The organism is Paracoccus sp. SY (genome assembly GCF_002901215.1).
In the GTDB taxonomy this organism is placed as follows: Bacteria; Pseudomonadota; Alphaproteobacteria; order Rhodobacterales; family Rhodobacteraceae; genus Paracoccus; species Paracoccus acridae.
This window is the reverse complement of the sequence record NZ_NWMQ01000012.1, coordinates 55,410-103,852: the sequence shown is the minus strand read 5'-3', so window position 1 is coordinate 103,852 and position 48,443 is coordinate 55,410. Positions and strand designations below refer to the sequence as shown.

Below are 48,443 nucleotides of genomic sequence, written 5' to 3'. Positions count from 1 at the left end.
GGCCGCAGGAGCCGCCGCAGGACGGGTCGCGGCGGGACGCGTGGCCGTCGTGGCCTGACGCGGCGCCGCGGGCGCGGGCGCGCGGGTCGCGGCGACGGCCTGTGCGACCTCGGCCGATGCGGGACCTGCGCAGCCGGTTTCGGTTCGGCCCGACACCGTCAGGCGTGCGGTAAAGGGGAACCTGTCGCCCGACATGCTGTCCTGGCAGGCCGTGGCGCGGATGTTCAGCACGAAGGGACGGCCTGAATGCACGCCCACATATTCCACGCCCTGCGCGAAGTTCAGGCGGTTCACGCGGATCGGGCGGCCGCGCTGATTGTCGGGCGTCTTGTAGATCGCGGTGCCGCCCGCCGCATCGACGGCCCAGAAGGGCTCGTTCCCGCGCGCGCTGAAGGCGGCGGTGTTATAGGTCGTGGCCTCGGCGGTGGACACCGGGCGCGCCTCGGCCCCGGTCTCGATGGGTTGTTCCAGCGGCGAGACGCCCGGCGGTCCCTGGTGGCCCTGGACCTGCGGCTCGGATCGGCCGAGGCCCGGAAGGTTCGCGCCGTCGCAGGCAGCAAGAGGCAGGGTCATCAGGGCGATGAGTGCAAGACGCGGGGTCATCGGTCGGCCTTCCTTGGGATCACTGTCGCGCCAGCGTTAGCAATCACCGCACGCAGGCACAAGCGCGCCCGTAGCTGACGGCAACAGGCCGCCGCCCCAGGGTGTCAACAATTCGGCACGTTGACCGCCAGCCCCCCAAGCGATGTTTCCTTGTACTTGTCCGACATGTCGCGCCCCGTCTGGCGCATCGTCTCGATCGCGGCGTCCAGCGGCACGAAATGGGTGCCGTCGCCGCGCAGCGACAGGCTGGCCGCCGACACCGCCTTGATCGCGCCCAGGCCGTTGCGTTCGATGCAGGGAACCTGCACCAGGCCGCGCACGGGATCGCAGGTCATGCCCAGGTGATGTTCCAGCGCGATTTCGGCCGCGTTTTCGACCTGTTCCGGCGTCCCGCCCAGAACCGCCGCCAGCCCCGCCGCCGCCATCGCGGATGCGCTGCCGACCTCGGCCTGACACCCGGCCTCGGCGCCCGAGATGCTTGCATTGTGCTTGACCAGCCCGCCGACGGCCGCGGCGGTCAGCAGGAATTCGGGGATGTCGCGTTCGGACGCGCCGGGAACGTGGTCCAGCCAGTACCGGATCACGGCGGGCACCGTTCCCGCCGCGCCGTTGGTCGGCGCCGTGACGACCTGGCCGCCTGCCGCGTTTTCCTCGTTCACGGCCATGGCATAGGTGGACATCCAGTCGTTGATGACATGGGGCGCGGTCAGGTTCATGCCGCGTTCGGCCAGCAGCTTTTCGTGGATGGCCTTGGCGCGGCGCTTGACCGACAGCCCGCCGGGCAGGATGCCGTCGGTGGTCAGCCCCCGGTCCATGCAGTCGCGCATCACCTGCCAGATCCGCATCAGCCCGTCGCGGATCTCGGCATCGCTGCGGAAGACGCGTTCGTTGTCGTGCTTCATCCGGGCGATGGACTTGCCCGAGGCTGCGGCCATCTCCAGCATCTCGGCGGCGCTGGAAAAGGGATAGGGCACCTTCGGCGCATCGTCGCTGCGTTTTTCGTCCCCCTTGCGGGCCAGTTCATCGTCGGTCAGCACGAAGCCGCCGCCGATGGAATAATAGATGCGGTGAAAGATCACGTCGCCCTGCGCGTCAGTGGCCGACAGCGTCATGCCGTTGGCATGGCCCGGCAGCGCGTGGTCGAAATCGAACCGCAGGTCGCGGTCGGGATCGAAGACCAGATCGCCCAAGCCCTCGGGCGACAGCACCCTGGTTTCGCGGTTCTTCGCCAGCGCGGCCTCGGCAGCCTCGGCGTCCAGCGTGGCGGGAACGAAGCCCGCAAGGCCCAGGATCGTGGCGCGGTCGGTCGCATGTCCCTTGCCCGTAAAGGCAAGGCTGCCGTGCAGGCTGGCCTTCAGCCCATGCGCCCGGAAGGGCTGCTGGCGCAATTCGTCCAGGAACCGCGCACCGGCGACCATTGGCCCCATGGTATGCGACGACGACGGGCCCACGCCCACCTTGAACAGGTCAAAGACTGACAGGAACATGTGTCCCCCTTGCATTTCGGGCTTCATCTAAACATCTGACCGGGCCAAAGGCCACTTGGATTGCGGCAGTTGGATGGGATCTTGGCGACATCCCCACCTGCGCCTGCATTGCCTATAAAATGGGCATCCTGCCGCAGATCAAGGCAACAAGACAGATGACCGTTTATCGGGCATATCCGGCCAGAATTGCAATCTTGCGGCCGGTTCGGCGCAGGGCGAAGGAACAGGACATGGCATTCGGCGACCCGATCATTCTTGGCAATACAAGGCTTGGCCCGCCGGTGTTTCTAGCGCCCATGGCGGGAATCACCGATCTGCCGTTTCGCCGCGCCGTTGCGCGATACGGCGCGGGCCTGATGGTCAGCGAGATGGTCGCCTCGACCGAGATGGTGACGCCGCGCCCGTCCACCCGCGCAGCCGTCCGCGCCAAGGCCCTGACCGAGGGCGCGCTGCCCGTCAGCGTCCAGATCGCCGGGCGCGAGGCGGGGGCCATGGCCGAAACCGCCCGCATCGTCGAAGGCATGGGCGCGCGCATCATCGACATCAACATGGGCTGCCCCGCCAAGAAGGTCACGGGCGGGCTGTCGGGCGCCGCGCTGATGCGCGACCTGGACCATGCGCTGACGCTGATCGACGCAGTGGTGGGCGCGGTATCCGTGCCGGTCACGCTGAAGATGCGGCTTGGCTGGGATGACGATTGCCTGAACGCCCCCGACCTGGCCCGGCGCGCCAGCGATGCGGGCGTCAGGATGCTGACCGTGCATGGCCGGACGCGGGCGCAGTTCTACAAGGGCGGGGCCGACTGGTCGCGGATCCGGGCGGTGGCGAACCTGCAGGGCCGCCCGCCGCTGGTCGCCAATGGCGACGTGGTGGACGCGGCATCGGCGCGGGCGGCGCTTGCGGCATCGGGCGCGGATGCGGTGATGGTGGGGCGCGGGGCGCAGGGCGCGCCCTGGCGGCTGGCCGGGATCGCGCATGACCTGGTGGGAAGCCCCGCGCCTGTCGTGCCGCAGGGTGCCGCCCTGGCGGACGCGGTGGCGGAACATTACGAGGATATCCTGGACTTCTATGGCATCGACCTGGGCCTGCGCGTCGCCCGCAAGCACCTGGGCTGGTATGCCGATGCGAACGGCGCGCCGCTGCGCGACCGGATGCTGCGCGCGGACAGCCCCGCCGAAACGCTGGCCCTGATCCGCCAGGCCTTTGCCGACGCGCAGGAGGCCGCATGACGCGGCGCAGCCCCGCCGGCTTTGACGAGGCGCAGCCCGGTCCAGGGTGGGAGGCGCTGCCGCTGCCCGCCCTTGTGCTGGACGGCCAGGGCCGCGTGGCTGCGATGAACAATGCGGCGGAAATCTGGCTCAACATGTCGCGCAACTCGACCCTGGGGCGGGCGCTGGAAGGGGACGAGATGGGCACGCGGCTGCGCATCCAGCCGTCGCTTGGGCCGTTGGTCTGCCGGGTGATCGCGGGGGACGAGGCGCTGTATCATCCCGGCATCCGGTTCGAGATCGGCGACCGCGCGGGCGGCCACCAGGATCGCCATGCCGCCGTCCATGTCGGCCCCGCGGGCGATGTCGGGGGTGCCGTGACGCTTTTGCTGGTGCCGCAGGACGAGGCGGGGCTGCATAACCAGACCCGCGCCGTCCGCACCGCCGCCCGCAGCGCCATCGGCATGGCCGAGATGCTGGCACACGAGATCAAGAACCCCCTGGCGGGCATCCGGGGCGCCGCGCAACTGATCGGCATGAACGCATCCCCCGAGGATCGCGAAATGGCCGAGATGATCGTCAGCGAATCCAGGCGCATCGTGTCCCTGCTGGACCAGGTGGAACGCTTCGGCGACACCTCGGCCCCGAACCTGCGGTCGATCAACGTCCATGACGTGCTGGAAAAGGTGCGTCGGTCCGCGGCCGTGGGATTTGCCAGGAAGATCGCCATCGTGGCGGAATACGACCCCTCTCTGCCGGATGCCCTGGCCGACGGGGACCAGCTGACCCAGGTCTGCCTGAACCTTGTCAAGAACGCCGCCGAGGCGCTGAAGGACACCGACCATCCGATGATCCGGCTGCGCAGCTTCTATGACCACGGCCTGCGCCTGCCGCCCGACGACGCCGACCCCACCGGCCGCCCCTTGCCCCTGCAGATCGAGATCGAGGACAACGGCCCCGGCCTGCCGCCCGTCATCGCCGACCAGATCTTCGAGCCCTTCGTGTCGGGACGCGAGAACGGCACCGGCCTGGGCCTGGCGCTTGTCAGCAAGATCATCACCGACCACGGCGCGCTGATCCGCGTGGATTCGCGCCCCGGCCGCACCGTTTTTCGCATATCATTGCCCAAGGCATAAGGACCGACGCCATGGACGGAACCGTTCTGATCGCTGACGACGACCGCACCATCCGCACGGTGCTGACCCAGGCGCTGACCCGCGCGGGCTGCCGCGTCCATGCCACGGGCAGCCTGGCGCAGCTGTCCAAGTGGGTCGAGGAAGGCCGGGGCGATCTGGTCATCACCGACGTGATGATGCCCGACGGCAACGGCATCGACCGCATCCCCGCCATCCGCAATGCGCGGCCCGACCTGCCGGTCATCGTCATCTCGGCCCAGAACACCATCGTCACCGCGATCCGCGCGACCGAGGCCGAGGCCTTCGAATACCTGCCCAAGCCCTTCGACCTGCCCGACCTGATGGCCAAGGCGGGCCAGGCCCTGTCGCGCCGTCCGCGCAGGTCCGACCCGGCCCCTGAAGCGGGCGCCGCGCCGCGCCCCGCGGCCGATCCCGCCATGCCGCTGATCGGCCACGCCCCCGCGATGCAGTCGCTGTTCCGCATGGTCGCGCGGATCCTGAACGCCGACCTGCCGGTGCTGATCGCGGGCGAACCAGGCGTGGGCAAGACCACCATCGCGCGGTCCTTCCACGAACTGTCCGACCGTCGCGACAGCGGGTTCGCGATCCTGACCTCGGCCGACGCGAGCGAGGAGGCGATCATCCGGGCGGCGGACAAGGCGCGCGGCGGCACGATCGTCGTGGAAAACCCGGCAGGGTTCGATCCGGCGGCCCAGGCGCGGCTGATCGGGTTGATCGAGTCCATGGAAAGCGGCCCGGACCGCGCCATGGCCCCGCGGATCGTGGCCACGACCGGCCCGGATCCCCAGTCCGACGTTGCGTCGGGACGGCTGCGGTCGGATCTGTATTACCGACTTGCGGGCGTGACCGTGACCGTGCCGCCCCTGCGCGCGCGGGTCGATGACATCCTGCCCCTGGCGGCGCACCTGCTGGCGCGCGCGGCGACGCAGGGCTTGCCCGACCGTACGCTGGGCGACGATGCAGCCAGCCTGCTGCGCGTCCATGCCTTCCCGGGCAATGTGCGGGAACTGGAAAACATGATGCGCCGACTGGCCCTGACCGCCAGCGGCACCACCATCACCGCTGCCGAGATGCGCGAGGCGCTTAGCCAGCAGGCCGGCGGCCGCACGGCCTCCATCGCCGCCATGCCGATGCCCGCCACGCCGGTTGCGAACGATGCCGGTCTGCCCGGCGGCTTTCATCTGGGCGGGGGCAACGGCCCCCTGTCGGATTCGGTCGAGGCGCATCTGCAACGCTATTTCGACCTGCATGGCGACAGCCTGCCGCCGCCCGGTCTTTACGACCGCATCCTGCGCGAAATCGAACGCCCGCTGCTTCAGGTGGCCCTGGACGCCACCGGGGGCAATCAGCTGAGATGCGCCGACCTGTTGGGAATAAACCGCAATACCCTGCGCAAGAAGCTGACCGAGCTGAATATCGAGGTGACACGCCGCCGCAAACTGATGTAAAACCGCCACAGGGGGCGGCGCCAGCGTATCGGCGCCGCAACAGAAGGCCGCGTCAGACGGCAGGCGGGGGCAATGGCAGGTGCCGCATCAGGGTTGAGCTGGGACAGGCTCGCAAGGATCAAGCTGCCGCGTCACTGGCGCGGGGGAATGGCCGTGGCGATTCTGGCCCTGGGCATTCTTCTGGCGGGCGCGACCATGACGGTGCTTGGCCCGCTGGCCCAAGGCGCCGAAAGCCGGATGCTGCGGCTGATCCTGCTTCTGGACCTTGCCTATCTGATCGTGCTGATCGGGATCATCGTGCTGCGCATGTCGCGCCTGATCACCGCGCGCCGCAAGACCGCGGCCGGATCGCGGCTGCACGCGCGGCTGGTGCTGATCTTTGCCGGGCTGGCCCTTGTGCCCACGGTCTTGGTCGCGCTGTTTGCGGGATTTCTGGTCAATATCGGGCTGGAAGGCTGGTTCTCGGGCCGGGTGCAGCAGGTCGTCACGACATCCCAGGCTGCAGCCGAAGCCTATCAAGAGGAACACCGCCGCGACCTGACCGAGGATGCCCGCGCCCTGGCCAGCGTGCTGACCCAGGCGGGGCGGGCCAATCCGCTGATCGACGACGGCGAATTGCGGCTGCTGCTGGGGCAGGGGCAGGCGCTGATCCAGCGGGGCTTGCGCGAAGCCTATGTCATCAACGGCAACGGGGAAATCCGCGCGCGGGGCGAACGGTCCTATCTGTTCTGGTATGAAGCCCCGACCAGCAGCGATCTGGACCGCGCCCAGACCGAAGGCGTCGTGCTGATCGAGGATTGGCAGAACAACGAATTCCGCGCCCTTGTCGCCCTGCCGCCGCTGGCCGACCGTTACCTGTATGTCACCCGCGACGTGGACGGCGCATTGCTGGGCCTTGTGGACGACACCCGCGCGACGGTCGGCAGCTATCGCCAGCTGGAACAGACGCGCAGCCAGGTGCTGTTTGAGTTTTCCTTGGTCTATCTGGCCTTCGCGCTGCTGCTGGTCGCGGCGGCCGTCCTGCTGGGTCTGTGGTTCGCATCCCGCCTTTCGAGACCCATCGGGCTTCTGGCGCAGGCCAGCGAGCAGGTGGGCCACGGCAACCTGGATGTCCAGGTGCCCGAACCCGACACGGGGGACGAGATCCAGACGCTGGGGCAGTCCTTCAACCGCATGACCCGGCAACTCAAGACCCAGCGGGAAGAACTGATCGACAGCTATCGCGTCAGCGACGAACAGCGCAGGCTGTTCGACAACGTGCTGTCATCCGTCACCTCGGGCGTGATCGGGCTGGATGCGGCAGGGGAAATCGACTTCGTGAACCGGTCCGCCAGCAAGCTGCTGGGGCTGGATCCGAAACGCGACATCGACGCGCTGCTGTCCGAAGCGGTGCCGGAATTCGCGCCGCTGTTCGACCGGCTGTCGGCCTCGGTCGCGGAAACCGTGCAGGACGAGGTGCGGCTGATGCGCGACGGCAAGGTCGAAAGCCTGCTGGTCCGCATGGCCGTCCGTCGCGGCACCGACGGCGACCTGGAAGGCTATGTCGTGGCCTTCGACGACGTGACCGAGCTTGTGACCGCGCAGCGCATGGCCGCCTGGGGCGACGTGGCGCGAAGGGTCGCGCACGAGATCAAGAACCCGCTGACGCCGATCCAGCTATCCGCCGAACGCCTGCGCCGCAAGTTCGGCAAGCTGGCATCGCCCGAGGACAAGGCCTCGCTGGACCAGTACACCGACGTCATCATCCGCCAGACGGGCGATCTGCGCCGGATCGTGGACGAATTCAGCCGCTTCGCCCGGATGCCCGAACCCAACCGCGCGGAAATCGACCTCGCCGCCCTGCTGCGAGAGGTCACGCTGTTGCAGCAGGACGCGCTGAAAGGGGCATTGCAGGCGCATATCCCGGACCAGCCGGTGATCGTGGATTGCGATGCCGGGATGCTGCGGCAGGCCTTCACGAACCTTGTGAAGAACGCCGGAGAAGCGGTTGACGAGGTGCGGGAAAACGCGCCCGATGGTTGGACGGGGCAGGTCACGGTCTTGATGCAGGCCGACCACGATGCGGTCACCATCCGCATCGCCGACAACGGTCCCGGCCTGCCCGCCGACCGGTCGCGCCTGTTCGAGCCTTATGTGACCATGAAGGCCAGCGGCACCGGCCTGGGTCTGCCGATCGTCAAGAAGATCGTCGAGGAACATGGCGGCAGCCTGTCCCTGTCGGACCGGCCCGACGGCCCGGGCGCCTTGGCCGAAATACGCCTGCCGCGGGAACGCCATCCCGTGCGCGGCGCACAACGCAAGACAAAAACAAAAGAAGATGAGGCAGCACCGATATGAGCGATATCCTGATCGTTGACGACGAACGCGATATCCGCGAACTGGTCGCGGACATCCTGAAGGACGAGGGGTTCGAGACGCGCCTTGCCGCGAACTCGGACGAGGCGCTGGCGGCGCTGAACGAACGCCCGCCCGCGCTGATGGTCTTGGACATCTGGCTGAAGGACAGCCGCATGGACGGGATCGACATCCTGAAACAGGTCAAGCGCAACAACCCGGACGTGCCCGTCATCATCATATCCGGCCACGGCAACATCGAGATCGCGGTGGCGGCGATCAAGCAGGGCGCATACGACTTCATCGAAAAGCCCTTCAACATCGACCAGTTGATGGTGGTGGTGAACCGCGCGATGGAAGCCAGCCGGCTGCGGCGGGAAAACAGCACCCTGCGCCGGGGCGGCGACCGCGCGGCCGAGATGCTGGGCCATTCCGTCGCCTTCAAGCGCCTGCGCGACAACCTGGACAAGGTGGCGAAATCCAACGGCCGCGTGATGCTGTCGGGCGAACCCGGCACCGGCAAGGAAATGGCCGCCCGTTACATCCACGCCCACAGCCCGCGCAGCAATGCGCCCTTCATCACCGTGCCCTGCGCCACCATCGAGCCGGAACGGATGGAGGAGGTGCTGTTCGGCCGCGAGACGCCCGAACGCGGCATCGAGCCCGGCCTTCTGGAACAGGCCCATGGCGGCGTCATCTATTTCGACGAAGTGGGCGACATGCCCCTGGGCACGCAGCCGAAAATCCTGCGCGTCCTGACCGAGCAGCAGTTCGTGCGGGCAGGGGGCGCGGACCGGGTGCGGGTCGATCTGCGAGTAATCTCGTCCACCAACCGCGACCTGCCTGCCGAGATCGCGGCGGGCCGGTTCCGGCAGGAGCTTTATGACCGTCTGAACGTCGTGCCGGTGGCCGTACCGTCGCTGGTGGAACGGCGCGACGACATCGCGGTGCTGGCGCGCCATTTCATCGACGGCTTCCAGCGCCACCAGGGCCTGACCCCGCGCGAATTGCCCGAGGAAACCGTGGCCGCCCTGCAATCCATGCGCTGGCTCGGCAATATCCGCCAGTTGCGCAACGTGATCGAACGCGTGCTGATCCTGGCCGAAAGCAGCGGTCCGATCCAGCCCGCCGAACTGGAACCCCAGGGCGCCACGCCAGACAACAGCGACGCCCTGGCGCTTGGCCCGCAGATCACCGCCATGGCGCTGCGCGAGGCGCGCGAGATGTTCGAACGCGAATACCTGGTGGCCCAGATCAACCGCTTCGGGGGCAATATCAGCCGCACCGCGCAGTTCGTGGGGATGGAACGCAGCGCCCTGCACCGCAAGCTGAAATCCCTGGGCGTCGTCGGCGGAATGCGGGCCGAGGACGAGATGCTGATGGGCAAGTAGGGTGGTTGCGCGGCGCGCGGCCTGGGCATAGGCAGAAGATGGCGCAGGCGGCAAAGGGGCGGCCATGAAGATCATCATCTGCGGCGCGGGCCAGGTCGGCTGGCAGATCGCCCGGCACCTGTCGGGCGAACGCAACGACGTCACCGTCATTGACAACAACGCCGACCTGATCCGCCGCGCGACCGATGCCCTGGACGTGCAGGGCGTGACGGGATTTGCCAGCCATCCCGACATCCTGGACCGGGCGGGCGCCCGCGACGCCGACCTGATCATCGCCGCGACCCATTCGGACGAGGTGAACATGGTCACCTGCCAGGTCGCCCATTCGATCTTCCAGGTGCCCCGCAAGATCGCGCGGCTGCGCAGCAGCGCCTATCTGGATGCGATCTATTCGGATCTCTACACCACGTCGCACCTGCCCATCGACGTGGTGATCAGCCCGGAACGAGAGGTCGCCAAGGCCGCCCTGCAGCGCCTGTCGGCGCCATCGACCTTCGACGTGGAAACCTTCATGGGCGGCAAGGTGCAGCTTCTGGGCATCCTGCTTGAAGACGACTGCCCCGCGCTGAACACGCCGCTGCGCCAGTTGAACGAACTGTTTTCCACCCTGCGCGCCATCGTCGTGGGGGTGCGCCGCCAGACCCGGCTGTTCGCGCCGGAACCGGGGGACCAGTTGTTCGCCCATGACCAGATCTATGTCTTTGCCCATCGCGAGGATGTGGGCCGCACCCTGGAAATCTTCGGCAAGCCGCCCCTGAAACAGGAACGCATCGCCATCATCGGCGCGGGGAATGTTGGCCTTGCTGTGGCGCAGGCGCTTGAATCGCGGCCCGACCGGATCCGCGCCAAGCTGATCGAACGCGACCGCACCCGCGCGGAATTCGCCGCCGACCGGCTGGAACGCACCATCGTCCTGAACGGCGACGGCTTATCCGCCGAACTGCTGGACGAGGCCGCGGTGCCCACGGCGGACGCCGTTCTGGCGGTGACCGACGACGACAAGACCAATATCCTGGCCTCGGTCCGCGCCAAGCAGGCTGGGGCGAAGCTGGCCATCGCCCTGATCAACGACCCGACCATGGTGCCTCTGACCGAGGTGCTGGACATCGACGCCTATATCAATCCGCGATCCACGACGGTTTCGACGATCCTGCGTCATATCCGGCACGGGCGCGTGCGCGACATCTATTCCATCGGCGACGCCGAGGCCGAGGTGATCGAGGCGCAGGCCCTGTCCACATCCCCCATATCCGGCCGGGCGATCCGCGACATCGAATTCCCCGAAGGCGTGCTGATCGGCGCCGTGCAGAAGGGCGACAAGGTGATAAAGCCCATGCCCGACACGCGGATCGAGGAAGGCGACATCGTGCTGATGTTCGCGCTGTCCAAGGACGTCCCCGAGGTCGAGCGCCTGTTGCAGGTCTCGATCGACTTCTTCTGACGCGCCATGGCCGCCCTGCTGCGCCTGCCGCTGTTCGTGCTGATCGCCGCCCTGACGGGGCTGTCGATGCTGCTGCCGGCGGCCTATGCCTCGGTCAACAACAACGACGAAATGGCGCGGACATTTCTTTATTCCTGTCTGCTGGTGCTTGTGGTGGCGGGGCTGATCGGACTGGCCACGGCCGCCAATCCCCCGCGGGCCCGTCCCCGCGATGCCCTGCTGACGATGCTGACGGTCTATGCCGGGATGCCGCTGGTCATGGCGCTGCCCTTCGCCGAAAGCATGCCGGACACCGGGCTGTTCAACGCCTGGTGGGAAATGACCTCGGCGCTGACGACCACCGGGGCCTCGCTTTATTCGGCGGACCTGTTGCCGATGCCCTTGCACCTGTGGCGGGCGATGGCGGGCTGGATGGGGGGGTTCTTCATCCTGGCCGCCGCCACCGCGATCCTGGCCCCGCTGCATATCGGCGGGTTCGAGATCATGGCCCAGCCTTACGGTCGGCGCGAGCAGTATGAACGCCTGCCCCGGTCGGCCGATCCGCTGGACCGGAACCCGCATCTGTCCGCGCCGGGCTTCCAGACGGTGCTGGCCCATCCCCACTACCGCCTGATGCGGTCGGCCGTGGAGGTCTTTCCGGTTTATGCGGGGCTGACTGGCGCGCTGTGGCTGATCCTGCTGGTGCTGGGGGATCCGGGGCTGGTCGCGCTGTGCCGGGCGATGGGGACATTGTCCACCAGCGGCATCTCTCCGGTCCTTGGGCCGCCCGGCACCAGTTCGGGCCTGCCCGGAGAGATGGCGGTCTTCCTGTTCCTGATCCCGGCCCTGTCGCGCCGCTTCTGGCCGGGGGGCGGGGAATTGCGCGCCAGCGACCGGCTGATCGACGATCCCGAATTGAAGATGGCAGGCGGTTTCGTCGCCCTTGTGGCGCTGTCGCTGTTTGCCCGTCATTTCCTGGGTGCCATCGAAAGCGCAAGCGCGCCCGAAGGGTCGTCGGAAATGCTCTACGACCTGCGCAACGGATTGGCCGCCTTCTGGGGCGGGCTGTTCAACGGCCTCAGCTACCTGACCACGACCGGCTGGACCTCGATCGACTGGCAGGGCGCGCGGGCCTGGTCCGGGCTGACCTCGCCCGGCCTGATCCTGGCGGGGCTGGCGATGATGGGGGGCGGGGTCGCGACCACGGCGGGGGGCGTCAAGCTGTTGCGCGTCTATGCGCTTGCCCGCCACGGGCAGCGGGAAATGGAACGCATCGTTCACCCGAACTCGGTCGCGGGGGGCGGACAGATCGCCCGCCGCCTGCGGCGCGAGGGGGCCTATCTGGCCTTCATCTTCTTCATGCTGTTCGCGACCTCCATCGCCCTGGTGGTGGCGCTCGTCTCGATCCAGCGGATCGAGATCGAGACGGCGACGATCCTGTCCATCGCCGCGCTGACCAATACCGGGCCGCTGGCCGCCGCGATCCCGCTGTCCCCGGCTTTCCAGGCGACGGCGGGCATCGCGTCCGCACCCTGGGAAGGCTGGTCGGGGCTTCCGGTCTTTACCAAGGCGGTGCTGGCGGGGGCCATGATCCTGGGACGGATGGAGACGCTGGCCGTGCTTGCGCTGTTTTCGCCGCAGTTCTGGCGGCGTTGAAGGGGCGCAAATCCGGGGCGCTTGCAAGGGCTGCGGCAACCGCATAGATGTAAGGTCCAACCGGGACAGATCAAAAACGGAACAAAAAACAATGGCTGGCGACAAGCAGAACTTGCAGGACGCGTTCCTCAATCATGTCCGCAAGGCAAAGGTGCCTGTCACGATTTTCCTGATCAACGGCGTCAAGTTGCAGGGCGTCATCACCTGGTTCGACAATTTCTGCGTTCTCCTGCGCCGCGACGGCCAGTCGCAGCTGGTCTACAAGCACGCCATCAGCACGATCATGCCGGGCCAGCCCATTTCGCTCTATGAAGGCGAGGACTGATTGGCAGAACCCACCGAAACCGAGGCAAAGCCGACGCGGGCCTATGTGATCCACCCGGATCTGGCCGGCCGGACGCAGCGGCGCGAACCCGAACATGCCCTGGCCGAGGCGGTGGCCCTGGCCCATGCCCTGCCGGGGATCGAGATCGCGGGTGACGAGGTCGCGCGCCTGCGCAAACCCGATGCCGGGCGCCTGTTCGGCAAGGGCAAGCTGGCCGAGATTGGCGAACGGCTGAAGGATGCCGAGGTCGATCTGGTCCTGGTGGACGGTCCCGTCAGCCCCGTCCAGCAGCGCAACCTGGAAAAGGACTGGGGCGTCAAGCTTCTGGACCGGACCGGGCTGATCCTGGAAATCTTCGCCGACCGGGCGCGCACGCGCGAAGGCGTGCTGCAGGTGGAACTGGCCGCGCTGTCCTATCAGCGCACGCGGCTGGTTCGCGCCTGGACCCACCTGGAACGCCAGCGCGGGGGCCTGGGCTTCGTGGGCGGTCCGGGGGAAACCCAGATCGAGGCCGACCGCCGCGCCATCGACGAACAGATGACCCGCCTGCGCCGCCAGCTTGAGCGCGTGGTCAAGACCCGCACGCTGCACCGGGCCGCGCGGGCCAAGGTGCCTTATCCCATCGTGGCGCTTGTGGGCTATACCAACGCTGGGAAATCGACGCTGTTCAACCGCCTGACCGGCGCCGAGGTTCTGGCCAAGGACATGCTGTTCGCCACGCTGGACCCGACCATGCGCGCCATCCGCCTGCCCGGCGCGAATGGCGGGCAGGGGCGCAAGATCATCCTGTCGGACACCGTGGGCTTCATCAGCGACCTGCCCACCGAACTGGTCGCCGCCTTCCGCGCCACGCTGGAGGAGGTGCTGGAAGCCGACCTGATCCTGCATGTCCGCGACATCAGCCACCCCGAGACCGAGGAACAGGCCGCCGACGTGGCCGAGATCCTGGAAAGCCTGGGCGTGGACGAGGATGTCGCCCTGATCGAGGTCTGGAACAAGATCGACGCCCTGTCCGCCGACACCCGCGCCGCCCTGCGCCGCACCGATGCGCGCACCCAGGGCATCCAGGCCGTCAGCGCCCTTTCGGGCGAGGGTCTGGACGACCTGATCGCCGCCATCGACGCGCATCTGTCCGATGCCCTGGACGAGCCGAAGACCGAGGCGGTCGTGACGCTGCCCTTCTCGGACGGCCGTCGCCGCGCCTGGCTGCACGAGGCCGGGGTGGTTCAGCGCGAGGAAAGCGGCGAGAATGGCCTGACGTTGCACCTGCTGTGGACCGACCGCCAGAAGGCGGGCTTCGACGCACTCAGCGCCCCGGACCAAGACGACGACGCGTAGGGTGCGTGCTTGCACGCACCCTACGGTCGCAAAGCAGGTTTCAGGCTGCCCAATCCACCGGTTGCCGCCCTTGCTGTTCCAGCCAGGCGTTGATCCGCGAAAACGGCTTGCTGCCAAAGAACCCTCGCCGGGCCGAAAGGGGCGAGGGATGCGCCGTCGCGATCACCAGATCCTCCGGTCGCGGCAGCCCTGCCATCGCCTTCTGCGCATGGGCGCCCCACAGCAGGAAGGCCAGCGGGCCGTGCTTCTGCGCCTCGGCCACGGCATCGCGGGCCAGCTTGTCCCAACCCCAGGAGGCATGGCGCCCGGCATCGCCCGGCGGAACCGACAGCGAGGTGTTCAGCAGCAGCACCCCTTGACGCGCCCAACCGGACAGGTCGCCCGTGGCGGGGGCCGCGCCCATGTCGTCGCGCAATTCGGCAAAGATGTTCTTCAGCGACCGGGGCAGGGCCACCTCGGGCGCGACCGAAAACGCCAGGCCGTTGGCATGGCCCGGCGTCGGATAGGGATCCTGGCCCAGGATCACGACCCGCACCCGTTCCGGCGGCGTCGCATCCAGCGCGGCGAAGACAAGGGCGGGGCCGGGCAGCCAATCGTCCAGGCCTTCAAGCCGGTCGCGGATCGCGGGCCAGTCGCTTTGGAAGAAGGGCAAATGCGCCCAAGCCGCCGGGGGTTTCATTGTTCCGGCGCGCCGGTGATCCGGCCCAACCGGTTCAGCCGGTCCACCGCCGCCCCGCTGTCGATGGATTCGGCGGCCATGACGGCGCCTTCCCGCAGATCGCCCGCCTTGCCCGCGATCAGCAGCGCGGCGGCCGCGTTCAGCAGCACCGCATCGCGATAGGCGCCGCGTTCCCCGGCCAGAAGCGCGCGAAAGGCGGCGGCATTTTCCTGCGGCTCGCCGCCGACGATGGCCTCGAAGGGATGGCGGGGCAGGCCCGCATCCTCGGGCGTCACGGTGAATTCGCTGATGGCGCCGTCCTTCAGCGCGGCGACATGGGTTTCGCCCGCGATGCTGATCTCGTCCGTGCCATCGGCGCCGTGGACCAGCCACGCGGCCTCGCTGCCAAGGTCGCGCAGGACCTCGGCCATGGGCCTGATCCAGTCGGCGCTGAAGGCCCCCGTCAACTGCCGCTTGGCCGAGGCCGGATTGGTCAACGGTCCCAGCAGGTTGAAGACGGTTCTTGTGCCCAGTTCCGCACGTGGCGGGCCGACATGGCGCATGGCGGGATGGTGCATCGTCGCCATCATGAAGCAGATGCCCGCCTGGTCCAGGGCCTGCTGGGACACCTGCGGGCCGTTCATCACGTTGATGCCCATATGCGTCAGGGCATCGGCCGAACCCGACTTGGACGAAAGGTTGCGGTTGCCGTGCTTGGCGACCGGCACGCCCGCGCCCGCCACCACGAAGGCCGTCGCGGTCGAGATGTTCAGCGTCCCCTTGCCGTCGCCCCCTGTGCCCACGATGTCGATCGCGCCTTCGGGGGCGGTGATGCGGTTCATCCGCTTGCGCATGGCGCGGGCGGCGGCGGCGATTTCGTCCACCGTCTCGCCCCGGACGCGCAGGGCCATCAGCAGACCGCCGATCTGGGCGGGCGTGGCGGCGCCGTCGAACAGGGCGGAAAAGGCGGCCTCGGCCTCGGCTCCCGTCAGGGGGCGGGTGGCGGCGATGCCGATCAGCGGGCGGATGTCGGTGGTCATGCTGCGGCCTTTCGCGGCGCGCATCTGGCCAGGAAGGTGCGGATCATTTCGTGCCCGTATTCGGATGCGATGGATTCGGGGTGAAACTGCACGCCCTCGATCGGCAGCGCCTCGTGGATCAGGCCCATGATCGTCCCGTCGTCCGATGTCGCGGTGACCCGCAGGCAGTTGGGCAGGTCGTCGGGCCGCACCGTCAGCGAATGATACCGCGTGGCCGTCAGAGGCGAGGGCAGGTCCGCAAAGACCCCCGTGCCGTCATGGGTGATCGCGTCGGTCTTGCCGTGCATGATGCGGTTGGCGCGCACGACGGTGCCGCCGAAGGCCTCGCCGATGGCCTGGTGGCCCAGGCAGACGCCGAACAGAGGGATGGCCTTGTCGGCGGCGGCGCGGATCAGGTCCAGGCAGATGCCCGCCTGCGCCGGATCGCAGGGACCAGGCGAGATCACGATTCCGTCAGGCGCCATCGCCAGGGCCTCCTCCACACTCAGCGCGTCGTTGCGGCGCACGACGACCTCGGTCCCGGCCTCGGCCAGATAATGCACGAGGTTCCAGGTGAAGCTGTCGTAGTTGTCGATCAGAAGGATCATGAGGGCGCCCTGATATGGTGGCGGTTTCCCCGCCGGAACGGGTCCGCTATAGATGGGCCAAAGCGCGCCGGGGGGTCAAGACCGGCACGGGCAAGAAGGGACAGATGGCACGCGGTTTCTGGACAGGTCTTCTGCATGGCGGCGTGGTGGGCATCGCTGCCCTTGTCGCGCTGTCGCTGGCCACGCCCGTGCCGCAGCCCGAGCGAGATGCGCCGGCCCCGGCGCCGATCCGGGTCGCACCGCAACCGGCCGAACCGCGATCCGTCCAACCTAGGCCTGCCGATCCGCCGGCGGCGGAGGCCCCGTCTTCCGAACCTCGGACAGGCGATGCCCCGCAGACCGGCAAGGTCGATCTGCCGGTGGGTTCCGAATTCGGCAGGGGCGGGGATGCCGTGCCGCGCCTGCCCGCGCCGCTTGCCAGCGAACGCCCTGTTCCGGCCGAGGCCCCGGCGGTCATCGCCCCGACGTCCGAACCCGCGCCCGTGGCCGTGACGGCGGCCGAGCCGCGCCCGCAGCCTGCGGGCGAACAGGACGGACCCGTGCAGACGGCGCCCGACGCAGGCGAGGATGCGCCGCAACTGGACCGTCCCGCCGTGCTGGCCCAGCCCAGCCTGCCCGCCGCGCCGGGTCGTGCCGTGGCCGATGCCCCCGACGAAGCGCCCGCGATGCCGCTGGACCTGCCCGGCAGCCCGGCGCCGGATCTGCCCGCGCCCACGCTGGACCTGTCCCTTCCCCCCGACCTGACCGATCTGCAAGGCTTGTCCCGTGATTGATGGCGCACCCCTGAATCCCGCCCTGGCCGCCGCCTTCCCGCCCCCCGTGATGGAGGCGCGGCGCTGGCTGGCGGGCCTGTCCTTTCCGCCCGGCCGCCCGCTGATCAATGTCAGCCAGGCGGCCCCCGTCGATCCGCCGCCGCTGGCCCTGCGGCAGGCGATGGCGGATGCGGCGCTGAACCGGCCGAACGCGCATCTTTATGGCCCGGTACTGGGTAACCCGGACCTGCGTGCGGCCGTGGCCGGGGAATTTTCCCGCAGCTATGGCGGAACGGTCGAACCGGGGCAGGTTGCGATCACGCAAGGCTGCAACCAGGCCTTCTGCGCCGCGATCACCACGCTGGCGCAGGCGGGGGACGAGGTCATCCTGCCGACGCCTTGGTATTTCAATCACAAAATGTGGCTGGACATGCAGGGGATCCGCGCGGTGCCCTTGCCCTGCGGCGACGACCTTCTGCCCGACCCCGACAGGGCCGCCGGGCTGATCGGCCCACGCTGCCGCGCCATCGTGCTGGTGACGCCCAACAATCCTTCGGGGGCGGAATATCCGGCGGACCTGGTGCGGCGGTTTTTCGATCTGGCGCAGGACCGGGGCATCGCGCTGATCCTGGACGAAACCTATCGCGACTTCGACAGCCGCAGCGGCGCGCCGCACGACCTTCTGGCCCGGCCCGACTGGGACCGGACGGTGATCCAGCTTTACAGCTTTTCCAAGGCCTATCGGCTGACCGGACATCGGGTGGGGGCCTTGATCGCGTCCGAAAGCCGCATGGCCCAGGTCGAGAAGTTCCTGGACACCGTCGCCATCTCCACCTCGCAACTGGGCCAGATCGGCGCCTTGTGGGGGATGGAGAACCTGCGCGACTGGCTTGCAGGGGAACGGGCCGGGATCCTGTCGCGGCGCGATGCGACGGTGGCGGCGCTGTCGTCGCTGCCCGGTTGGCGGGTGAAAAGCGCGGGCGCCTATTTCGCCTGGGTGCAGCATCCGCTGGCCGAATCCTCGGCCATCCTGGCGCCGCGGATGGTGCGCGATATCGGGGTTCTGGCGCTGCCCGGCACCATGTTCATGCCGTCCGACGACCCCGAAGGCGCGCGCCACCTGCGCATCGCCTTCGCCAATGTCGACGCCGGAGGCATCGCTCAACTGGCCGAGAGACTGCGTGGCCTGGGGGGCTGACAGGCTTGTGGCAGGGCCGCGCGCGCCCTAAAGACAGGTCCGACACGACAAGGGGAAGGCGCCGGGCATGAAGAACCTGCGGACACATGGGAAATCGACGATCGTCTGGGTGCTGATGGGCCTGATGGTTCTGGGCCTTGGCGGTTTTGGCGTGACCAGCTTCTCGGGCGGATCGACGACCATTGGATCGGTCGGCGACACGACGATCACCGCCGACGACTATGCCCGCGCGTTGCGCAACCAGATGAACGCCTATCAGCAGCAGACGGGCCAGCCGATCAGCATGGCGCAGGCGCAGGCCATCGGCCTGCCGCAGGCGGTCCAGTCCCAGTTGATCACCGCCGCCGCGCTGGAGGAACAGGCCCGCCGGATCGGCGTGGCCGTGGGGGACGAAAAGGTCCGCCAGACGATCCTGGAAGCCCCGGCCTTCCGCGGCCCGACCGGCAGCTTCGACCGCGCCGCCTATGCCGAGGTGCTGCGCCGCGAAAACCTGTCCGAGGCCGAGTTCGAGCGCGAAATCCGCAATGACGAGGCGCGCCTGCTGATCCAGCAGGCGGTGGCGGGCGGCGTCTCCGCCCCCGAACCCGCGGTCGAGACGACGGCGAAATGGATCCTGGAACGCCGCGATGTCGCCTGGCGCGAACTGACTGCGGACATGCTGCCCGCCCCGGTGGCCGAACCCGACGACACGACGCTGACGGCTTGGCACAGCGCCAATGCGGATCGCTTCACCGCGCCTGAGTTGCGCAAGATCACCTATGTCTGGCTGACGCCCGAGATGTTGGCCCCGACCGTCGAACTGGACCAGGACGCGCTGCGTGCGGCCTATGACGCCAATATCGACGAATACCAGCGGCCCGAACGCCGGTTGGTCAGCCGCCTTGTCTTCCCTTCGGCCGAGGAGGCGGAGGCCGCGAAGACGCAGATCGACGCGGGCACGGCCCCCTTCGAGGCCTTCGTGCTGCAGCGCGGCCTCCAGCCCGAGGATGCCGAGTTGGGCGAGGTGTCGCAGGCCGATCTGGGCACCGCCGGAGAGGCCGTCTTTGCCGCCGCAGAGCCCGGCGTCGTCGGCCCCGTCCAGACCGACCTTGGCCCCGCGCTGTTTTCCGTCCACGCGATCCTGGAGCCGGTGAACATCCCCTTCGAGGAGGCGCAGAAGGACCTGCGGGCCGAGGCAGCCATTGATCGCGCCGCCCGCATCATCGAGGATCGCACCGCCGAATACGAGGATCTGCTGGCGGGCGGCGCCACCCTGGAACAGGTGGCCGAGGAAACCGAACTGGAACTGGGCAGCATCGACTGGTCTGCCGGGGCCACGCCGGAAGAAGGCAGCATCGCAGGCTATCAGGCGTTCCGCGATCGTGTGCAGGAAATCTCGGAAGCGGATTTCCCGGAACTGGCCAGCCTGGACGACGGCGGCGTCTTCGCCCTGCGCCTGGATGAGGTGGTGCCCCCGACCCTGCGCCCCTTCGAGGAGGTCCGGGCCGAGGTCGAGGCGGACTGGCGGCGTGCCGAGACGCAGCGTCAGCTTCTGGCCCTGGCCGAGGAACAGCGTCTGTCCCCGCCGGCGCCCGAGGGCCAGCCCGCCCCCGAATGGACCGAGGTCGAGGACATCACCCGCGACGGCTGGATCGAGGGTGTTCCCGCCGAGGCCGTGTCCCGCGCCTTCGCGATGTCGGCAGTCGGCGATATCGAGATCGTGGATGCGGAAGGCCGCGTGATCCTGCTGCGTCTGGATGCCATCGACCAGGCCGACCTGACCACCGAGGATGCGCAGCGCATTACCGGTGCCGTCGGCGACCGGCTGGGCCAGTCCTTGCAGTCGGACATCTTCGATTACTATGCCCGCGCGGTGCAGCGCGAGGCGGGGATCACGCTGGATCAGCAGGCCATCAACGCCATCAATGCGCAGGTCCAGTGATGGAACTGACCCCCGATTTCGCCGCCTTCGAGTCGGCGTGGAAAGCCGGGCAGAACCAGCTTGTCACCATCCGTCTGGCCGCAGACCTGGACACGCCCGTCAGCCTGATGCTGAAGCTGGCGGAAGCCGCGCCCATGTCCTTCATGCTGGAATCGGTCACGGGCGGAGAAATCCGCGGCCGCTATTCCATCATCGGCATGAAGCCCGACCTGATCTGGGATTGCCGGAACGGCCATGCGCGCATAAACCGCCAGGCGCGGTTTTCCGACGATTTCCAACCTGATGACCGCCCCGCGCTGGACAGCCTGCGGGCGCTGATCGCGGAAAGCCGGATCGAGACGATGCCCGACGGCGTGCCGCCGGTCGCGGCGGGCCTGTTCGGATATCTGGGCTATGACATGATCCGGCTGGTTGAACATCTGCCGGACGTGAACCCCGACCCGCTGGACCTGCCCGACGCCATGCTGATGCGCCCGTCGGTAGTGGCGGTCCTGGACGGCGTGAAGGGCGAGGTGACGTTGTGCGCGCCCGCCTGGCACGACGGGACCGACAATGCCCGCGCGGCCTATGCCCAGGCGGCGGAACGCGTCATGGATGCGCTGCGGTCGCTGGACCGTCAGCCCTCGGAACCCCGCGCCCTGGGCCAGGATGCCCGGATAGGGGAACCGGTGTCGAACTTCTCCAAGGCCGACTATCTGGCGGCGGTGGAAAGGGCCAAGGACTATATCCGCGCGGGCGACATCTTCCAGGTCGTGCCAAGCCAACGCTGGCGGATGGATTTCCCGCTGCCGCCGCTTGCGCTCTATCGCAGCCTGCGCCGCACCAATCCCTCGCCCTTCATGTTCTTCCTGAACCTGGGCGGCTTCCAGATCGTCGGCGCATCGCCCGAAATCCTGGTGCGCCTGCGCGACGGAGAGGTGACGATCCGCCCCATCGCCGGCACCCGCCCACGCGGCGCCGACGAGGCCGAGGATCGCGCGCTGGAAGCCGATCTGCTGGGCGACCAGAAGGAACTGGCCGAACACCTGATGCTTCTGGACCTGGGCCGCAACGATGTGGGCCGCGTGGCCAAACCGGGGACGGTGAAGCCTACGGAACAGTTCGTCATCGAACGATACAGCCATGTCATGCACATTGTCAGCAACGTCGTGGGCGAATTGCGCGAGGGCGAGGATGCCTTGTCCGCCCTGCTGGCGGGCCTGCCCGCGGGCACGGTGTCGGGCGCGCCCAAGGTCCGCGCGATGGAGATCATCGACGAGTTGGAGCCCGAGAAGCGCGGCGTTTATGGCGGTGCCGTGGGCTATTTCGCCGCCAATGGCGAGATGGACATGTGCATCGCGCTGCGCACGGGCGTGCTGAAGGACGGTGCGCTGTATATCCAGGCCGGGGGCGGGGTCGTCTATGACAGCGACCCGGAATCCGAATTCATGGAAACCGTGAATAAAAGTCGCGCCCTGCAGCGCGCGGCGGAAGGCGCTGCGCGCTTCGTGCGCAGCAACTGAAACGGAAACGGCCCCCTGGACAGGGGGCCGTCGGTGCCGTGATCGTCAAACCGATCAGTTGGTCGCCGGGGCGGTGCCTTCCGCCGGTTCGGCGGCAGCATCGTCCTCGGGTTCCATGGCCGCATCCGTGGGCGGGGTTGCGGGCGTTTCGGCGGTGTCGGCCGGTGCCTCCATCGGCTCGGTCGTCGTGGTGGTCGCGGCATCGGTGCCGGTCATCGCCGGATCGGTCGTGGTCGCCGGGGCGGTGCCGGTCATCGCGGGATCGGTCGTGGCTGCAGCCGAATCCGGGGTTGTCGCCATGGTGCCGTCGGTGGCCATGCCGCCGCCTGCCGCACCTTCGGTGCCCATGGCGTCCGGTGCCGCTTCCTGTTCGCGGAAGACGTATTCCGGGGCAGCCTCGGCCTCTTCCTTGGTCAGGTCGCTGCTGATTTCCTGGGCGTCATAGTTGATGGTCAACTGATCCCACGGAACGGCGATCTGCTTTTCGCCGATCCCCAGGAAGCCGCCCACGCCGATCACGGCCGCCTTGACCGTGCCCGCCTCGCCATCGATGATCACGTCATTGATCTCGCCGATGGCTTCACCCTCGGGGGAATTCACGGTCGCGTCGGTGATCCAGTCGATCCGCAGTTCATTCGCGGCCTGTTCCTGTTCGACCTTGCCGCTTGCCGCGACGTCGGCTTCGGCAGCAGCGTCGGCCGCGGCTTCGGTGTTCTCGCCCGCGGGCATTTCGGCCGCGGGGGCGGCATCGGTCCTCATTGGGGCGGTGGTCGCATCCGTCGCGGGATCGGCAGGGGCAGGCGTCGTCGCGGTGTCCTGGGCGAACGCCGGACCCATCATCAGTGGCAGGATCATGGCCGTGCCGAGCATCAACTTGCGCATGTCTTTCCTCCTATATTTCCGCGCATTCGTTCGATGCGCGATTGAGGAGACAATGCCCAATCGGCCGGCAGGTTCCGGCCGAGGGGTCCAAAAATAGGCTGCGTCCGGCCTCAGTCCTCGCCGCGATAGGGCTGGACGTATTGCAGCGCCATGTCCCAGGGGAAGAAGATCCAGGTGTCCTGGCTGACCTCGGTCACATAGGTCTGGACCATCGGCTTGCCCTTGGGCTTGGCATAGACGGTCCCGAAATGCGCCTTGGGATACATCTCTCGGATCAGTTCCAGGGTGCGGCCCGAATCCACCAGGTCGTCGATCACCAGGATGCCTTCGCCATCGCCCATCAGGGCCGGATCGGGGTGGTTCAGGACCTCAAGCTGGCCTTGGCCCGCCTCGGCGCCGACGCCCTTGTAGGACCGGATCGAGATCGAATCGATGGTGCGGATGTCCAATTCGCGCGCCACGATCATCGCGGGCACCAGCCCGCCGCGCGTCACGGCGACGACCGCGCGCCAGTCGGTCCCGTCCAGGCGCCAGGCAAGCGCGCGGGCGTCGCGGTGCAACTGGTCCCAGCTGACGTGGAAACCCTTCTCGTGGGGCAGGCGGTCGATCATGGCAGTCCCTCTTTCAGTGGCGCAGGATCAGCGACAGGCCCAGCAGCCCGATCGCCATACCAGCCGCGCGGTCGATCCAGAATTTCGCGGCATAATACCTGCGCCGAAGCCAAGGCAAAGCCATCAGCGACGCCAGCGCGGTATAAAATGCCAGTTCGACGGATACTGCCGTGGCGTAAATCGCCAGCTTGTCCCCGGCGGACAGCATCACGGGAAAGATCGACAGCAGCACCGCGGAATAGAACAGCGCGGGCTTGGGGTTCGACAGGTTCAGCATCATCCCGCCGAAAAAGCCCATCTCCAGGCTGCTTTCCGCCGGGTCCGGCAAGGGGTCGGACGCATGGCGCCACATCTTGAAGGCGATCCAGACCAAATAGGCCCCGCCCAGGATCTTCAGCGCCACATAGGTCCAGGGCAGCGCGCGAAAGATCACCGTCAGGCCCAGCAGCGCAAAGATGCACCAGACCGACGCGCCGACCGCCAGGCCCCAGCCATAGGGCAGGGCGCGCCTGCGGCCCAGGGCAAAGGCGCTTTGGCTGACGGCGATGACGCCCGGACCCGGCGACAGGATGGCCACGGACAGCGTGCCAATGAACAGGGCAAGCTGATCGGCGGTGATGGACATCAGGACCGGTCAGTCCTTCTTGACGGTCGCGATGTCGGGCGCGTCAACGGCCTTCATGCCGACGACATGATAACCGGCATCGACGTGATGCGTCTCGCCCGTCACGCCCGCGCCCAGATGCGACAGCAGGTAGATGGCCGAATTGCCCACATCCTCGGTCGTGACGTTGCGGCGCAGGGGCGAGTTCAGTTCGTTCCATTTCATGATATAGCGGAAATCGCCGATGCCGCTGGCCGCCAGGGTCTTGATCGGGCCTGCGCTGATCGCATTCACGCGGATCCCGTCCTTGCCCAGATCCTCGGCCAGATAGCGCACGCTGGCTTCCAGGGCCGCCTTGGCCACCCCCATCACGTTGTAATGCGGCATCACCCGTTCGGCGCCGTAATAGGTCAGCGTCAGCAGGCTGCCGCCGTTGGGCATCATCGCCGATGCGTGACGCGCAACGGCCGTGAACGAATAGACCGAGATGTCCATCGTCATCATGAAATTGTCGCGCGTCGTGTCGGCATAGCGGCCGCGCAGCTGGTCCTTGTCGGAAAAGCCGATGGCATGGACCACGAAGTCCAGGCTGCCCCATTCCTGTTCAAGCGTTTGAAACAGCTTCTCGATGGATGCCTCGTCGCTGACATCGCAGGGCAGGACCAGCGACGACCCCAGTTGCGCGGCCAGGGGATCGACCCGCTTCTTCAGCGCCTCGCCCTGGTACGAGAAGGCAAGTTCGGCACCTTCGTTTGCCACGGCGCGGGCGATGCCCCAGGCGATCGACTTGTCGTTCGCCAAACCCATGACAAGGCCGCGCTTGCCAGCCATCAATCCCCGCTTCTGCTCGCTTGACATGTGCCGCCTCTCGCGCTTTCAACCCTTTGTGAAAGGTGCTTAGGCCAAAGGGTTGCAAGCATCAAGCGCAAGGAAAGCACCATGGCTGATCGAGACGGTTTGTTTGCGGGCGACGACCCCTTCGACATCGCGCGCCGCTGGTTGGCCGAGGCCGAAAAGACCGAGCCGAACGATCCCAATGCCATTGCCCTTGCCACGGTGGACGCGGACGGCATGCCCGATGCACGCATGGTTCTTCTGAAGGAAATCGAGGGGCAGGGCGCCGACGGAGGCTTTGTCTTCTACACCAATTACGACAGCGCGAAGGGCCGGCAGATCGCATCCACTGGCAAGGCAGCCTTTGTCATGCATTGGAAAACCCTGCGCCGCCAGGTCCGCGTGCGCGGCCATGTCACCCGTGTCGAAGGCCCGCAGGCCGACGCCTATTACAACAGCCGCGCCCTACAAAGCCGGATCGGGGCCTGGGCCTCTCGGCAGTCGCAGCCGCTGGAAAGCCGTGGCGCGCTGCTGGCCGAGGCTGCGCGCCAAGGCCTGCGCCACGGCGCAAATCCCCCCCGGCCGCCGTTCTGGGGCGGGTTCAGGATCGCCCCGACGCAGATCGAGTTTTGGGCAGATGGCGCTTTCCGGTTGCATGACCGCTTCCGCTGGGACAAAGAGGCGACCGGTGTATGGATTGTAGAGCGGCTTTCACCCTAGGGCTTGACGAAAGGCCCCCGGTGGCTGACCATGGGTGATGGGCGCTGATCAGCAAGGTGCCTTTGTCTTCCGTAAGCGACCGCCGCTTTGCAGGCACAGGAATTGAACGGTTGGATTGGTTGATTTCGGGGCAGGACAAGACGCGCTGAGCGCATGTGGTGGGAAGATGACGGATGAGAGAGGACTGAAGCTGGTTTCTGGGCTGGTCAAGTGGTTTGACCCGACCAAGGGCTATGGCTTCATCCTGAACGAAGAAGGCGGTGCGGACATTCTGCTGCACGCCAACGTTCTCAGGAATTTCGGACGCAGTTCGGTCGCCGATCAGTCCCGCGTGACCGTCTGGATGCAGCCGACGCAGCGGGGCCTTCAGGCCACCGAGGTTGTTTCGATCGAGCCTCCGTTGTCGGAGGGTCCGCCGATCGCGGACCTGGACAATGGCGTGATCGAGCATCTGGAGGCGCTGCCCTTGCGGCCCGCCCGCGTCAAGTGGTTCGACAAGGCCAAGGGCTTCGGCTTTGCCAATATCTTCGGCCATCCCGACGATGTTTTCCTGCATGTCGAGGTGCTGCGCCATTCCGGCTTTGCCGACCTTGCCATCGGCGAGGCGATCGGCATCCGCGTGGTCGAAGGTCCGCGCGGCCTGATGGCGGCCCAGGTGACAAGCTGGGATCGTGGCGCCGAGAAGGGCGCCAGTTCCCTGAATGCCGCAAGCCTTGGCGATCAAGTGCAGGACATCAAGGATTTCATGGCGCATGTCGCTGAATAAGGCCGCGATTGCGGCCTTTTTCCTTTCGCTGGGATGGTCCGGCCCTTCTGCTGCCGATGTGGCCTGCGCGCCCGACCGGGTGATCTTCCAGACCTCCGATGGACCTGTCGCATTTCAGGTCGAACTGGCCGATGACGAGGCCGAACGCGCCCAGGGACTGATGTTCCGCAAGTCCCTGGAACGGGGCAGTGGCATGTTGTTCGTCTATGACACGCCCCGGGCGGTCAGCTTCTGGATGCGAAACACCTATATTCCCCTGGATCTGGTCTTTCTGGACCAGTCGGGCGTGATCCGGCATATCCATTCCCGTGCCGTTCCCCTGGACGAAACGCCCATTCCCGGTGCGGCCCCCGGCGATCCCGACCCCGATCGCCAGATGATTCTGGAAATCGGCGGCGGCGAGGCCGAGCGTCTGGGCCTGGCCGTGGGCCAGCCCATGGCCCATCCCCGGCTGCATCAGGATTTGGCAGCACTTCCCTGCGGCTAGGGCTTTCCCCCGCCGACGCGATCCGCTAAACGGAACGCGTCGGGGCGTAGCGCAGCCTGGTAGCGCGACGGTTTTGGGTACCGTAGGCCGGAAGTTCGAATCTTCTCGCCCCGACCACCGCCTTCATTCCGCCGCCCTCACCGCCATCGGGTTGTTCGGATGCGTGGTCCAGTTGGCATAGGTGCCGCGGCGGATGCCGGTGCGCAGGTCCATCTCGCCCACAGCCAGTTCGCGCATGTCGATGCAGTTTTCCACCGGGCAGACGTCCAGGCACAGGTTGCAGGCGACGCATTCCTCCTCGATCACCTCGAAGACGCGGCCGGGCTTCATGGCGATGGCCTGGTGGCTGGTATCCTCGCAGGCGGCATAGCAGCGGCCGCATTTGATGCACAGATCCTGGTCGATCCGGGCTTTGGTGACATAGTTCAGGTTCAACTGGTTCCAGTCGGTCACGTTGGGCACCGCCCGCCCGATCAGGTCCGACATCGCCATGTCGTGGCTGTCCAGATAGTCGCGCAGGCCCGAGATCATCTCCTGCACCACCTTGAAGCCATAGGTCATCGCGGCCGTGCAGACCTGCACCGTGCCCGCGCCAAGGGCCATGAACTCGGCCGCGTCGCGCCAGGTCGTCACCCCGCCGATGCCGCTGATGGGCAGGCCGTAAGTGGCGGGGTTGCGCGCGATCTCGGCCACCATGTTCAGGGCGATGGGCTTGACGGCGGGGCCACAGTAACCGCCATGCGCGCCCTTGCCGTCGATGGTGGGTTCGGGGGCGAACAGGTCCAGATCGACGCTGGTGATGCTGTTGATGGTGTTGATCAGGCTGACCGCGTCGGCGCCGCCGCGCATCGCGGCCTCGGCCGGTTTGCGGACATCGGTGATGTTGGGCGTCAGCTTCACGATGCAAGGCATGCGCGAGTATTGCTTGACCCAGCGTGTCACCATCTCGATGTATTCGGGCACCTGGCCCACGGCGCTGCCCATGCCGCGTTCGGACATGCCGTGCGGGCAGCCGAAGTTCAGTTCCACGCCGTCGGCGCCGGTATCCTCGATCCGGGCCAGGATGTCGCGCCAGCTATCTTCGTCGCAGGGCACCATCAGCGAAATGACCAGGGCGCGGTCGGGATAGTCGCGCTTGACCGACTTGATCTCTCGCAGGTTCACCTCCAGCGGGCGGTCGGTGATCAGTTCGATGTTGTTGATCCCCAGGACGCGGCGGTCGGGGCCGTGGATAACCCCATAGCGCGGGCCGTTCACGTTGACGACGGGCGGGCCTTCGGCGCCCAGGGTCTTCCACACCACGCCGCCCCAGCCGGCCTGGAAGGCGCGGCGGACGTTGTATTCCTTGTCGGTGGGCGGGGCGGATGCCAGCCAGAACGGGTTGGGAGACTTGATTCCGATGAAATTGCTGCGCAGGTCGGCCATGATGGATCTCCTCAGCCGGGAATCTCGACCGGGCGTCCGGTCAGGTGGGCGTCGATGTCTTCGGCGGCGTCGCGGCCTTGGGCCACGGCGGTGACGGTCAGGTCGTCGCCGCCTGCCGCGCAGTCGCCGCCGGCCCAGACGCCGGGGATGCTGGTGCGGCCAGGGCCTGCGACGCCGATCTTGCCGCCGTCCAGTGCCAGGTCCTGCGGCACGCCGTCCAGCCGCTGGCCGATGGCGCGGAACAACTGGTCGGCCTTCAGGCGGAAGCGGTCGTCGGTCAGGTGCAGCCCGCCATCGGGATCGACTGCGGTATAGGCGAACTCGACCTCGACCACGGTGCCGTTGCCATGGACCTTGACCGGCGCGGCGTTGCAGATGATGCGGACGCCGCTGGCCGTGGCATGGTCCTGTTCGTGGCGGCTGGCGCCCATCTGCGACTGGTCGCGGCGATAGACGATGGTGACGTTTTCGGCGCCCAGCAGTCGTGCCTGCACGGCCGCATCCACTGCCGTCATGCCGCCGCCGATCACCACCACGTCGCGGCCGATGGGCAGGGTGGTCAGGTCGCTGGCCTGGCGCAGGTTGCGGATGAAGCTGACCGCGTCCAGCACGTTCCCACGTTCCTCGCCCTCGGCCCGCAGAGCGTTGACGCCGCCAAGGCCCATGCCCAGGAACACGGCGTCGTATTCGGCCCGCAGCGTATCCAGGCTGATGTCGCGGCCCAGCCGCTGATCGTGGCGCAACTCGATCCCGCCGATACCCAGGATCCAGTCCACTTCGGCCTGGGCAAAGCCGTCCACGGCCTTGTAGCTGGCGATGCCGTATTCGTTCAGCCCGCCCGGCTTGGGCCGCGCCTCGAAGATCGTGACATCGTGGCCCTTGGCGGCCAGCCGGTGCGCGCAGGCAAGGCCGGCGGGACCCGCGCCCACGACCGCGATGCGCTTGCCCGTGGAGGCTGCGCGGCGGAACGGGTGGCCGTCCTGCGCCATCAGCCCGTCGGTGGCGTATCGCTGCAGCGCGCCGATCTCGACCGGGTCGCCTTCGGCATCCATGCGCACGCAGGCGCCTTCGCAGAGGTTCTCGGTCGGGCAGACCCGGGCGCACATGCCGCCCAGGATGTTGGCGTGAAAGATCGTCATCGCCGCCGCATCGGGCGTGCCTGTCGCGATCTGGCGGATGAACAGCGGAATGTCGATGCTGGTCGGGCAGGCGGTGATGCAGGGCGCATCGTGGCAGAAATAACAGCGGTCGGCCGCGACGCGCGCCTCGTGCCGGGTCAGGGGCGGTGCGACATCGGCAAAGTTCACCGCGAGTTCATGGGGGGTAAGGCGGCCGGGAACGACGCCCGGCGCCAATCTTGCTTGGGACATTTACGTCTCCTGGCTCACCTGTTGGCAAGAATCAGGCTGACACAGGCCGAATTTTTTATCAAATGGTAAAACTTCGCGGAACGTGGTTTGCGGAAATTTCAGGCAGGCAGGTCTAGGATGGCCGCCAGCCCCCCCATTGCCGACCGTTCCAGCCGCAGGCCGCCGCCATGCAGCGCCGCCAGATCCGCCACGATGGCCAGCCCCAGCCCCGACCCCGAGGCACCGTGTTCATCCAGCCGTCCCCCGCGGATCAGCGCGCGGGGGGCGTCGGTTTCCGTCATTCCCGGACCGTCATCCTCGATGCGGATGGTCAGGGCGGGGGAATGGGAAACGGTGATCGCCAGATGAGAGCGCCCCCATTTCACCGCGTTGTCGCAAAGGTTGCCGATCATCTCCTCCAGATCCTGCCGTTCGCCTGCGAAGGCGGCACCGGCAGGGCAGTCGATCCGGGCGGTCATGTCCTTGTCCTGCATGGGCCAGCGCAGGACCATCAGGATGTCGTCGACGACCGGCCGCACGGGGGTCCGCTGTCCCAGGACGCGCGGTCCGGCGGATCGGGCGCGGCGCAGATGCCAGCCGATCAGCCGGTCCATGCGGGTGATCAGCGCCTGACCGCGATGATCGGGGGGCAGTTCGTTCGCCAGCGCCGCGAGGGGCGTCTTCAGCGAATGGGCCAGGTTCCCCAGATGCTGTCGCGACCGGGCCAGAAGATCGGCGTTCTGATCGAGGGCCGCGTTGATTTCCGCTGTCAGGGGTCGCAACTCGCTGACATCGGGCAGGGCCAGCCGGTCGCGGGTTCCTGCGCGGACCCGGGCCAGGTCGCGGCGCAGACGATCCAGGCTGGTCAGCCCCGCCGTCACCTGCACCACGCTGGCAAGGGCCAGCACGATCCCCAGGACGACAAGCGCGATGCCCAGCGGGCGGCTGATCTGGCGCAGGCTGTCGTCGATCTGCGCGCGAGGCGCGGTGACAGTCACGGCAATCCGCACCCCCTCGTCCGGCAGCGTCACCTGGCGGCGCAGCACGCGCAGGGCCGCGCCATCCGCGCCGACCCCCAGGCCACCCGTGAATGCGCCGGCCGGTCCCCGCAGCAACCCGTCCAGCAGCGAATCGGAACGGGCAATGACCCCGGCATCGGATGCGACCTGCCAGTACCAGCCGCTGAACGGCAGCCCGAAGCGGGGATCCGTCGGCGGGTCGTCCAGTTCAATCCGGCCTTCGTCGTCCATTTCAAGCGACGCGATCAATCCGTCCGCGACGGCCGCCATTTCGGCGTCGAAGCGGTCGGTGATGAAATCCCTCAGCAGCGAGGAGATGAACAGGAACGCCGCCAGCAGGGCCGCCGCCAGCCAGACCGCCGCCAGAAGCAGCAGCCGCCCCCGGATCGACCCCGTCACGCAGGCGCCCGCAGCAGATAGCCTTCGCCACGGCGGGTCTCGATCACGCCGTCGCCGACCTTGCGGCGCAACCGGCCGATCACGACCTCGATGGATTTGAAGTCGCGGTCGGATTCGGCCTCGTACAGGTGGTCGGACAGTTCGGTGCGGCTGACAACCCGGTTCTGGTGCAGCAGCAGATAGGACAGGATCCGCGACTCGAATCCGGTCAGCTTCAGCGCCACCCCGTCGCGGGTGATGACGCCCAATTGGCTGTCCAGCACCAGGGCGCCAGCGCGGATCACCGGGCGGGCATGGCCTGCCGCGCGGCGGATCAGGGTCTGGCAGCGCAAGACGACCTCGTCCAGGCGGAAGGGCTTGACGGCGTAATCGTCGGCCCCGGCGCGGAAACCGGCCACCTTGTCGGTCCAGTCGCCCCGCGCGGTCAGGATCAGGACCGGCATCGCCAGCCCCGCATCGCGCCAACGGGTCAGAACCTCGATCCCCGGCATGCCGGGCAGGCCCAGATCCAGGACGGCGACGTCATAGGATTCCGTGGCCCCCAGATATTCGCCTTGCACGCCATCCGCCGCGCAGTCCGTGACAAAGCCCGCATCGCGCAGGGCGGCTGCCAGTTGCCCGGACAACAGGGGATCATCCTCGACGATCAAGGCTCGCATGGGGGTTCCTTCATTGCACAGGCTTGCGGGCTTCCAACTGGCCGCGGCCGGACACCGACAGGAAGCGACCGCTGCGGGCGTCGATGCGGATGTCCATCAGGTTGCCCTGCGGGGTCAGAAGCCGGAACTGATAGACCAGTTCCGCGCCCAGGTCGCGTTCATGCGGCATCGGCGCGCGGGTATCGGCAGCCAGCAGCCTGCCCTCGTAACGATCGGCGACCGAGGCGGCGATTTCGTGAAAGGGCAGGGGCTGGAACTGTTCGATCACCTGCGGCGCGACATCCAGGGCCGTCGCCGGGGCGCAGGTCGCAAGGATCAGGGCAAGGGCGCGCATCGGGTTCATGCCGCCAGCATAGCCGCCGGAACCCAAATGGAAACCAAACGAGCCATTGGCGATTCGTTCGGCGACAAGGGGCTAGGACATGATTCGTCAGGGCCTTGCCGCCCGAAGAATTGAAAGGATACCGACATGGCCATTCGCAGATTCACCACCTCGGCCGCGATGCTGGCGCTGATCGCCGGGATCGGCACAGGCTCGATGGCGCAGACCGCAGCGCCTGCGCCGGGCGACCTGCCTGCGCCCCTGGCCGGGCTGAACCTCGGCAATCTTGAAGTCGAGACGAAGCGCGACGGCATGCGCGAGATCGAGGGGCGCACCGCCGATGGGATCGACATCGAGGCCCGGGTGAACATGGCCGGCAACCTGGTCGAGGTCGAGGCGGATGGCGGCGCCTTGCCGCAATCGCTGACCGACGCCCTTGTGCCTGCCGAGTTGCGCGGCCAGCAGGTGATGGGCTTGTTCGGATCCATCACCGAGGTGAAGCAACGCCCCGATCACATCGAGATCAAGGGCCGCCAGCCCAGCGGAGCCGAGATCGAGGTGAAGTTCGACCGCCAGAACACGCTGATCGGGGTCGAGGTGGATGATGCCGCGATCCCCGCCGACCTGATCGACACGCTGCTTCCCCAGGCCGTGCGCGACAATGAAGTGATTGCGCAGTTCGACCGCATCGACGAGATCGGCAACCGCAACGGCCGCGTGATGGTCAAGGGCGAGGATGCGACTGGCGAGGATATGCGCGCCGAATTCGACGCAGACGGCCGCGTGCTGCGCTTTGGCCGCGAGGATGGGCCACGCGGTGACCGGCGCGAGGAACGCCGCAGCGAGCGCGGTCCCGGCCACGGCGAGCGTGGGATGCGTCCGGGCGGTCATGCCATGCACGGGAACCGGCCCCATGGAATGCGCCCGATGGGCCGCGATGACGGTCGTCCTGCCGCCCTTCCGGCGAATTTCGACAGCGTGGCCGTCAATCAGCGGCTGACCGGCGCCGGCTATACCGCCTTGGGTCTTTTGCACGCCCACGGTCCGCGCCTGCTGCTGGATGCCACGAACCCGCAGGGCGAGCCGGTGACGCTGGAACTGGATCCCAAGGGCGAAGTGGTCCGCGAAATGGCCCGCTGAACGCAGGCACGGGACGGGGCGGGAAGCCGTCCCAACCCCTTCGGGCGATATGGCGATCCCTGCCGGTGTGAAAGCCAATCCCGGCCAAGGCCATGAAGCCTTGGCGACGCAGGTCGGCCCGACCCGCTTTCGGCCCAGCCAATGAAGGGCAGGCTCATGCGGGATGCGATCGCGTGCGGCCCTTGGGGTCGCAGGGGGCAAAGAAGAAGGGGGGCTGTCTGCCCCCCATCCCGTTCCGGGATTCCCCCCGAGGATATTTCGGCACAGAAGATGGATCAGTCGAAGGCGCGGTCGGTGATCAGATGGGTGAAGGCCCCTTCCGGCGCTTTCGAGATCACCGGGTCGGATCCGCCCGCCATCAGCGTGTCCACGGTGCGCTGATAATCGGCCTCGTCCAGGGTGCCGTCGCTGCCTGCGGTCAGCTTGCCGATCTCGGTGACCATGCGGACCTGATGGTCCAGGGTCTGGGCGCCGGTCTCGTCATTGTCGAGCACGATCTGGGCGGCTTCCTCGGGGTTTTCCTCGGCATATTTCCAGCCCTTCATGCTGGCGCGGACGAATTTCACCAGGTCGGTGACCTTGGCATCGTCCTGCAGCGTGCTTTCCAGGACATAGAGGCCGTCTTCCAGGGTGGCGACGCCCTGGTCCTCGTATTTGAAGGTCACCAGATCCTCGGGCGCGATGCCGGCGTCCAGGACCTGGCCGTATTCGTTATAGGTCATGGTGCTGATGCAGGCGGCCTGCTTTTGCAGCAGCGGATCGACGTTGAAGCCCTGCTTCAGGACCGTGACGCCATCGGGGCCGCCTTCGGTGGACAGGCCAAGCTGGCTCATCCAGGACAGGAACGGATATTCGTTGCCGGAAAACCAGACGCCCAGGGTCTTGCCCTTGAAGTCGGTCTTGGGATCGGTGATGCCGCTTTCCTTGAGGCAGGTCAGCATCATGCCCGACGCCTTGAAGGGCTGCGCGATGTTGACCAGCGGCAGGCCCTTTTCGCGGGCGGCCAAGGCGGCTGGCATCCATTCGACGATCACATCCGCGCCGCCGCCCGCCAGCACCTGCGTGGGCGCGATGTCGGGGCCGCCCGGAAGGATGGTGACGTCAAGGCCTTCTTCCTCGTAGAAGCCTTTGTCCTTGGCGACGTAATAGCCCGCGAACTGCGCCTGGGTGACCCATTTCAATTGCAGGGTCAGTTCCTGCGCGCCCGCGCCGCCCGCCGCCAGGGCGAATGCGGCACCCAGCATCAATGTCTTCATCTTCCCTCTCCTGTCATATGGGGCATCAGCCCCGTTGAGGACGCTGCGACGGGTGCCAGAACGTCACCTTCTTTTCGATCAGCGCCACGATGCCATAGAACAGCGATCCCGCGATTGCCGCCACAAGGATCTCCCCCCAGACCAACGGCAGATCCAGCCGCCCCACCGCGGTCGAGATGCGAAAGCCCATGCCCTTGGTCGGGCTGCCGAAGAATTCCGCGACAATGGCGCCGATCAGGGCCAGGGTGGTGGTGATCTTCAGCCCGTTGAACAGAAAGGGCATGGCGGCGGGCAGGCGCAGCTTCCACAGGCTTGCCCAATAAGGCGCGGCCCAGGTCGCCATCAGGTCGCGCTGCATGGGATCGGTCGCGGCAAGGCCCGCCACCATGTTCACCAGGATCGGGAAGAACACCATCACCACGACCACGGCCGCCTTGGACTGCCAGTCGAAGCCGAACCACATCACCAGGATCGGCGCGATGCCGACAATGGGCAGGGCGGCGACGAAGTTGCCGATAGGCAGCAGCCCGCGCTGCAGAAAGGGGCTGCGGTCGATGGCGATGGCGGTCGCGATGGCGGCACCCGCCCCGATCAGCCAGCCGGTCAGCGCCCCCTTGACGATGGTCTGCACGAAATCGGTCCACAGGATCGCGGTATTGGCGGCGAAGCTGGCGCCGATCTGGCTGGGCGCGGGAAGGATCACGGGTGGGATGGCATAGATGCGGACGATCATCTCCCACAGGATCAGGATCGTGGCGCCGAAGATCAGCGCCACCGCAAGCCGGCTCACACGGGTGTCGAAGCGCGACAGCCAGGTATTCAGGGCCAGGGCGCCCAGCCAGACGGCGATGACGGGCAGGGCGCTCATCGTGCAAGCCCCATGCGCCGCAGGGTCAGCCGTTCCAGCGCGCCGATCAGCATGACCAGCACGGCGGCCAGGATCGCGGCCGCGAACAGCGCCGACCAGATCTGCACCGTCTGCCCGTAATAGCTGCCCGACAGAAGCCGCGCCCCAAGCCCCGCCGTGGCGCCTGCCGGAAGCTCGCCCACGATGGTGCCGACAAGGGCCGCGGCAATGGCGACCTTGAGGCTGGCGAACAGATAGGGCAGCGAACTGGGCAGCCGCAGCCGCCAGAACTGTTGCGCGCGGGACGCATTCCAGCTGTGCATCAGGTCAAGCTGCATCGCGTCGGGCGTGCGGAACCCCTTGACCATGCCGACCAGCACCGGGAAGAAGGACAGCCAGGCCGCGATGATCGCCTTGGGCAGCAGCCCGGTCACGCCCATGCTGGCAAAGACCACGATCACCATCGGCGCGATGGCCAGGATCGGCACCGTCTGGCTGGCGACCGCCCAGGGCATCACCGACTGGTCCATGGCGCGGTTGTGGACGATGCCCACCGCCAGCCCGATCCCCGCCACCGTGCCGATGGCAAAGCCCGCCAGCGTCGCCGACAGCGTGACCCAGCCATGCCAGACCAGGCTGCGCTTCGAGGTGATGCTTTGCCCCGCGATCCCCTCCCACAAGCCCGCCGCCACCTGATGCGGTGCGGGCAGGACAGGGCGTTCCAGCGTGAGCGTCTGGCGGATCAGGTCGCCTGTGGTCAGCACCGTGTCGGCGCGGGCCGCCTGGTCCCGCACCCAGGGGGCGTTCATCCAGACCGCCGCCAGATACCAGATGGCAACGATGGCCAACAGCACGGTCAGGATGGGCAGGGCGCGCCCGAACCCGCGCCCCAGGACGCCCGGTCCCAAGGGGATCGCGGACTCAGTCATACCCGTGCCCTTCGCGCAGCCCTTCGCGCACCTGCTGGGCCAGGGCGATGAATTCGGGGGTGTCGCGGATCTCCAGCGGGCGGTCGCGGGGCAGGGGGCTGTCGATGATGCGCGTGATCCGCCCCGGACGCGGCGACATGACGACGATTTTGGTGGAGAGATAGACCGCCTCGGGGATGGAATGGGTGACGAAGCCGATGGTCTTGCCGGTCTTCTTCCACAGATCCAGCAGCGCCTCGTTCAGGCGGTCGCGCACGATCTCGTCCAGGGCGCCGAAAGGTTCGTCCATCAGCAGGATGTCGGCATCAAAGGCCAGGGCGCGGGCGATACTGGCGCGCTGCTGCATCCCGCCCGACAATTGCCAGGGATACTTGGCCCCAAAGCCCGCCAGGTCCACCAAATCCAGCACACGCTGGGTCCGCTGCGCGCGGTCGGCGTGGGAAAAGCCCATGATCTCCAGCGGCAGGCTGATGTTTCCGGCGATGGTGCGCCAGGGATAGAGCCCCGGCGCCTGGAAGACATAGCCATAGGCCCGCTGCCGCCGCGCCTGGTCCGGGGACATTCCCGCCACCTCCAGCGTGCCGGCGGTCGGCGTCTCAAGCGCGGCGATGGCGCGCAGGAAGGTCGTCTTGCCGCAGCCCGAGGGGCCGATGAAGCTGACGAAATCGCCCCGCTCGATGGTCAGGCTGACGTCCTTCAGCGCATGGACGGGGCCGTCGGCGGTCTGGAAGGTCAGGGAAACGTCGCGGGCCTGGATGACGGTCAAGTCACACCCCGCTTGCCGGGATGCCCGACCGTTCCACCGGGCGCGGGGCGGTCAGTTCCTTCCAGGCAGACAGCGCGCGGTTCACCGTGCCGCGCGGCTCTCGGGCGACGAATTCGCCATGGCCTTCGCGGCTATCCAGCCTGCCGCCGTCCACCGCCACATGCCCGCGCGTCAGGACATAACGCGGCAGGCCCTTCACGCGCTGCCCCTCGAAGACGTTATAGTCGATGGCCGACTGCTGGCTGTCCGCCGCGATGGTCTTTTCGGCCTCGGGATCCCAGACGACCAGATCGGCGTCGCTGCCCACCAGAACCGCGCCCTTGCGGGGATACATCCCCAGGATCTTGGCGATATTGGTCGAGGTGACGGCCACGAATTCATTGGGCGTCAGCCGCCCGGTCGCGACCCCATGCGTCCACAGCATCGGCATCCGGTCCTCCAGCCCCCCGGTCCCATTGGGGATCTTGGTGAAGTCGCCGATGCCGGTCCGCTTCTGCCGGGTCGTGAAGGCGCAGTGATCGGTCGCCACCACGGACAGCGATCCCGATTGCAGCCCCGCCCAAAGGCTGTCCTGGTGCAGCTTGTTGCGGAAAGGGGGCGACATGACGCGGCGGGCAGCATGGTCCCAGTCAGGGTTGAAATATTCGCTTTCGTCCAACGTCAGGTGCTGGATCAGAGGCTCGCCCCAGACGCGCTTGCCTGCCGCGCGGGCGCGGCGGATCGCCTCGTGGCTGTCCTCGCAGGATACATGGACCACATAGAGCGGCACCCCCGCCATGTCGGCCACCATGATGGCGCGGTTGGTGGCCTCGCCCTCGACCTGCGGGGGGCGGGAATAGGCGTGGGCCTCGGGGCCGGTATTGCCTTCGGCCAGCAGCCGGGCAGACAGTTCGGCCACCACGTCGCCGTTCTCGGCATGGACCATCGCCACGCCGCCCAGGTCGCCCACCCGGCGGAAGCTGGCAAACAACTCGTCGTCATTCACCATCAGCGCGCCTTTGTAGGCCATGAAATGCTTGAAGCTGGTGATGCCGCGATCCACCACCGCCGCCATCTCGTCGAAGACCTGCTGGTCCCACCAGGTCACCGCCATGTGGAAGCTGTAATCGCAATGCGCGCGGCCCGACTTGTTGTCCCACATCTGCAGCGCGTCCAGAAGTCCCTGGCCGGGCGAGGGCAAGGCGAAATCCACCACCATCGTCGTCCCGCCCGCCAGCGCCGCCCGCGTGCCGCTGTCGAAATCGTCGGCCGAATAGGTGCCCATGAAGGGCATCTCAAGATGCGTATGCGGGTCGATCCCGCCCGGCATCACATAGCAGCCGGTGGCGTCCAGCACCTTGTCGCCGGTCAGGCCCTGGCCGATGGCCGCGATGCGCCCGCCCTCGACCAGCACATCGGCCTTGTAGGACAGATCGGCGGTGACGATGGTGCCGTTGCGGATGACCGTGCTCATGGATGCCCTCATCTTCTGTGTTCAAATATCCCGGGGGTCCGGGGGCAGCGCCCCCGGCTTTCGTCCGCGTCAGCGGACAATCTCGGCCGCATCCAGCACCGCGTGCAGCAGCACATCCGCCCCGGCGCTTGCCCATTCCGGGGTGATCTCCTCGGCCTCGTTATGGGACAGCCCGTCCACGCAGGGGCACATGATCATCACCGTGGGCGCCACGCGGTTGATCCAGCAGGCGTCATGCCCCGCGCCCGAGACGATGTTCATATGGCTGTAGCCCAGCCTTTCGGCGGCGTTGCGGACCTTCTCCACAAGGCCGGGATCGAAGGTCACGGGGTCAAAATGGCCGACCGGCTCGATCTCGATTCCCAGGCCAAGGTCGGCGGCGATGCGGGGCGCCTCGTCCTCAAGCCGGGCGCGCATGGCGTTCAGCTTGGCTAGGTCGGGCGAACGGAAATCGACGGTGAAGACCGCGCGGCCGGGGATGACGTTGCGGCTGTTCGGCCAGACATTGGCCTGGCCCACCGCGCCCACGGCATCGGGCTGATGGTCCATGGCGATGCGATGCACGGCCTCGATGATGCGCGCCATGCCCAGGCCCGCATTCACGCGCATGTTCATGGGCGTGGATCCCGTGTGCGCGTCCTTGCCGGTCAGCGTGACTTGCAGCCACCACAACCCCTGGCCGTGCGTGACGACCCCGATCTGCTTGCCCTCGGCTTCCAGGATCGGGCCTTGCTCGATATGGTATTCGAACATCGCGTGGATGCGGCGGTGGCCCGGCGCCTCGTCCCCTCGCCAGCCGATGCGGTCAAGCTCGTCCCCGAAGCGCTTGCCTTCCGCATCCGTGCGGCTGTTGGCGTAATCCTCGGTCAGAACACCCGCAAAGACGCCCGATGCCAGCATGGCGGGGGCAAAACGGGCGCCTTCCTCGTTCGTCCAGTTGGTCACGACAATGGGACGGCGCGTGGTGATGCCCATGTCGCGGACCGACCGGATCACCTCCAACCCTGCCAAGACGCCCAGAACGCCGTCGAACCGGCCCCCGGTCGGCTGGGTGTCCAGGTGGCTGCCGATATAGACCGGGTCGAGATCGGGCTCGGCACCCTCGTGGCGCATGAACATGTTGCCCATCCGGTCAAGGCCCATGGTCATGCCCGCATCCTCGCACCATTGGCGGAACAGGGCGCGTCCCTCGGCATCGGCGTCGGTCAGGGTCTGGCGGTTGTTGCCGCCCGCCACCCCGGGGCCGATCTGGGCCATCTGCATCAGGCTGTCCCACAGCCGTTCGCCGTCAACCCGCATATTGGCAGCCGGAACCAGCCCGCTGGCATCGGTCATCTGTCGTCCTTCCTGTCTGGCCGCCCCGTTCTGGCGCAGGGCAGGCTTGATGGGGCCGGGCGGCAGCGCGCCCTGTAACACCCTTCCTTTATTGACCAATTGGTCAGGATCACGCTAGCACGGGGCAGGGTTCAGTCAAGCGTCCCGAAAGGGGGCACCGTGCCTGTTGCCCAAAAACGCATCAGGGAAAGGGACCAGGAATGGCCGACCAGTCGCAGCCGCCCCTGACGCGCATCCAGCAGAAGAACCGCGACCTGATCCTGGAAGGCGCGCTGTCGGTCTTTTCGGTCAGCGGATTTCGCGGCGCCACCATCGACCAGATCGCCGAGACAGCCGGCCTGTCGAAGCCGAATGTCCTTTATTACTTCGCGTCCAAGGACGACATCCACAAGACCCTTCTGACCACGCTGCTGGACATGTGGCTGGCCCCCATGGTCCGAATCGACCCCGACGGCGACCCGCTGGAAGAGGTGATGACCTATGTCCGCGCCAAGCTGGAGATGTCGCGCCGCTATCCCCGCGAAAGCCGCCTGTTCGCCTATGAAATCCTGCAGGGCGCGCCGCATCTGACGGAAATCCTGGGCGGCGGGTTGCGGCAGATCGTGGATCGCGCGGCGGCGATCCTGCAGGGCTGGATGGACGACGGACGCCTTGCCCCTGTCGAGCCGCGCCACCTCATCTTCTCGATCTGGGCGCTGACCCAGCATTATGCGGATTTCGAGGTGCAGGTGCGCGCGGTGCTTGGCCCCGGTCATGACCCTTTCGTCGAGGCCGGTCCCTTCCTGGACAATCTGTACCGCAAGATCCTCGGCGTTTAGCCGGGGCTTTGCGACAGCATGGCCGCTGCGGACTGGATCAGGGTCAGGTTCTCGCGCGCGGCGCCGATGAAATCGTCAACCTCTCCGCTGGCCCAATCCTTTGTCGCGGCATTGGTGGCGGCGACGATGGCGGCGGCCAGGATCTCGATCTGGGCGGGCTTGGCGTCGGGGCAGCGGCGGCGCAGCAGATCGCGCATCTGCGCGCGGCGCGACAGGATCGTAGAATTGCGCAAGGCGTCCAACTTGGCATCCGAATTGGCCAGGACCAGGATATGGGCCAGAAGCTCCCGTTCCTCGATGAAGCGTGCCAGGTGAAGGGTGATCAGGCGATCCAGATCCTCCAGCAGGGTGCCGCGCCCCTTCACGAACTGCTCGGACGCATCGGCCGGGTAATCGGGCGGCGGCCCCATCATCGCCGCTTCCTTGTAGGGATAATAGTTGAAGAAGGTCCGGGTGCTGATGCCGGCTTCCTTGGCGATCGCCTCGGTCGTGACATTCGCCAGTCCGTCGCGCACCGCCAGTTGGATCGCCGTCGCCTGGATTTTCTTGGCCGTTCGGTAGCGACGCGTCATATGCGGCATCTGGCAGCTTCCAATTGACGTTCATGATGATGAAAAGGTGTCAGGTTCCAGGCTGTGCCGTCAAGCCACTTGCAGGATCCCCCTGTTTCGGCAGCCATATGCCAACAAAAGACGCCGCGCGCGAAAGGCGTGCGGCGTTGCAGGTGGTGGTGCAGATGCGATGTTTCAGGCGCCCCAGCTGCGGACGGGTCCGCAATCCATGTGGACGAAGTTGGAACGGGAATACTTGCCCACGCCGCCGGCCCGGCAGGACATCGCGGCATTGTACATCTGGCTGACCGACCGCGACTTCAGGCGCAGGTCAGCAGCCTTGCCCACCATGTGCAGCGAGTTGCGGGCGACCCCGCCCGAGCTGCGGCGCAGCATCGCGTTCGTCCGGGGCGAGCGATAGCCCGACAGCATCATGTAGGGTTCGTTGGTCTGCAGCAGCCGGTGCGAGGCGGCGGCAACATCGACCGCGCGCGGGTCGATCCCGATGGCTTCGCCCGTGCGCCAGTCGCGCATGAAGATGTTGATTTCGTTCAGGGCCTCGCGGATGTACTTGCCATCCACCCAGTACACCGTGTCGAGGCTTTCGCCGGTTCTGCCCGAATACATGCGGATGCGGCGCATGTCGCCCGCGCCCCGCAGCAACCCGAAGGCGTTGCCCATCACTGGTGCTGCCGCCACGGTTGTAGCCGCGAACACACCCAGAATGCCGCGGCGCGAAAGAAGGTCGAATGTCATGTCAGATCGCCTGTCCCACTTCGTCTTTTTTCCGCCGCAGTTTCTGCAGCGCGGCCGAGGTTATCCCCGGCTGCTTAACAATATGTCAAAAGACCGTGCGCTCAGAAATAGATTCCTTCCTTCTAGGGTGTAAATCCACAGGAGCTAGGCAAGAACCTGCCGATGCTTCGCTGTTGTGGCAAGGTCGCCGCGAGACTGTGGCGCCAATGCCACCATGATCCTGCCCTGCGCCGAACCGCCCCGCATTCGCTGGAGAAAAAGGGGGCGTAATGGCAAAATCCAGGACCAGGATTGAAGGGACGGCAATGCGCGGTCAGACATTTTTTGCAGCTATTCTATTGATCTGGGCGGGACAATCTGCGGTTGCGCAGACGCAGGCCGGACTGGCCCCGGCGGTGGCTGTTGCCGCCGCACCACGCCTTGAATTCAGCCCGCAGGACATGGCCCTGGCTGAAAAGGCGGCAGCCGTTCCGGACCTGGCCGCTTATTACGGCTCGCATGGGTTGCGACCGATCTTCATGGGCGAACGCGCGGGCGAACTGCGCGAGGCGCTGCGTGACGCGATCGCGACCGCGCCCCAGCATGGCATCCCGGCTGGCCGTTATACCACGGCTGCTTTAGCCGCCGATGCCCACGATGCCGCGACCGAGGTGGGGCAGGCGCGGGTCCTGGTGCGCTATATGCGCGACATGACCGGGGGGATGGTGCGCCCGGCCTCGGTCGATCCGCTCATCAAGCGAAAGGTCGGGCGCCCGCCCATCGACCGCCTGATCCGCGACTTCACGCAGGCGCCGGATCCTCGGCGGTTCCTTCTGGATCTTCAGCCGCGCCACCCTGCCTATCTGGCGCTTCAACGTGCCCTGACCGTGCCGAAAACACTGGCGGTTCCCGCAGATCTGCCGCGCGTGCCCGAGGGGTTGTGGCGGACCGGGATGCGCGGCGACGGCATCGTCCCCCTTCGCGCCCGGCTGGGCAGCATCGGCTTTGACGCGACCGCCTCGGATCCCCTGGCCTATGACGCGGCCCTGGCGGACGCGGTGGCGCGCTATCAGGCGGCGGTCGGGCTGCCTTCGGACGGGGTTGCCGGACCCAAGACCATCCGCCACCTGAATGGCGACGTGCCCGACGATGCCGGCAGCCGCGCCATTGTCGTGGCCCTGGAACGGATGCGCTGGATGGGGTCCGAGGATCTGGATGCGCGTCACGTCTGGGTGAACATCCCCGAATACACCGCCCGGATCATGGAAAACGGGACCGAGGTCTTCCGCACCCGCGTCGTCGTGGGCCATCCTGACCACGACCGCCAGACGCCGGAATTTTCCGATGAAATCGAATATGTGGTGGCCAATCCCCGCTGGAACGTGCCCCGGTCGATCACGGTCAAGGAATACCTGCCGAAGTTGCAGGCCAACCGTCATGCAGTATCGCATCTGGACGTGGTGGACGGGAACGGCAACGTGATCGCGCGCGACCGCATCGACTTCGGCCGCTATACGGCGGCGAACTTCCCCTATCGGATGCGGCAGAAGCCCAGCGACGACAATGCCTTGGGGTTGGTCAAGTTCATCTTCCCGAACCCTTGGAACATCTATCTGCACGATACGCCGACCAAGCATCTGTTCGGCAATGCGATGCGCGCCCATTCCCATGGCTGCATCCGCATCGGCGATCCTTTCGATCTGGCCTATGCCCTGTTGTCCAGGCAGACCGACGATCCGAAGGCCATGTTCCATCGGGCGCTGGATCGCGGCAACGAGGCCTGGCTGAAGCTGACGCCCTTCGTTCCGGTTCATCTGGTCTATTTCACCGCCTTCCCGGACGCCGACGGCACCATCCGCCGGTTCGAGGATGTCTATGGCCGTGACGCGGCGCTCTATGACGCCATCCAGAAGGCCGGGCTGGATTCGTAAGGCCGAAGGGTCTATGCCGCGTCCCGACAAGGGGGGATCATGGCAATCACCATCCGCGAACTGGCGCAGGCCCTGGATGCGCAGGGCTGGGGCGATCTGGATCTGAAGGTAACCGGCGCGGCCGAGCCGCAGGCGACCGGTCCCGTGGGGCCCGAGGGCGGCGTGATCGCCCTGGCCATGTCGCCCAAATACGCGACCGCCCTGCAACCGGGCAGCATGGCGATCCTGGCCGAAGGGATGGATCCCCAGGCCTATGGCTTGAAGGCGGCGATCTTCGCGCCGCGTCCCCGCCTGCTGATGGCGGGGCTGACCCGCGCCTTCGACCCCGGCCCCGACATCGCCCCCGGCATTCATCCGACGGCGGTCATCGACCCCTCGGCCCGCCTGGGCGAGGGTGCGGCAGTCGGTCCCTTTGTCGTGATCGGCGCGGATGTGACGATCGGGCGGGGCGCACGGATCGGGCCGCATGTCAGCATCGGGCGCGGATCGCGGCTGGGTGACGATGTCCTGCTGAACGCGGGCGTGCGCATCGCCCATGGCGTCACGGCGGGCCACCGACTGATCGTGCAGTCGAACGCCGTCATCGGCGGCGACGGCTTTTCCTTCGTCACCCCGGAAGAATCCGGAATCGAGGAAATCCGCCGCACCCTGGGCAGCCGCGATGCGATCAAGCAGCAGCACTGGACGCGGATCCATTCGCTGGGCGGGGTCGAGATCGGCGACGACGTCGAGATCGGCGCCAATTCCACCATAGATCGCGGCACCATCCGCGCGACGCGTGTGGGCAACGGCACCAAGATCGACAACCTTGTCATGCTGGGCCACAATGTCACCGTGGGCGACGACTGCCTCTTGTGTTCGCAGGTGGGCATCGCGGGATCGGCACGCATCGGCAACCGGGTCGTGTTGGCGGGCAAGGTCGGCGTCAACGACAACATCGACGTGGGCGACGACGTGATCGCGGGCGGGGCCAGCAAGATCTTCACCCGCGTTCCGGCCGGCCGCGTGATCCTGGGCAATCCGGCGGTCAAGATGGAGACCCAGATGGAAATCCAGAAGGCCATCCGCCGCCTGCCGCGCTTCGCCGATCAACTGGCGCGCCTTCAGGAAACTGTTACACGATTGTTGGAAAAGGGCTGAGCAGGAGGCTTCATGACCGACCAGATCAGAGACCGCATCCGGGCCATCATCGCCGAACAGGCCATGCTGGAACCCGACCAGATCACCGAGAATTCCACCCCGCAGGATCTGGGCATCGACAGCCTGGGTCTGGTGGAATCGATCTTCGCGATCGAGGAGGAGTTCGACATCTCGATCCCGTTCAACGCCAACGAACCCGAAAGGTCGGAATTCGACATCTCGAACATGGGGACGATCATGGCGGCGGTCGAACGGCTGGTGGCGCAGAAGGCCGCATGAATTCGCGGAAATCAGGGGCGAAGGCCGCAGCGGCCCAGGCGGGCGTGGAAGGGCCGAACGGAATGCGGCGCGTCGTCATCACCGGCGCGGGCACGATCAACGCCCTTGGCCATGACGTGCCGACCACGATGGAGGCGTTCAGGGAAGGACGCTGCGGCATCAGCCAGCTTGATTTCCGCGACGTGGACCGGCTGTCGATCCAGATCGGCGCCCAGATCCATGACTGGCGGGCCGAGGATTACTTCAACCGCCAGCAAATCCTGCTTTACGACAAGTTCACCCAGTTCGCGCTGCTGGCCGCCAAGCAGGCGGTCGCCCAGTCAGGGCTGGATTTCCAAGGCGCCATCGGGCTGCGGTCCGGGGTGGTGCTGGGCACGGCGGGCGGCGGGTTGAACACCTGGGACGAAAACTATCGCACCGTCTATGAGGAAGGGAAGAACCGCGTCCATCCCTTCGTGGTGCCGAAGCTGATGAACAACGCCGCCGCCAGCCATGTCAGCATGGAATTCGGGCTGCGCGGCCCGGCCTTCACGGTAGCCACCGCCTGCGCCAGTTCCAATCATGCGATGGGCCTTGCGTTCCAGATGGTGCGGTCTGGCGGCGCGCAGGTCATGCTGACCGGCGGATCCGAGGCGATGCTGTGCTTCGGCGGCGTCAAGGCCTGGGAAGGGCTGCGCGTGATGTCCAAGGATGCCTGCCGCCCCTTCAGCGCCAACCGCAACGGCATGGTCCAGGGCGAGGGCGCGGGCGTCTTCGTCTTCGAGGATTACGAACACGCCTGCGCGCGCGGGGCCGACATCCTGGCCGAGGTGGTGGGCTTTGCCATGTCGTCCGACGCGCAGGACATCGTCATGCCTTCGGCCCAAGGGGCGGAACGCGCGATCACCGCCGCGCTGCACGATGCCAGCCTGAACCCGGAAGACGTGGGCTATATCAACGCCCATGGCACCGGGACGGCGGCGAACGACAAGACGGAATGCGCAGCCGTGGCCCATGCGTTTGGGCACCACGCCGACCGGCTGATGATTTCGTCCACCAAGGCCATGCACGGACATATCATCGGCGGCACCGGGGCGGTGGAATTGCTGGCCTGCATAATGGCCCTGCGCGACGGCGTGATCGCGCCCACCATCGGCTATCAGGAAGCCGATCCCGAATGCGGCCTGGACGTGGTCCCGAACGAGGCGCGCGAGGCAAGGGTCGATGCGGTCCTGTCCAATGCCTTCGCCTTCGGCGGGCTGAACGCCGTGATCGCGCTGCGCCGGGTCTAGGCAAGGGAAAACCGCGCCCTTGGATGAAGGGCGCGGTTCGAAGGGTCCCGGAAGATCAGTTGGCCGGAGCTTCTTCCGCCGGAGCCTCGGCGGCAGGGGCCTCGGCATAGGCGCTCAGCGCGTCGAAGGCTGCGGTGAAGCCCGACAAGGACAGCGTCAGGCGCACCGGGTTCTCGCGGTCGGCGCCGAAGGGCAGCAAGGTCACCGTGGCATTCGCGCCCCGCTTCATCCCGTCCAGTTCAGCCTGGGTGAAACCCATCCGGGACACGCAGCCGACCGGGGCGCAGAAGTTGAAGGGATAGCCGCGCGGCTCGGCCGTGCCGACCGCGAAGCCAAGGCCCTGGACCAGATCGGTTTCAAGCGGTGCCACCAGCGTCGCCCCGGCCGCAACCTCGCTGTTGCGCAGCGGGATCATGGTCATCTCGGCGACCGAGTTTCCGTCGCCGTCCTTCAGCAACTGGTACAGCTCGCACGGATCCTTGCCCTGTTCGGCCTTCAGGCAGCGGGTCGTCCAGTCCTGGTGGGTTTCCTTGACGTAATACTGCCCGACCTGGGGCTCGGCATTGGCCGCCGGGGCGGTTTCGGCCGCGGGCGAATCCGTGGCCGTCGCGGGCGCATCCGCCGCAGGGGCGTCGGTGGCTGCTGCAGGGGCGTCCGTGGCGGGTGCCGGGGACGCGGGCGCCTCGGCGGGCGTCTCGGCGGGCGCGGTTTCGGGCGTGGCTGGCGCGGTGCCGTCCTGCGCGAAGGCCGGGGCCGCGATCAGGGCAAGTGCCGCCAGGGCCGCCTGCGAAGGTTTGATTGGCATGGTTGTTTCGTCCCTTTGCTCAATGCGTTGGCGGGGCCTAGCATGTCCCGCGAGGTTTGTCAGGCGGCAACGGGATTGGCTCGTTCACCATGGCTTGACCCGGGTTCCGGCGATCTTCTGCGCTGATTGTCATGCCTTGGCTGCATCGGCAGACCGTGGGAATAAAAAGGGTCGCGGCATGAACCACGACCCCAGCGCCTGATGGCGCCCCTCTCCCTGCCGGACTGGCCGGTCATCATTGATCCGCACGCTAGTCGCGCCGCCGTGATCAGTCAACAGTTCCGTGACATCGGTCCCATCACAAAAAAGCCGCGCCCGAAGGCGCGGCAGTCCAACAGGGAGGAAGGTTCACGCATCGACGACCCTGATGCAGAACGATTCTGATACTGGCATGAAGGGGTTAACATTGTATTGTCACGGCGGACGCCGCATCGCTTTGCGGCGCAACAGCAGGCGGGGGCGGGAATGGCGGATGTGGTGGACGGCCAGGCGAACACGGTCTTCGTGGGCGGCGGCGGCACGGGCCATGCCAGCCCGCAAACCCTGCTGCTGAAATATGCCAACCGTCACGGGCTGATCGCGGGCGCGACCGGCACCGGCAAGACCGTGACCCTGCAAACCCTGGCCGAGTCGCTGTCGCTTGCGGGCGTTCCAGTGTTTCTGGCCGATGTGAAAGGCGATCTGGCCGGCCTGTCGCGCGCAGGCAGTGCGGATGGTAAGCTGCACCAGGCCTTTTCGGAACGGGCCTCGCAGATCGGCATTTCCTTGGCGTATCAGGCTTTCCCCGTGACCTTCTGGGATGTCTGGGGCAAGTCGGGCCACCCTGTCCGCACCACTCCGGCCGAGATGGGGCCGCTGCTGCTGTCGCGCCTGTTGGACCTGACGGATGTGCAGGAAGGGGTGATGAACATTGCCTTCCGTGTGGCCGATGAACAGGGGCTGGCGCTGCTGGATCTGAAGGACTTGCAGGCGATGCTGGTGTGGGTCGGCCAGAACGCAGCCGACCTGTCGCTGCGCTATGGCAATGTCAGCACGGCCAGCGTGGGCGCGATCCAGCGTGCCTTGCTGGTTCTGGAAAATCAGGG

The 48,443-nt window shown here is 67.0% G+C and carries 47 protein-coding genes and 1 tRNA gene (1 of these 48 only partly in view); 25 read left to right on the top strand and 23 right to left on the bottom strand.

What is annotated here, in order from left to right; translation table 11 throughout:
- Together CK944_RS11695 and CK944_RS11690 are read right to left on the bottom strand one after the other, a co-directional pair.
- The coding region (locus CK944_RS11695; RefSeq protein ID WP_205049023.1) for a COG3650 family protein at positions 1-603 on the bottom strand (603 nt) is incomplete at its 3' end.
- Between the two features lie 104 nt (positions 604-707).
- Positions 708-2,090: an L-serine ammonia-lyase gene (locus CK944_RS11690; RefSeq protein WP_103173234.1), complete on the bottom strand. Its 1,383-nt coding sequence runs from the start codon at positions 2,088-2,090 to the stop codon at positions 708-710.
- Positions 2,091-2,320: 230 nt separating this feature from the next.
- Here CK944_RS11690 and dusB point away from each other — a divergent pair, with 230 nt between their 5' ends.
- From dusB to hflX, 9 genes are all read left to right on the top strand, one after another.
- Entirely contained in the window at positions 2,321-3,319 is a 999-nt protein-coding gene (dusB, locus tag CK944_RS11685) for a tRNA dihydrouridine synthase DusB (protein WP_103173245.1), read from the top strand.
- On the top strand, positions 3,316-4,434 hold the full coding sequence (locus tag CK944_RS11680) for a nitrogen regulation protein NR(II) (protein ID WP_103173233.1): 1,119 nt from the start codon (positions 3,316-3,318) through the stop codon (positions 4,432-4,434). The genes dusB and CK944_RS11680 overlap by 4 nt, the downstream gene beginning before the upstream one ends.
- A gap of 11 nt (positions 4,435-4,445) precedes the next feature.
- On the top strand, positions 4,446-5,903 hold the full coding sequence (locus CK944_RS11675) for a sigma-54 dependent transcriptional regulator (protein WP_103173232.1): 1,458 nt from the start codon (positions 4,446-4,448) through the stop codon (positions 5,901-5,903).
- A 72-nt stretch (positions 5,904-5,975) separates the two neighbouring features.
- Complete coding sequence (locus tag CK944_RS11670) at positions 5,976-8,240, top strand: PAS domain-containing sensor histidine kinase (RefSeq protein ID WP_103173231.1); 2,265 nt, start codon at positions 5,976-5,978, stop codon at positions 8,238-8,240.
- A complete protein-coding gene (locus CK944_RS11665) occupies positions 8,237-9,628 on the top strand; it encodes a sigma-54 dependent transcriptional regulator (protein WP_103173230.1) in 1,392 nt (463 codons plus the stop codon). The genes CK944_RS11670 and CK944_RS11665 overlap by 4 nt, the downstream gene beginning before the upstream one ends.
- 64 nt (positions 9,629-9,692) lie before the next feature.
- Positions 9,693-11,069, top strand: coding sequence for a Trk system potassium transporter TrkA (gene trkA, locus CK944_RS11660; RefSeq protein ID WP_103173229.1), 1,377 nt, complete (start codon positions 9,693-9,695; stop codon positions 11,067-11,069).
- A 6-nt stretch (positions 11,070-11,075) separates the two neighbouring features.
- A complete protein-coding gene (locus tag CK944_RS11655; protein WP_103173228.1) occupies positions 11,076-12,704 on the top strand; it encodes a potassium transporter TrkG in 1,629 nt (542 codons plus the stop codon).
- 91 nt (positions 12,705-12,795) lie between these two features.
- Positions 12,796-13,029: an RNA chaperone Hfq gene (gene hfq, locus CK944_RS11650; RefSeq protein ID WP_020949330.1), complete on the top strand. Its 234-nt coding sequence runs from the start codon at positions 12,796-12,798 to the stop codon at positions 13,027-13,029.
- A complete protein-coding gene (hflX, locus tag CK944_RS11645) occupies positions 13,030-14,367 on the top strand; it encodes a GTPase HflX (RefSeq protein WP_103173227.1) in 1,338 nt (445 codons plus the stop codon). It abuts the gene before it with no gap.
- Between the two features lie 40 nt (positions 14,368-14,407).
- On the opposite strand, the gene CK944_RS11640 is transcribed toward hflX, so the two are convergent.
- From CK944_RS11640 to CK944_RS11630, 3 genes are read right to left on the bottom strand one after another with little or no spacing between them, the layout of a single operon-like run.
- Positions 14,408-15,046, bottom strand: coding sequence for a uracil-DNA glycosylase (locus tag CK944_RS11640; protein WP_103173226.1), 639 nt, complete (start codon positions 15,044-15,046; stop codon positions 14,408-14,410).
- Complete coding sequence (gene trpD / locus CK944_RS11635) at positions 15,043-16,065, bottom strand: anthranilate phosphoribosyltransferase (protein WP_103173244.1); 1,023 nt, start codon at positions 16,063-16,065, stop codon at positions 15,043-15,045. The genes CK944_RS11640 and trpD overlap by 4 nt, the downstream gene beginning before the upstream one ends.
- Entirely contained in the window at positions 16,062-16,652 is a 591-nt protein-coding gene (locus tag CK944_RS11630) for an aminodeoxychorismate/anthranilate synthase component II (RefSeq protein WP_103173225.1), read from the bottom strand. Before CK944_RS11630 ends, trpD begins: the two co-directional genes overlap by 4 nt.
- 104 nt (positions 16,653-16,756) lie before the next feature.
- Here CK944_RS11630 and CK944_RS11625 point away from each other — a divergent pair, with 104 nt between their 5' ends.
- The 4 genes from CK944_RS11625 (at position 16,757) to trpE (ending at position 22,025) form a co-directional block, all read left to right on the top strand.
- Positions 16,757-17,425 carry a hypothetical protein gene (locus CK944_RS11625; RefSeq protein WP_146038645.1) on the top strand — a complete coding sequence of 223 codons (669 nt, stop codon included), beginning with the start codon at positions 16,757-16,759 and terminating at the stop codon, positions 17,423-17,425.
- Positions 17,418-18,602 (top strand): aminotransferase, encoded by a 1,185-nt coding sequence (locus tag CK944_RS11620; protein ID WP_256388119.1) that lies wholly within the window; start codon positions 17,418-17,420, stop codon positions 18,600-18,602. Before CK944_RS11625 ends, CK944_RS11620 begins: the two co-directional genes overlap by 8 nt.
- Positions 18,603-18,669: 67 nt before the next feature.
- Positions 18,670-20,523 carry a peptidylprolyl isomerase gene (locus tag CK944_RS11615; protein WP_239986050.1) on the top strand — a complete coding sequence of 618 codons (1,854 nt, stop codon included), beginning with the start codon at positions 18,670-18,672 and terminating at the stop codon, positions 20,521-20,523.
- Positions 20,523-22,025 carry an anthranilate synthase component I gene (trpE, locus tag CK944_RS11610; RefSeq protein WP_103173223.1) on the top strand — a complete coding sequence of 501 codons (1,503 nt, stop codon included), beginning with the start codon at positions 20,523-20,525 and terminating at the stop codon, positions 22,023-22,025. Before CK944_RS11615 ends, trpE begins: the two co-directional genes overlap by 1 nt.
- A 54-nt stretch (positions 22,026-22,079) precedes the next feature.
- Here trpE and CK944_RS23745 read toward each other — a convergent pair whose 3' ends face one another.
- The 4 genes from CK944_RS23745 to fabI form a co-directional block, all read right to left on the bottom strand.
- Positions 22,080-22,907: a PRC-barrel domain-containing protein gene (locus CK944_RS23745; protein WP_239986049.1), complete on the bottom strand. Its 828-nt coding sequence runs from the start codon at positions 22,905-22,907 to the stop codon at positions 22,080-22,082.
- A 110-nt stretch (positions 22,908-23,017) separates the two neighbouring features.
- Complete coding sequence (gene gpt / locus CK944_RS11600; protein ID WP_103173222.1) at positions 23,018-23,518, bottom strand: xanthine phosphoribosyltransferase; 501 nt, start codon at positions 23,516-23,518, stop codon at positions 23,018-23,020.
- A 13-nt stretch (positions 23,519-23,531) separates the two neighbouring features.
- A complete protein-coding gene (locus CK944_RS11595) occupies positions 23,532-24,143 on the bottom strand; it encodes a LysE family translocator (RefSeq protein ID WP_239986048.1) in 612 nt (203 codons plus the stop codon).
- A gap of 9 nt (positions 24,144-24,152) precedes the next feature.
- Complete coding sequence (fabI, locus tag CK944_RS11590) at positions 24,153-24,980, bottom strand: enoyl-ACP reductase FabI (protein WP_103173221.1); 828 nt, start codon at positions 24,978-24,980, stop codon at positions 24,153-24,155.
- 60 nt (positions 24,981-25,040) lie between these two features.
- Between fabI and pdxH the strand changes: the two genes are divergently transcribed.
- The 4 genes from pdxH to CK944_RS11570 all read left to right on the top strand — a co-directional run bounded on the left by pdxH (position 25,041) and on the right by CK944_RS11570 (position 27,046).
- A complete protein-coding gene (gene pdxH / locus CK944_RS11585; RefSeq protein ID WP_256388120.1) occupies positions 25,041-25,676 on the top strand; it encodes a pyridoxamine 5'-phosphate oxidase in 636 nt (211 codons plus the stop codon).
- A gap of 166 nt (positions 25,677-25,842) precedes the next feature.
- Positions 25,843-26,442 (top strand): cold-shock protein, encoded by a 600-nt coding sequence (locus CK944_RS11580; RefSeq protein WP_103173219.1) that lies wholly within the window; start codon positions 25,843-25,845, stop codon positions 26,440-26,442.
- Positions 26,429-26,929: a DUF192 domain-containing protein gene (locus CK944_RS11575; RefSeq protein WP_103173218.1), complete on the top strand. Its 501-nt coding sequence runs from the start codon at positions 26,429-26,431 to the stop codon at positions 26,927-26,929. The genes CK944_RS11580 and CK944_RS11575 overlap by 14 nt, the downstream gene beginning before the upstream one ends.
- Before the next feature lie 40 nt (positions 26,930-26,969).
- Positions 26,970-27,046: transfer RNA gene (locus tag CK944_RS11570), tRNA-Pro, on the top strand.
- A 6-nt stretch (positions 27,047-27,052) separates the two neighbouring features.
- On the opposite strand, the gene preA is transcribed toward CK944_RS11570, so the two are convergent.
- The 5 genes from preA to CK944_RS11545 form a co-directional block, all read right to left on the bottom strand.
- Positions 27,053-28,354: an NAD-dependent dihydropyrimidine dehydrogenase subunit PreA gene (gene preA, locus CK944_RS11565; protein WP_103173217.1), complete on the bottom strand. Its 1,302-nt coding sequence runs from the start codon at positions 28,352-28,354 to the stop codon at positions 27,053-27,055.
- 11 nt (positions 28,355-28,365) lie between these two features.
- Positions 28,366-29,724: an NAD(P)-dependent oxidoreductase gene (locus CK944_RS11560; RefSeq protein ID WP_103173216.1), complete on the bottom strand. Its 1,359-nt coding sequence runs from the start codon at positions 29,722-29,724 to the stop codon at positions 28,366-28,368.
- A gap of 98 nt (positions 29,725-29,822) precedes the next feature.
- A complete protein-coding gene (locus CK944_RS11555) occupies positions 29,823-31,121 on the bottom strand; it encodes a HAMP domain-containing sensor histidine kinase (RefSeq protein ID WP_103173215.1) in 1,299 nt (432 codons plus the stop codon).
- Complete coding sequence (locus tag CK944_RS11550) at positions 31,118-31,780, bottom strand: response regulator transcription factor (protein WP_103173214.1); 663 nt, start codon at positions 31,778-31,780, stop codon at positions 31,118-31,120. The genes CK944_RS11555 and CK944_RS11550 overlap by 4 nt, the downstream gene beginning before the upstream one ends.
- 10 nt (positions 31,781-31,790) lie before the next feature.
- Positions 31,791-32,123: a PepSY domain-containing protein gene (locus tag CK944_RS11545; RefSeq protein WP_158247993.1), complete on the bottom strand. Its 333-nt coding sequence runs from the start codon at positions 32,121-32,123 to the stop codon at positions 31,791-31,793.
- Between the two features lie 126 nt (positions 32,124-32,249).
- Here CK944_RS11545 and CK944_RS11540 point away from each other — a divergent pair, with 126 nt between their 5' ends.
- Positions 32,250-33,242 (top strand): hypothetical protein, encoded by a 993-nt coding sequence (locus CK944_RS11540; RefSeq protein ID WP_103173212.1) that lies wholly within the window; start codon positions 32,250-32,252, stop codon positions 33,240-33,242.
- A gap of 275 nt (positions 33,243-33,517) precedes the next feature.
- On the opposite strand, the gene CK944_RS11535 is transcribed toward CK944_RS11540, so the two are convergent.
- The 6 genes from CK944_RS11535 to CK944_RS11510 all read right to left on the bottom strand — a co-directional run bounded on the left by CK944_RS11535 (position 33,518) and on the right by CK944_RS11510 (position 39,828).
- Entirely contained in the window at positions 33,518-34,498 is a 981-nt protein-coding gene (locus CK944_RS11535) for an ABC transporter substrate-binding protein (RefSeq protein ID WP_103173211.1), read from the bottom strand.
- Positions 34,499-34,523: 25 nt separating this feature from the next.
- Positions 34,524-35,366, bottom strand: coding sequence for an ABC transporter permease (locus CK944_RS11530; RefSeq protein WP_103173210.1), 843 nt, complete (start codon positions 35,364-35,366; stop codon positions 34,524-34,526).
- Positions 35,363-36,274: an ABC transporter permease gene (locus CK944_RS11525; protein WP_103173209.1), complete on the bottom strand. Its 912-nt coding sequence runs from the start codon at positions 36,272-36,274 to the stop codon at positions 35,363-35,365. Before CK944_RS11525 ends, CK944_RS11530 begins: the two co-directional genes overlap by 4 nt.
- Entirely contained in the window at positions 36,267-37,040 is a 774-nt protein-coding gene (locus CK944_RS11520) for an ABC transporter ATP-binding protein (RefSeq protein ID WP_103173208.1), read from the bottom strand. The genes CK944_RS11525 and CK944_RS11520 overlap by 8 nt, the downstream gene beginning before the upstream one ends.
- A gap of 1 nt (position 37,041) precedes the next feature.
- Positions 37,042-38,493, bottom strand: a complete 1,452-nt coding sequence (gene hydA, locus CK944_RS11515; protein ID WP_103173207.1) for a dihydropyrimidinase — start codon at positions 38,491-38,493, stop codon at positions 37,042-37,044.
- Positions 38,494-38,562: 69 nt separating this feature from the next.
- A complete protein-coding gene (locus CK944_RS11510; protein WP_103173206.1) occupies positions 38,563-39,828 on the bottom strand; it encodes a Zn-dependent hydrolase in 1,266 nt (421 codons plus the stop codon).
- Between the two features lie 200 nt (positions 39,829-40,028).
- Between CK944_RS11510 and CK944_RS11505 the strand changes: the two genes are divergently transcribed.
- Positions 40,029-40,646 (top strand): TetR family transcriptional regulator C-terminal domain-containing protein, encoded by a 618-nt coding sequence (locus CK944_RS11505; RefSeq protein ID WP_103173205.1) that lies wholly within the window; start codon positions 40,029-40,031, stop codon positions 40,644-40,646.
- Here the strand turns inward: CK944_RS11505 and CK944_RS11500 are convergent.
- Together CK944_RS11500 and CK944_RS11495 are read right to left on the bottom strand one after the other, a co-directional pair.
- Positions 40,643-41,218, bottom strand: a complete 576-nt coding sequence (locus tag CK944_RS11500) for a TetR/AcrR family transcriptional regulator (RefSeq protein WP_158247992.1) — start codon at positions 41,216-41,218, stop codon at positions 40,643-40,645. The genes CK944_RS11505 and CK944_RS11500 overlap by 4 nt on opposite strands.
- Before the next feature lie 174 nt (positions 41,219-41,392).
- Entirely contained in the window at positions 41,393-41,953 is a 561-nt protein-coding gene (locus CK944_RS11495) for a DUF882 domain-containing protein (protein ID WP_103173203.1), read from the bottom strand.
- A 305-nt stretch (positions 41,954-42,258) separates the two neighbouring features.
- On the opposite strand from CK944_RS11495, the gene CK944_RS11490 reads away from it, so the two are divergent.
- From CK944_RS11490 to CK944_RS11475, 4 genes are all read left to right on the top strand, one after another.
- A complete protein-coding gene (locus CK944_RS11490) occupies positions 42,259-43,863 on the top strand; it encodes a murein L,D-transpeptidase (RefSeq protein ID WP_158247991.1) in 1,605 nt (534 codons plus the stop codon).
- Between the two features lie 39 nt (positions 43,864-43,902).
- On the top strand, positions 43,903-45,003 hold the full coding sequence (locus CK944_RS11485) for a UDP-3-O-(3-hydroxymyristoyl)glucosamine N-acyltransferase (protein WP_103173201.1): 1,101 nt from the start codon (positions 43,903-43,905) through the stop codon (positions 45,001-45,003).
- Between the two features lie 12 nt (positions 45,004-45,015).
- Positions 45,016-45,282 carry an acyl carrier protein gene (locus tag CK944_RS11480; protein ID WP_103173200.1) on the top strand — a complete coding sequence of 89 codons (267 nt, stop codon included), beginning with the start codon at positions 45,016-45,018 and terminating at the stop codon, positions 45,280-45,282.
- A gap of 62 nt (positions 45,283-45,344) precedes the next feature.
- Positions 45,345-46,553, top strand: coding sequence for a beta-ketoacyl synthase (locus tag CK944_RS11475; protein WP_103173240.1), 1,209 nt, complete (start codon positions 45,345-45,347; stop codon positions 46,551-46,553).
- Positions 46,554-46,608: 55 nt separating this feature from the next.
- On the opposite strand, the gene CK944_RS11470 is transcribed toward CK944_RS11475, so the two are convergent.
- Positions 46,609-47,358: an invasion associated locus B family protein gene (locus tag CK944_RS11470; RefSeq protein ID WP_103173199.1), complete on the bottom strand. Its 750-nt coding sequence runs from the start codon at positions 47,356-47,358 to the stop codon at positions 46,609-46,611.
- A gap of 201 nt (positions 47,359-47,559) precedes the next feature.
- On the opposite strand from CK944_RS11470, the gene CK944_RS11465 reads away from it, so the two are divergent.
- On the top strand, positions 47,560-47,742 hold the full coding sequence (locus CK944_RS11465) for a hypothetical protein (RefSeq protein WP_103173198.1): 183 nt from the start codon (positions 47,560-47,562) through the stop codon (positions 47,740-47,742).
- 81 nt (positions 47,743-47,823) lie between these two features.
- A protein-coding gene (locus tag CK944_RS11460; RefSeq protein WP_103173197.1) for a helicase HerA-like domain-containing protein crosses the window boundary here: on the top strand, positions 47,824-48,443 show its start. 943 nt of this gene lie beyond the right edge of the window; only the first 620 of its 1,563 coding nucleotides appear in the window; the start codon lies at positions 47,824-47,826; its stop codon lies off the right edge, out of view.

What these genes read in the sequence shown, in the direction of transcription:
- CK944_RS11690 (WP_103173234.1), bottom strand. Translation starts at nt 2,090, where the DNA reads ATGTTCCTGTCAGTCTTTGACCTGTTCAAGGTGGGCGTGGGCCCGTCG.
- dusB (WP_103173245.1), top strand. Translation starts at nt 2,321, where the DNA reads ATGGCATTCGGCGACCCGATCATTCTTGGCAATACAAGGCTTGGCCCG.
- CK944_RS11680 (WP_103173233.1), top strand. Translation starts at nt 3,316, where the DNA reads ATGACGCGGCGCAGCCCCGCCGGCTTTGACGAGGCGCAGCCCGGTCCA.
- CK944_RS11675 (WP_103173232.1), top strand. Translation starts at nt 4,446, where the DNA reads ATGGACGGAACCGTTCTGATCGCTGACGACGACCGCACCATCCGCACG.
- CK944_RS11670 (WP_103173231.1), top strand. Translation starts at nt 5,976, where the DNA reads ATGGCAGGTGCCGCATCAGGGTTGAGCTGGGACAGGCTCGCAAGGATC.
- CK944_RS11665 (WP_103173230.1), top strand. Translation starts at nt 8,237, where the DNA reads ATGAGCGATATCCTGATCGTTGACGACGAACGCGATATCCGCGAACTG.
- trkA (WP_103173229.1), top strand. Translation starts at nt 9,693, where the DNA reads ATGAAGATCATCATCTGCGGCGCGGGCCAGGTCGGCTGGCAGATCGCC.
- CK944_RS11655 (WP_103173228.1), top strand. Translation starts at nt 11,076, where the DNA reads ATGGCCGCCCTGCTGCGCCTGCCGCTGTTCGTGCTGATCGCCGCCCTG.
- hfq (WP_020949330.1), top strand. Translation starts at nt 12,796, where the DNA reads ATGGCTGGCGACAAGCAGAACTTGCAGGACGCGTTCCTCAATCATGTC.
- CK944_RS11640 (WP_103173226.1), bottom strand. Translation starts at nt 15,046, where the DNA reads ATGAAACCCCCGGCGGCTTGGGCGCATTTGCCCTTCTTCCAAAGCGAC.
- trpD (WP_103173244.1), bottom strand. Translation starts at nt 16,065, where the DNA reads ATGACCACCGACATCCGCCCGCTGATCGGCATCGCCGCCACCCGCCCC.
- CK944_RS11630 (WP_103173225.1), bottom strand. Translation starts at nt 16,652, where the DNA reads ATGATCCTTCTGATCGACAACTACGACAGCTTCACCTGGAACCTCGTG.
- CK944_RS11625 (WP_146038645.1), top strand. Translation starts at nt 16,757, where the DNA reads ATGGCACGCGGTTTCTGGACAGGTCTTCTGCATGGCGGCGTGGTGGGC.
- CK944_RS11615 (WP_239986050.1), top strand. Translation starts at nt 18,670, where the DNA reads ATGAAGAACCTGCGGACACATGGGAAATCGACGATCGTCTGGGTGCTG.
- trpE (WP_103173223.1), top strand. Translation starts at nt 20,523, where the DNA reads ATGGAACTGACCCCCGATTTCGCCGCCTTCGAGTCGGCGTGGAAAGCC.
- CK944_RS23745 (WP_239986049.1), bottom strand. Translation starts at nt 22,907, where the DNA reads ATGCGCAAGTTGATGCTCGGCACGGCCATGATCCTGCCACTGATGATG.
- gpt (WP_103173222.1), bottom strand. Translation starts at nt 23,518, where the DNA reads ATGATCGACCGCCTGCCCCACGAGAAGGGTTTCCACGTCAGCTGGGAC.
- CK944_RS11595 (WP_239986048.1), bottom strand. Translation starts at nt 24,143, where the DNA reads ATGTCCATCACCGCCGATCAGCTTGCCCTGTTCATTGGCACGCTGTCC.
- fabI (WP_103173221.1), bottom strand. Translation starts at nt 24,980, where the DNA reads ATGTCAAGCGAGCAGAAGCGGGGATTGATGGCTGGCAAGCGCGGCCTT.
- CK944_RS11580 (WP_103173219.1), top strand. Translation starts at nt 25,843, where the DNA reads ATGACGGATGAGAGAGGACTGAAGCTGGTTTCTGGGCTGGTCAAGTGG.
- CK944_RS11575 (WP_103173218.1), top strand. Translation starts at nt 26,429, where the DNA reads ATGTCGCTGAATAAGGCCGCGATTGCGGCCTTTTTCCTTTCGCTGGGA.
- preA (WP_103173217.1), bottom strand. Translation starts at nt 28,354, where the DNA reads ATGGCCGACCTGCGCAGCAATTTCATCGGAATCAAGTCTCCCAACCCG.
- CK944_RS11560 (WP_103173216.1), bottom strand. Translation starts at nt 29,724, where the DNA reads ATGTCCCAAGCAAGATTGGCGCCGGGCGTCGTTCCCGGCCGCCTTACC.
- CK944_RS11550 (WP_103173214.1), bottom strand. Translation starts at nt 31,780, where the DNA reads ATGCGAGCCTTGATCGTCGAGGATGATCCCCTGTTGTCCGGGCAACTG.
- CK944_RS11545 (WP_158247993.1), bottom strand. Translation starts at nt 32,123, where the DNA reads ATGAACCCGATGCGCGCCCTTGCCCTGATCCTTGCGACCTGCGCCCCG.
- CK944_RS11540 (WP_103173212.1), top strand. Translation starts at nt 32,250, where the DNA reads ATGGCCATTCGCAGATTCACCACCTCGGCCGCGATGCTGGCGCTGATC.
- CK944_RS11535 (WP_103173211.1), bottom strand. Translation starts at nt 34,498, where the DNA reads ATGAAGACATTGATGCTGGGTGCCGCATTCGCCCTGGCGGCGGGCGGC.
- CK944_RS11530 (WP_103173210.1), bottom strand. Translation starts at nt 35,366, where the DNA reads ATGAGCGCCCTGCCCGTCATCGCCGTCTGGCTGGGCGCCCTGGCCCTG.
- CK944_RS11525 (WP_103173209.1), bottom strand. Translation starts at nt 36,274, where the DNA reads ATGACTGAGTCCGCGATCCCCTTGGGACCGGGCGTCCTGGGGCGCGGG.
- hydA (WP_103173207.1), bottom strand. Translation starts at nt 38,493, where the DNA reads ATGAGCACGGTCATCCGCAACGGCACCATCGTCACCGCCGATCTGTCC.
- CK944_RS11510 (WP_103173206.1), bottom strand. Translation starts at nt 39,828, where the DNA reads ATGACCGATGCCAGCGGGCTGGTTCCGGCTGCCAATATGCGGGTTGAC.
- CK944_RS11505 (WP_103173205.1), top strand. Translation starts at nt 40,029, where the DNA reads ATGGCCGACCAGTCGCAGCCGCCCCTGACGCGCATCCAGCAGAAGAAC.
- CK944_RS11500 (WP_158247992.1), bottom strand. Translation starts at nt 41,218, where the DNA reads ATGACGCGTCGCTACCGAACGGCCAAGAAAATCCAGGCGACGGCGATC.
- CK944_RS11495 (WP_103173203.1), bottom strand. Translation starts at nt 41,953, where the DNA reads ATGACATTCGACCTTCTTTCGCGCCGCGGCATTCTGGGTGTGTTCGCG.
- CK944_RS11490 (WP_158247991.1), top strand. Translation starts at nt 42,259, where the DNA reads ATGCGCGGTCAGACATTTTTTGCAGCTATTCTATTGATCTGGGCGGGA.
- CK944_RS11485 (WP_103173201.1), top strand. Translation starts at nt 43,903, where the DNA reads ATGGCAATCACCATCCGCGAACTGGCGCAGGCCCTGGATGCGCAGGGC.
- CK944_RS11480 (WP_103173200.1), top strand. Translation starts at nt 45,016, where the DNA reads ATGACCGACCAGATCAGAGACCGCATCCGGGCCATCATCGCCGAACAG.
- CK944_RS11475 (WP_103173240.1), top strand. Translation starts at nt 45,345, where the DNA reads ATGCGGCGCGTCGTCATCACCGGCGCGGGCACGATCAACGCCCTTGGC.
- CK944_RS11470 (WP_103173199.1), bottom strand. Translation starts at nt 47,358, where the DNA reads ATGCCAATCAAACCTTCGCAGGCGGCCCTGGCGGCACTTGCCCTGATC.
- CK944_RS11465 (WP_103173198.1), top strand. Translation starts at nt 47,560, where the DNA reads ATGGCGCCCCTCTCCCTGCCGGACTGGCCGGTCATCATTGATCCGCAC.